The 57,474-nt window shown below is 56.6% G+C and carries 50 protein-coding genes and 1 tRNA gene (2 of these 51 only partly in view); 28 read left to right on the top strand and 23 right to left on the bottom strand.

Features of this window, described 5'->3' with window-relative positions; genetic code table 11:
- From ACFO5Q_RS04325 to ACFO5Q_RS04310, 4 genes are all read left to right on the top strand, one after another.
- Window positions 1-1,854 carry the 3' portion of a malate synthase G gene (locus ACFO5Q_RS04325; RefSeq protein WP_068147343.1) on the top strand. Its footprint begins 321 nt before the window's first position, so 1,854 of the gene's 2,175 nt are visible here — the last part of the coding sequence; the start codon falls outside the window, past its left edge; the stop codon is at window positions 1,852-1,854.
- A 248-nt stretch (window positions 1,855-2,102) separates the two neighbouring features.
- Window positions 2,103-2,666, top strand: a complete 564-nt coding sequence (ahpC, locus tag ACFO5Q_RS04320; RefSeq protein WP_068147346.1) for an alkyl hydroperoxide reductase subunit C — start codon at window positions 2,103-2,105, stop codon at window positions 2,664-2,666.
- Window positions 2,667-2,766: 100 nt separating this feature from the next.
- The gene (gene ahpF, locus ACFO5Q_RS04315) at window positions 2,767-4,347 is read left to right on the top strand and encodes an alkyl hydroperoxide reductase subunit F (RefSeq protein WP_068147348.1); all 1,581 of its coding nucleotides are present in this window, start codon (window positions 2,767-2,769) and stop codon (window positions 4,345-4,347) included.
- A gap of 169 nt (window positions 4,348-4,516) precedes the next feature.
- Window positions 4,517-5,056 (top strand): hypothetical protein, encoded by a 540-nt coding sequence (locus ACFO5Q_RS04310; RefSeq protein ID WP_068147350.1) that lies wholly within the window; start codon window positions 4,517-4,519, stop codon window positions 5,054-5,056.
- A 69-nt stretch (window positions 5,057-5,125) separates the two neighbouring features.
- Here ACFO5Q_RS04310 and ACFO5Q_RS04305 read toward each other — a convergent pair whose 3' ends face one another.
- From ACFO5Q_RS04305 to ACFO5Q_RS04290, 4 genes are all read right to left on the bottom strand, one after another.
- A complete protein-coding gene (locus ACFO5Q_RS04305; protein WP_156431945.1) occupies window positions 5,126-6,259 on the bottom strand; it encodes a tetratricopeptide repeat protein in 1,134 nt (377 codons plus the stop codon).
- A gap of 52 nt (window positions 6,260-6,311) precedes the next feature.
- Window positions 6,312-7,292, bottom strand: a complete 981-nt coding sequence (locus ACFO5Q_RS04300) for a toll/interleukin-1 receptor domain-containing protein (protein WP_231727243.1) — start codon at window positions 7,290-7,292, stop codon at window positions 6,312-6,314.
- Between the two features lie 14 nt (window positions 7,293-7,306).
- Window positions 7,307-9,457, bottom strand: a complete 2,151-nt coding sequence (locus ACFO5Q_RS04295; RefSeq protein ID WP_197421051.1) for a TIR domain-containing protein — start codon at window positions 9,455-9,457, stop codon at window positions 7,307-7,309.
- 76 nt (window positions 9,458-9,533) lie between these two features.
- Entirely contained in the window at window positions 9,534-10,202 is a 669-nt protein-coding gene (locus tag ACFO5Q_RS04290) for an NUDIX hydrolase (RefSeq protein ID WP_068147360.1), read from the bottom strand.
- 327 nt (window positions 10,203-10,529) lie between these two features.
- Between ACFO5Q_RS04290 and ACFO5Q_RS04285 the strand changes: the two genes are divergently transcribed.
- A complete protein-coding gene (locus ACFO5Q_RS04285) occupies window positions 10,530-10,961 on the top strand; it encodes a TerB family tellurite resistance protein (protein WP_082719856.1) in 432 nt (143 codons plus the stop codon).
- A 70-nt stretch (window positions 10,962-11,031) separates the two neighbouring features.
- On the opposite strand, the gene ACFO5Q_RS04280 is transcribed toward ACFO5Q_RS04285, so the two are convergent.
- Window positions 11,032-12,411, bottom strand: coding sequence for an aminotransferase family protein (locus ACFO5Q_RS04280; RefSeq protein WP_068147366.1), 1,380 nt, complete (start codon window positions 12,409-12,411; stop codon window positions 11,032-11,034).
- A gap of 164 nt (window positions 12,412-12,575) precedes the next feature.
- On the opposite strand from ACFO5Q_RS04280, the gene ACFO5Q_RS04275 reads away from it, so the two are divergent.
- A complete protein-coding gene (locus ACFO5Q_RS04275; RefSeq protein ID WP_068147369.1) occupies window positions 12,576-13,058 on the top strand; it encodes an Lrp/AsnC family transcriptional regulator in 483 nt (160 codons plus the stop codon).
- Between the two features lie 7 nt (window positions 13,059-13,065).
- On the opposite strand, the gene ACFO5Q_RS04270 is transcribed toward ACFO5Q_RS04275, so the two are convergent.
- From ACFO5Q_RS04270 to ACFO5Q_RS04255, 4 genes are all read right to left on the bottom strand, one after another.
- Entirely contained in the window at window positions 13,066-13,524 is a 459-nt protein-coding gene (locus tag ACFO5Q_RS04270; RefSeq protein ID WP_068147372.1) for a cupin domain-containing protein, read from the bottom strand.
- A gap of 87 nt (window positions 13,525-13,611) precedes the next feature.
- On the bottom strand, window positions 13,612-13,851 hold the full coding sequence (locus ACFO5Q_RS04265) for a Usg family protein (RefSeq protein WP_068147753.1): 240 nt from the start codon (window positions 13,849-13,851) through the stop codon (window positions 13,612-13,614).
- Window positions 13,852-13,977: 126 nt separating this feature from the next.
- On the bottom strand, window positions 13,978-16,326 hold the full coding sequence (locus tag ACFO5Q_RS04260; protein WP_082719857.1) for a heavy metal translocating P-type ATPase: 2,349 nt from the start codon (window positions 16,324-16,326) through the stop codon (window positions 13,978-13,980).
- A gap of 100 nt (window positions 16,327-16,426) precedes the next feature.
- Window positions 16,427-17,578 carry an acyl-CoA dehydrogenase family protein gene (locus ACFO5Q_RS04255; RefSeq protein ID WP_068147375.1) on the bottom strand — a complete coding sequence of 384 codons (1,152 nt, stop codon included), beginning with the start codon at window positions 17,576-17,578 and terminating at the stop codon, window positions 16,427-16,429.
- Window positions 17,579-17,753: 175 nt separating this feature from the next.
- On the opposite strand from ACFO5Q_RS04255, the gene pcaF reads away from it, so the two are divergent.
- From pcaF to ACFO5Q_RS04240, 3 genes are read left to right on the top strand one after another with little or no spacing between them, the layout of a single operon-like run.
- On the top strand, window positions 17,754-18,959 hold the full coding sequence (pcaF, locus tag ACFO5Q_RS04250) for a 3-oxoadipyl-CoA thiolase (protein ID WP_068147377.1): 1,206 nt from the start codon (window positions 17,754-17,756) through the stop codon (window positions 18,957-18,959).
- Between the two features lie 26 nt (window positions 18,960-18,985).
- Window positions 18,986-21,085 (top strand): 3-hydroxyacyl-CoA dehydrogenase NAD-binding domain-containing protein, encoded by a 2,100-nt coding sequence (locus tag ACFO5Q_RS04245; protein ID WP_068147380.1) that lies wholly within the window; start codon window positions 18,986-18,988, stop codon window positions 21,083-21,085.
- 11 nt (window positions 21,086-21,096) lie between these two features.
- Window positions 21,097-21,885, top strand: a complete 789-nt coding sequence (locus tag ACFO5Q_RS04240) for an SDR family NAD(P)-dependent oxidoreductase (RefSeq protein WP_068147384.1) — start codon at window positions 21,097-21,099, stop codon at window positions 21,883-21,885.
- A 115-nt stretch (window positions 21,886-22,000) separates the two neighbouring features.
- On the opposite strand, the gene ACFO5Q_RS04235 is transcribed toward ACFO5Q_RS04240, so the two are convergent.
- Window positions 22,001-24,190, bottom strand: coding sequence for a TonB-dependent receptor (locus tag ACFO5Q_RS04235; protein ID WP_068147387.1), 2,190 nt, complete (start codon window positions 24,188-24,190; stop codon window positions 22,001-22,003).
- Between the two features lie 434 nt (window positions 24,191-24,624).
- On the opposite strand from ACFO5Q_RS04235, the gene sfsA reads away from it, so the two are divergent.
- Genes sfsA through ACFO5Q_RS04210 form a run of 5 tightly spaced genes read left to right on the top strand, consistent with a single transcriptional unit; the run spans window position 24,625 to window position 27,887 of the window.
- Entirely contained in the window at window positions 24,625-25,335 is a 711-nt protein-coding gene (gene sfsA / locus ACFO5Q_RS04230; protein WP_068147390.1) for a DNA/RNA nuclease SfsA, read from the top strand.
- 31 nt (window positions 25,336-25,366) lie between these two features.
- On the top strand, window positions 25,367-26,197 hold the full coding sequence (gene map / locus ACFO5Q_RS04225; RefSeq protein WP_068147393.1) for a type I methionyl aminopeptidase: 831 nt from the start codon (window positions 25,367-25,369) through the stop codon (window positions 26,195-26,197).
- 13 nt (window positions 26,198-26,210) lie between these two features.
- Complete coding sequence (gene radC / locus ACFO5Q_RS04220; protein WP_068147396.1) at window positions 26,211-26,900, top strand: RadC family protein; 690 nt, start codon at window positions 26,211-26,213, stop codon at window positions 26,898-26,900.
- A gap of 49 nt (window positions 26,901-26,949) precedes the next feature.
- Complete coding sequence (locus tag ACFO5Q_RS04215) at window positions 26,950-27,405, top strand: NUDIX domain-containing protein (protein WP_068147398.1); 456 nt, start codon at window positions 26,950-26,952, stop codon at window positions 27,403-27,405.
- Window positions 27,402-27,887, top strand: coding sequence for a CYTH domain-containing protein (locus ACFO5Q_RS04210; RefSeq protein WP_068147400.1), 486 nt, complete (start codon window positions 27,402-27,404; stop codon window positions 27,885-27,887). Before ACFO5Q_RS04215 ends, ACFO5Q_RS04210 begins: the two co-directional genes overlap by 4 nt.
- Here the strand turns inward: ACFO5Q_RS04210 and ACFO5Q_RS04205 are convergent.
- Entirely contained in the window at window positions 27,884-29,197 is a 1,314-nt protein-coding gene (locus ACFO5Q_RS04205; RefSeq protein ID WP_068147402.1) for an amidohydrolase family protein, read from the bottom strand. The two genes, ACFO5Q_RS04210 and ACFO5Q_RS04205, sit on opposite strands and share 4 nt — an antisense overlap.
- A gap of 141 nt (window positions 29,198-29,338) precedes the next feature.
- On the opposite strand from ACFO5Q_RS04205, the gene purB reads away from it, so the two are divergent.
- Window positions 29,339-30,643 (top strand): adenylosuccinate lyase, encoded by a 1,305-nt coding sequence (gene purB, locus ACFO5Q_RS04200; protein WP_068147405.1) that lies wholly within the window; start codon window positions 29,339-29,341, stop codon window positions 30,641-30,643.
- Between the two features lie 172 nt (window positions 30,644-30,815).
- Window positions 30,816-31,328 carry a PAS domain-containing protein gene (locus ACFO5Q_RS04195; protein WP_068147408.1) on the top strand — a complete coding sequence of 171 codons (513 nt, stop codon included), beginning with the start codon at window positions 30,816-30,818 and terminating at the stop codon, window positions 31,326-31,328.
- 12 nt (window positions 31,329-31,340) lie between these two features.
- On the opposite strand, the gene ACFO5Q_RS04190 is transcribed toward ACFO5Q_RS04195, so the two are convergent.
- The 3 genes from ACFO5Q_RS04190 to ACFO5Q_RS04180 are packed head-to-tail and all read right to left on the bottom strand — an operon-like array spanning window position 31,341 to window position 34,243.
- A complete protein-coding gene (locus ACFO5Q_RS04190; RefSeq protein ID WP_068147410.1) occupies window positions 31,341-32,291 on the bottom strand; it encodes a proline iminopeptidase-family hydrolase in 951 nt (316 codons plus the stop codon).
- Between the two features lie 9 nt (window positions 32,292-32,300).
- Window positions 32,301-33,140, bottom strand: coding sequence for an S-formylglutathione hydrolase (fghA, locus tag ACFO5Q_RS04185; protein ID WP_068147415.1), 840 nt, complete (start codon window positions 33,138-33,140; stop codon window positions 32,301-32,303).
- A complete protein-coding gene (locus tag ACFO5Q_RS04180) occupies window positions 33,140-34,243 on the bottom strand; it encodes an S-(hydroxymethyl)glutathione dehydrogenase/class III alcohol dehydrogenase (RefSeq protein ID WP_068147420.1) in 1,104 nt (367 codons plus the stop codon). Before ACFO5Q_RS04180 ends, fghA begins: the two co-directional genes overlap by 1 nt.
- A gap of 103 nt (window positions 34,244-34,346) precedes the next feature.
- Between ACFO5Q_RS04180 and ACFO5Q_RS04175 the strand changes: the two genes are divergently transcribed.
- From ACFO5Q_RS04175 to ACFO5Q_RS04165, 3 genes are all read left to right on the top strand, one after another.
- Window positions 34,347-35,108, top strand: a complete 762-nt coding sequence (locus ACFO5Q_RS04175) for a competence/damage-inducible protein A (protein ID WP_068147423.1) — start codon at window positions 34,347-34,349, stop codon at window positions 35,106-35,108.
- A gap of 157 nt (window positions 35,109-35,265) precedes the next feature.
- A tRNA-Leu gene (locus ACFO5Q_RS04170) sits at window positions 35,266-35,352 on the top strand.
- 87 nt (window positions 35,353-35,439) lie between these two features.
- Window positions 35,440-36,033: a class I SAM-dependent methyltransferase gene (locus ACFO5Q_RS04165; protein ID WP_082719858.1), complete on the top strand. Its 594-nt coding sequence runs from the start codon at window positions 35,440-35,442 to the stop codon at window positions 36,031-36,033.
- A 49-nt stretch (window positions 36,034-36,082) separates the two neighbouring features.
- On the opposite strand, the gene ACFO5Q_RS04160 is transcribed toward ACFO5Q_RS04165, so the two are convergent.
- The gene (locus ACFO5Q_RS04160; protein ID WP_082719859.1) at window positions 36,083-36,649 is read right to left on the bottom strand and encodes a S24 family peptidase; all 567 of its coding nucleotides are present in this window, start codon (window positions 36,647-36,649) and stop codon (window positions 36,083-36,085) included.
- Between the two features lie 176 nt (window positions 36,650-36,825).
- On the opposite strand from ACFO5Q_RS04160, the gene ACFO5Q_RS04155 reads away from it, so the two are divergent.
- From ACFO5Q_RS04155 to ACFO5Q_RS04130, 6 genes are all read left to right on the top strand, one after another.
- The gene (locus tag ACFO5Q_RS04155) at window positions 36,826-38,460 is read left to right on the top strand and encodes a sensor domain-containing phosphodiesterase (RefSeq protein ID WP_068147433.1); all 1,635 of its coding nucleotides are present in this window, start codon (window positions 36,826-36,828) and stop codon (window positions 38,458-38,460) included.
- A gap of 276 nt (window positions 38,461-38,736) precedes the next feature.
- A complete protein-coding gene (flgK, locus tag ACFO5Q_RS04150) occupies window positions 38,737-40,845 on the top strand; it encodes a flagellar hook-associated protein FlgK (RefSeq protein WP_068147436.1) in 2,109 nt (702 codons plus the stop codon).
- 10 nt (window positions 40,846-40,855) lie between these two features.
- On the top strand, window positions 40,856-41,779 hold the full coding sequence (locus ACFO5Q_RS04145; protein ID WP_068147440.1) for a flagellin: 924 nt from the start codon (window positions 40,856-40,858) through the stop codon (window positions 41,777-41,779).
- A gap of 73 nt (window positions 41,780-41,852) precedes the next feature.
- Window positions 41,853-42,353: a flavin reductase family protein gene (locus ACFO5Q_RS04140; protein ID WP_068147443.1), complete on the top strand. Its 501-nt coding sequence runs from the start codon at window positions 41,853-41,855 to the stop codon at window positions 42,351-42,353.
- 316 nt (window positions 42,354-42,669) lie between these two features.
- Entirely contained in the window at window positions 42,670-43,788 is a 1,119-nt protein-coding gene (locus ACFO5Q_RS04135; protein WP_068147445.1) for a DUF2336 domain-containing protein, read from the top strand.
- A 49-nt stretch (window positions 43,789-43,837) separates the two neighbouring features.
- Window positions 43,838-45,547, top strand: coding sequence for a sensor histidine kinase (locus ACFO5Q_RS04130; protein ID WP_068147449.1), 1,710 nt, complete (start codon window positions 43,838-43,840; stop codon window positions 45,545-45,547).
- 69 nt (window positions 45,548-45,616) lie between these two features.
- Here ACFO5Q_RS04130 and ACFO5Q_RS04125 read toward each other — a convergent pair whose 3' ends face one another.
- From ACFO5Q_RS04125 to ACFO5Q_RS04110, 4 genes are all read right to left on the bottom strand, one after another.
- Entirely contained in the window at window positions 45,617-47,125 is a 1,509-nt protein-coding gene (locus ACFO5Q_RS04125) for a S10 family peptidase (RefSeq protein WP_068147452.1), read from the bottom strand.
- 83 nt (window positions 47,126-47,208) lie between these two features.
- The gene (locus ACFO5Q_RS04120; RefSeq protein WP_068147456.1) at window positions 47,209-47,967 is read right to left on the bottom strand and encodes an NAD kinase; all 759 of its coding nucleotides are present in this window, start codon (window positions 47,965-47,967) and stop codon (window positions 47,209-47,211) included.
- An 87-nt stretch (window positions 47,968-48,054) separates the two neighbouring features.
- Window positions 48,055-49,083: a GTP 3',8-cyclase MoaA gene (gene moaA / locus ACFO5Q_RS04115; protein ID WP_156431947.1), complete on the bottom strand. Its 1,029-nt coding sequence runs from the start codon at window positions 49,081-49,083 to the stop codon at window positions 48,055-48,057.
- A gap of 76 nt (window positions 49,084-49,159) precedes the next feature.
- Window positions 49,160-49,480: a hypothetical protein gene (locus ACFO5Q_RS04110; RefSeq protein ID WP_068147459.1), complete on the bottom strand. Its 321-nt coding sequence runs from the start codon at window positions 49,478-49,480 to the stop codon at window positions 49,160-49,162.
- A gap of 133 nt (window positions 49,481-49,613) precedes the next feature.
- On the opposite strand from ACFO5Q_RS04110, the gene ACFO5Q_RS04105 reads away from it, so the two are divergent.
- On the top strand, window positions 49,614-50,249 hold the full coding sequence (locus tag ACFO5Q_RS04105) for a DsbA family oxidoreductase (RefSeq protein ID WP_068147462.1): 636 nt from the start codon (window positions 49,614-49,616) through the stop codon (window positions 50,247-50,249).
- Between the two features lie 169 nt (window positions 50,250-50,418).
- Here ACFO5Q_RS04105 and ACFO5Q_RS04100 read toward each other — a convergent pair whose 3' ends face one another.
- A complete protein-coding gene (locus ACFO5Q_RS04100) occupies window positions 50,419-50,973 on the bottom strand; it encodes an outer membrane protein (RefSeq protein ID WP_068147465.1) in 555 nt (184 codons plus the stop codon).
- Between the two features lie 203 nt (window positions 50,974-51,176).
- On the bottom strand, window positions 51,177-52,328 hold the full coding sequence (gene nhaA / locus ACFO5Q_RS04095) for a Na+/H+ antiporter NhaA (RefSeq protein ID WP_068147468.1): 1,152 nt from the start codon (window positions 52,326-52,328) through the stop codon (window positions 51,177-51,179).
- Window positions 52,329-52,799: 471 nt separating this feature from the next.
- Between nhaA and ACFO5Q_RS04090 the strand changes: the two genes are divergently transcribed.
- Window positions 52,800-52,991, top strand: coding sequence for a hypothetical protein (locus ACFO5Q_RS04090; protein ID WP_068147472.1), 192 nt, complete (start codon window positions 52,800-52,802; stop codon window positions 52,989-52,991).
- 123 nt (window positions 52,992-53,114) lie between these two features.
- Here ACFO5Q_RS04090 and mfd read toward each other — a convergent pair whose 3' ends face one another.
- Window positions 53,115-56,612 carry a transcription-repair coupling factor gene (gene mfd / locus ACFO5Q_RS04085; protein WP_068147475.1) on the bottom strand — a complete coding sequence of 1,166 codons (3,498 nt, stop codon included), beginning with the start codon at window positions 56,610-56,612 and terminating at the stop codon, window positions 53,115-53,117.
- Between the two features lie 18 nt (window positions 56,613-56,630).
- On the bottom strand, window positions 56,631-56,933 hold the full coding sequence (locus ACFO5Q_RS04080; protein ID WP_068147476.1) for an FAD assembly factor SdhE: 303 nt from the start codon (window positions 56,931-56,933) through the stop codon (window positions 56,631-56,633).
- Window positions 56,934-57,077: 144 nt separating this feature from the next.
- On the opposite strand from ACFO5Q_RS04080, the gene recG reads away from it, so the two are divergent.
- Window positions 57,078-57,474, top strand: partial view of an ATP-dependent DNA helicase RecG gene (gene recG / locus ACFO5Q_RS04075; RefSeq protein WP_068147479.1) — the beginning only. It continues 1,688 nt past the right edge of the window; the window shows 397 of its 2,085 coding nt (coding positions 1-397); it begins with the start codon at window positions 57,078-57,080; its stop codon lies beyond the right edge, outside the window.

The following is a 57,474-nucleotide window of genomic DNA, read 5'->3' as shown; positions in this document are numbered from 1 at the left end:
GAGATTGCCACTATTGCTGGGCCGCAGTTGGTGGTGCCGGTGATGAATGCCCGCTTCGCGCTGAATGCGGCCAACGCGCGCTGGGGCAGCCTCTATGACGCCTATTATGGCACTGACGTGATCGCCGAGACGCCGGGGCTGGAGAAAACAGCCAAATACAACACGGCGCGCGGCGCTGTGGTGATGGAAAAAGCAGCGGCTTTCCTGGATGACGCGGTGCCGCTGGTGGGCGCCAAGCACGCCGACGTGGCAGCATACAAGGTTGAAGCCGGTAACCTGAGGGCTGAGACAACTTCAGGCGAAACTGTCGGCCTTGCGGACGCTGGCCAGTTTGCCGGATATCAGGGGGTGGCAGAGGCGCCATCCTCTGTCCTCCTCAAAAACAACGGCCTGCACATTGATATCCAGATTGACAGAGACCACCCGGTTGGCGCTACCTCTAACGCTGGCGTGAAAGATGTTGTGTTAGAGGCTGCCATCTCAACCATCCAGGACTGTGAAGACTCTGTCGCTGCCGTGGACGGTGAAGACAAAACCACCGTTTACCGCAACTGGCTTGGCCTGATGAAAGGGGACCTCAGCGAAACCTTCATTAAGGGCGGCAAGGAGATGACGCGCCGCTTGAACAAGGACCGCGTCTACACGTCGCCGGACTGTGGCAGCTTGACCCTGCCGGGCCGCAGCCTCCTGCTGGTGCGCAATGTCGGTCACCTGATGACAACGCCTGCGGTCCTTGATGAAGCTGGTAACGAGATTTCCGAAGGCCTTCTGGACGCATTGGTGACCAGCCTGTGTGCCCTTCATGACCTTGCGAGGAAGGGCGATAACGCCAACAGCCGCACTGGCAGCATTTACATAGTGAAGCCGAAAATGCATGGCCCGGCAGAGGTGGCGCTGACCAATGAGATCATGGGTGCGGTTGAAGATATTCTCGGGCTTGAGCGTTTTACAATCAAGGTCGGCGTGATGGATGAAGAACGTCGCACCACAGTAAATCTGAAAGAGTGCATTCGCGCGGTCAAAGACCGCCTGGTGTTTATCAACACAGGTTTTCTGGACCGCACGGGTGACGAGCTTCATACCAGCATGGAGGCGGCAGCCTTCCTGCCCAAGGGCGACATCAAGGGCGAGCCCTGGATCGCGGCCTATGAGGCCTGGAATGTCAATATTGGCCTGGAGTGTGGCCTGCAGGGCAAGGCCCAGATCGGCAAGGGCATGTGGGCCATGCCAGACGAGATGGCCAGGATGATGGCGGAAAAGATCGGTCACCCAAAAGCTGGAGCCAACTGTGCCTGGGTGCCTTCACCGACAGCCGCCACGCTGCATGCCCAGCATTATCACATGGTGTCCGTGGCCGACCGCCAGCGGGAACTCGCCAGCGCGCCGCGCGCCAGCCTGGACGATATCCTGACCGTGCCGCTCATGCGCGGGCGCAATCTGTCTGATGACGAAGTGCAGCGTGAGCTGGATAACAACGCGCAAGGCATCCTGGGCTATGTGGTGCGCTGGGTTGACCAGGGGGTAGGGTGCTCCAAAGTGCCGGACATCAACAATGTTGGCCTTATGGAAGACCGGGCCACGCTTCGGATTTCCAGCCAGCATGTCGCCAATTGGCTGCATCACGGCATCTGTACCGAAGCGCAGGTCATGGAAGCGCTGGAGCGCATGGCGGCGATTGTTGACAAACAAAATGCCGGAGACCCTGCCTACCGGCCCATGGCGCCAGACTTTGAAAGCAGCATTGCCTTCCAGGCGGCCGCTGATTTGATTTTCAAGGGACGCGAGCAGCCAAGCGGCTATACGGAACCCCTGCTGCACAAGCGCCGCCTGCAGGCGAAGGCAGCATACCGTTAGCAAGCTGGTGCAGTGATTGGCCAGGTTGGCCTTTAAACCTTGGTCAGGCATGGAGCCATGCCTGACTGAAATCTGACCGCAGCGTCTTGATAGGTGCCGCCTGCTTCTTACAGCCTGTGGTGAGTATTCTGCTGTTCGCAAAAATCGATTACAAAATGAAAAATAATCGATTGGATTGATTTAATTGGTATCGCTATTGTCTTCTCAACAGCCAAGACCGGCTGACAGATTTTTTGAGGAGACATCCAATGGCAATGATCAACAAATCCATCCCTGAGTTCAAAGTAGAAGCTTTCCATGATGGCGAGTTCAAAACCATCACAGATGCCGATGTTAAAGGCAAATGGTCCATCTTCCTGTTCTACCCGGCAGACTTCACCTTCGTGTGCCCGACCGAGCTTGAAGACATGGCCAATCACTATGAAGAGCTGCAGCGCCTTGGCGTAGAAGTATATGCTGTGTCTACTGACACCCACTTCTGCCACAAAGCCTGGCACGACAGCAGCGATGCTATCGGCAAGATCAAATTCCCAATGCTGGGTGATCCGACAGGCGCTGTGACCCGCGGTTTCGACGTGATGATCGAGGAAGCGGCCCAGGCCCTTCGCGGCACCTTCCTGGCTGATCCAGACGGCATTATCAAGGTTGCGGAAATCCACGACCTGGGTATCGGCCGCTCTGCCAAAGACATGGTACGCAAAGTCAAGGCTGCCCAGTATGTGGCGGCAAATGACGGCGAAGTATGCCCAGCGGCGTGGGAAGAAGGCCAAAGCACCCTGACCCCAAGCCTGGACCTCGTGGGCAAGATCTAACCCCAGATCACCCCTCAGGCTTTGTGGCGCGCTGCATCCTCCCCCCCCCCCCAATCGCGGCGCGCCACTTCCCCCGAACCCAGATGACAGGAATAAACTGATGCTGACCAATGACATTATAAAAGCCCTGAAGGGCTACACAGCCAACATGCAAAGCGACATCACGTTCGTGCTGCAGACAGGCGACCATGCGAAACGTCAGGAACTGAAGGATTTCCTGACATCAATTGCGTCGGCCTCTGACCGACTTTCGATTGAGGAGCGCGATACGGGCGGCCTTCTCAGGAGTCCTATCAGCTTCCTGCTGGAGCGAGAGGGCGCGGACACTGGAGTGCGTTTTTCGGGCATCCCCGGCGGGCACGAATTCAATTCGCTCGTGCTGGCGATCCTGCACCTGTCAGGCACGCCCATCAAGCTGGACGATACGCTTAAGTCGCTGATTTCAGGCATTGCAGACAAGCTAGATTTCCAGGTTTATGTCAGCCTCAGCTGCCATAACTGCCCGGATGTGGTGCAGTCGCTCAATCAGTTCGCGGCGATCAATGACGCTATCAGCGCAGAGATGATCGATGGTGGTCTGTACCCAGAGCTGGTAGCAGAAAACAATATCCAAGGCGTGCCGACGGTGCTGCTGAACGGCAAACCGTTCGCGACCGGAAAGATCGATACGTCGGTTATCATATCGAAGCTTCTGGAGGCTTACCCCGGCATCAAGGACAGCAAGTCTAAACCTGCAGAAAAGCTGCCGCTACAGGATGTAACTGTTGTCGGCGGTGGCCCAGCGGGCGTCAGTGCCGCCATCTATGCCGCACGCAAGGGCCTGAAGGTGACCATGATCGCGGAGCGCTTCGGCGGCCAGGTGAAAGACACCATGGGGATTGAGAACCTGATTTCCGTTTCCAAAACCACGGGGCCAGAGCTCACGGGCGCCCTGATGGCTCACCTGAATGATTATGACGTAACACTGAAGGAGCATGTGCGCGTTGAAAGCGTTGAGAAGGGCAGCATCAAGAAATTGACGTTGACGTCTGGCGAGGTGATTGAAACCCGGACGCTGATTGTGTCCACGGGTGCCCAGTGGCGCAAACTGGGCGTGCCCGGCGAGGATGAGAACGTGGGGCAGGGCGTTGCCTATTGCCCGCACTGTGATGGTCCTTTCTTCAAGGGCAAGGATGTGGCTGTGATCGGCGGTGGCAACTCAGGCATCGAAGCGGCGCTCGATCTTGCGGGGATTGTCAAATCCGTCACCGTGTTTGAGTTCCTGCCGGAACTGAAGGCGGATCAGGTGTTGGTGAATGAGGCGCTCAAGCGCGACAACATCACCATCATCAAGAATGCCGCGACAAAAGAGATTACGGCTTCAGGCGGCAAAGTGACCGGCCTTGACTATCAGGACCGCGAAAGCGGTGATGTGAAGCACTGGGACGGAGCCGGCGTCTTTATCCAGATCGGCCTTGTGCCTAACAGTGGGTTCCTCAAAGGCGTGGTTGAGCTCTCGCAATATGGCGAGGTGATCATCAACGAGAAGGGTGAAACGTCAGAGCCTGGCATCTATGCCTGTGGCGACGTCACCACCGTACCATACAAGCAGATCGTCATTGCCATGGGCGAAGGCGCAAAAGCCTCCCTTGCAGCCTTCGAATATCTGATGCTCAGTCAGGACGAACAGCTCGCAGCATAGGAAAAATGGGGCCTAGGATCGCGATCCTAGGCCCCAAGCCTTTGAAGTATGGCGGAATCCCTACAGCAATTATGGTTAACCAAAGTAAAATTGCAATTTACTAAAATTTGAGGCAATATCCCGGCTTCGTGGGGCGAATTGGAAACTAATGGGAATGTTGGGAGATAACATGATGTTCAGTAAAGGCCGTGTGGCCGCTTTGGTTATGGGGATCGCAGTTGGCACGACTGGCGCTTTTGCCGGTGATACAGCGTCCGTTTCTTATGAAGGCACCTGCCTTGCACCGATCGCCGCCTACAAAGACGGCCTTCCTGCCATTGAAGGCGCTGCAGACATGTCTGCCGATCAGCAAATCGTTGCGACAACGGACATGTTCCGTACTGTTCTTGCGGCATTCGCTGAGGTTCAAGCCTGCCACCAGGGTCTTGTTGAAAACAATGGCGCTGATGAGAAATTCGCGTCTCTTTATGCCGGAACGCGCGAAACAAGCCGCGTGTTTGCACAGGTGCAAAGCGAATTTGAATCCAAGATCGAAGAAATGTCAGCGTCTGCCCTGTCTGATGTAGCACCGGCTGCAGGCGAAGATTCTGAAGCCGATCTGGCAGCGGAAGCGCAAACCTTCAATACCATGGAAATCCTGATGCAATCCTATATGGTGCTGGAGCGCAGCCAGGAACTTGGCAAGAAGCTTCTGAAGGTGTCTAGCTAAGACCTACTCATAGCCGATAGAATACAAAAGCCCGCCTTTTGGTGGGCTTTTTTTTATGGCGGGTCTGGGTCAAGAAACATCCCGCGCTGTTGCCAGTTTCCAGCCAGGATGGGCCTGTGCGAGCTGTTCACTTGCCCGAAGAAAGTCCGCTCGGCGAAACCCTATGCTGATCAGGTTTTCTGCGATCTCTGCCGCTTCTTCATATTGCTTTAGCCGCAAATAGGCTTTCATCAGCTCAAACCTTACGACAGGATGACACTTGCGCCACACGTCACCGAACTTGGACGTGAGACTCCTTAATGCTTTTTCCGCTGCTTCATTGTCGTCTTGCGCAAAAGCGAGTTCTGCAGAGGCGGTCAGGTAAACAGCGTGCATTTTCCTGCCAAATACCGACCTGAAGGAAATCGGCTTTGATGCTGTTTGAAAGTTCTGAACTTCAGAAAGCAGCAATTGTGCTTCATTCAGTCGGGCCAGGTGAACAAGTGCAATTGCTCGAAGGGATTTGGCTGTAAGCAGCCAGCTTTTCCCGTCTGCAGAGAATTCCGACTTCTTCAGGATTGCTTCTATCCATTGGTGAGCTTTCTCCAGTGTTTTTTCTGCATCTTTATACCGACCGTCAACAAGCTGCCCAAGCCCCAAAGGTATTCCAAGGCGAGCTGACATAAGTTCCTGCCGGAAATTCAAAGGTTCTTCCTGAAGGACTGCGGGAAAGGCCACTCGGGCCTTATGGAGCAGGTCTGCTGCCTCCTCGCCTCGCCCAGCATTGATCAGAGCTTCCGCCAAGGGCGCGTGAAAACGAAGATGCAGATAAAGATTTGGCGACTTTGGGAATTTTAAGTGAATGGCCTTGAATTGGAAAAGAGAGCGCTGCCAGCTTTCAATCGTTTGATCCAGCGATCCAGTAACTTCCTGCATGGCTGCCAGGTGCATGTAGCCGCCAGGTATAATGTCTCCAACATTCCGTGGGGACGGAACATTTCGCTGCGCTTTCGTTATGGCGAAACCTGCCTCAACATGTTTTTGGGCGGCTTTAGGCTCAAGTTTGTCCCGCTTCAATTTCCCCATCACCATATGGGCATCGCCCAGCACGCGCTTGTCATCTGGGTGGCGCTTTTTATCTACGGCTAAAAGCCGCTTTGCATAGTACATCCATTCGGTGGTGACTTTTTCTGCCTCGTCAAAGTCGCCTTGCAGCCAAGCCACTTCCTCCAGCAACCTGAGGACGGTTATGTGACTGCCAAGAACCTCAGCGTTGTCAGAGTTTTTTTTTCGCGAGGGACGAAGAGGTTTTATAAAGCGACCGCAGGCTTGCCCTTACACGCTCGCTATGACCTTGATACATTTTGCCACGGAGCAGGTAATTGATCCCCCGCAGTTTCTGGGCGAGTTCTTCTGGACCCATATTCGGGCTATTGGGGCCCTCATAATGCTCAACAACCCGATTGGTAAGGTTGTCGAGCAGGTCAACCTGACCTCTTTCAAATAATGTATATCCCAACTGATCTATGATGCTTTGGAGCAAGCTCTCCGTGTCATCTTGTTCATGCTGGGCTATGGCAAGAGCTTGCTCAGCCTGCCTCGTCGCAATGTAGGCGTGGTTTGCGAGCCCGGCTGTCAGCAGCATGCCTGCTGTTGCGAGCGCAGTGAACCCCCACAACCGCTTTTGGCGACGTTGCAGGTCGCGCCGGACAAGCGTATCGAGATTGACGCCCAGAATGCCCGCCACCACTTTCAGTAGCGCCATTTTCCTGCCGTCGCCTTGTGGCCTTGCATCTGCAGCCAACGGGACGCCGTAGATGGTCGATGTCTCCATGGTTTGGCGGAGGAGTGCTTGTGGAAAGCATTCGAGAGCCGGATCGAGCCCCCGTGCGGTAGCGAAGGGTTCGCCGTCCCTGATGATATAGAAGATATGGGCGTCACCGCGCATCTCGCGAAACAGTTCGATTTCCAGGTTTACGCCCTTGGAATGGGCAGCTTTAGGTGAGCAGACAACCAGAAGCGTGTCGCTCTGGCCTAATGCTTCCCTGATTTTCGCATCGACACTGCTTCCTGCTGCCAGCTCTTTTCTGTCTAGGAAAATGCGGTTCAATCTTTTTGGAACCGGGCCAGATGGGCTTTCGGTGCCGATAAGGTGTTTCGGTATGCGATAGTTTTCCAGGGCTTTAAGCAGCCAGCGAGCCCATTCGCTGTCCTCATGGCTATAGGATACAAAAGCTGAATACCATCTGCTTGTCATGGTATGCGTGTTGCTCATGAAGGCCTTGCTTCAGCGGCGGTATTTCCTGGGCCGCGGTCAAGTTCTTCCAGTTCCTGGAGGAAGTCAGGCCGGGCAAATCCGATTTCAGTCAGATTGTCGGCTATTTCCTGGGCCGCGCTCCATTGGCCGGTGGCGATGTAGGCTTTCATTAGCTCAAAGCGCACAACAGGATGGCTTTGTCGCCATTTAGGACCCAGGCTAGCAATCATCTGCTGGCGGATTGACCTCGCAAGGCCTGGAGTTCCCTGCATTACAGCAAGTTCAGCCCGAGCGTTAGCAAGGATCGAACGCGTCTTCCGGCCATGAATGGAATGAAGTAGCCGGGCTGGTGTTTGATCTGTTTCCTGCGTGACCTGGTTCATCAGGTGGACCGCCTTTGTCACTTGTCCCATCTTCGCCATTGAGAGAGCCCACAGGGTCTTTGAGGTCAGTATCCAGTTGACCGTATCAACTGACTCCAGCGAAAGCTGATACTGGGCTGTCATTCCTTCTGTGGCTTCGGCGAAAGCCTGTTCGGCATCGGCCCATCTGTTCTTGCCCATCAACAACAAGCCACGCAACATATCGCCTCGGAAAATCATTGTCCGATAGCGGTGGTTTTCCTCATTGTTGGCAAGAATCTTTCGAAGATTTTTCTGTGCCGCGTCCACAGCCTGCAGCGCTTCGTCACTGTGCCCTGAATTGAATAGAAGCTCCGCCAAATCAATATGGAAACGATAATAGAGGAGGTTGGCAACACCTTGAACGGGGGAAAGCTCCTGTCGCTTCCGGTAGAGATACAAGCTCTTTTCTAGTGAGGCAATTGCCTCAGGTAAGGGGGCCACGATCTCTTGAACCACTGAGAGGTGATAATAGCCACCATCAACATTCGCCACCTCTCGGTATGTCCCTATATTGTCTGGCATCTGTCCGACAGCGATCCTGATCGCGAGTCCTTCTTTTATCAGATCATAGGCTTTTTCAGGCTGTTGGAATGCATGCATTTGAACTTGGGCGAGATCAATCAGCGCATTGCCAATGCCAGCCCTGTCGTCCGGGTGCCTGTTCGGCTGTAGCTTGTATGCCCGCTCGGCGGTAGCAAGTCTTTCTTCAATCAGTGTCCGTGTTACTTCGTAGTCACCGGCAAGTAGCTTAAGATCGCTCAGGAGCTTCAAGATATAGATATGGGTCAGCAGCAATTCCCAGCTCTCGGGATGTTGCTCTATGGTTTCTCTGGTCTTTTGTCTCAAGTCTTCAAGGCGCTCGGCAATCTCGCTCTGGTCACTGTTAAAGATGCGACCCCGCGACAACATGGCAAGGCCACGCACCTTGCGTGCAATTTCCTTGGGGCCCATATCGGGGCTGTTCTGACCGTCGTAATGATCAAGGATGCGAGACGACATCGCTTCCAGAAGGTCCGCGTGCCCGCGCCGCCATAAATGTTGCCCTAGATCATCCACGATGTACTGGATCAGACTTTCGGCTTCATCCTGCTGGCGCTGTGCATGGGCAAGGGCTTCCTCGGCTCTCTGGGATGCCAGATAAGCCTGGGTGGCGAGTCCTGATGTCAGCATCATACCCGCTGTTGCCAGCCCCATAAATCCCCACAGGCGTTTTTGTCGGCGGTGCAGGTCGCGGCGGACCAGTGTATCAAGGTTTACTCCAAGGATACCCGCCACGACCTTAAGAAGGGCCATCTTTTTGCCGTCTCCCTGTGGGCGGGCGTCGTCCGCGGCCAGGGGAACGCCATAGGCGGTGGTGGTGTCCATGTCGTGGTTGATCAGTGCTTTGGGGAAGCATTCGAGCTCTGGATCCAGGCCGCGCGCTGCCGCGTGCGGTTCACCTTCCAGGATAATGTAGAAAATATGTTGGTCTCCGCGCATTTTGCGGAACAGCTCGATCTCCTGATTTACGCCGTAGGAATGAACAGCATTAGGCGAGCACGCGACAAGCAATGTTTTGCTTTGTTTCAGGGCTTCCTGAATCTTGGCATCAAGACAGGCTCCGGCTGCAAGCTCTTCGCGGTCACGGAAAATGCGGGTTAGCTTTGCAGGGACAGTGCCATTCGTACCCTTTGTCCCTACCAGATGGCCGGGGACACGATAGGCCTCAATGGCTTTCAATAGCCATTTTGCCCATTTGTCGTCCTTGTGGCTGTAGGACACAAATGCAGTGTAGGTACTATGTTCGGTCAATTCCCCGTTTCAACGGCGTTTCCGCCCCGACCCCCTCAAGTCATAGTCAGCGGATAATTTTCACGCTCTTCGGATCAATGATCCGGTAAAGCATCGCAGGCCTGTGGGCCCCGCGTGAGAATTTCTTGCCGGTTTCTTCAATCAGCTTCAGCGACAGGATCCACTTGCGGAAGTTCCGTTTGTCAAGCTCTCGCCCAATCGCCTGTTCATAAACCGTCTGTAGCTGTGAAAGCGTAAACTCCTCCGGCATGAATTGCAGGCCGATGGTGGAATATTCCATCTTTGCTGCAAGCCTGGCCTGGGCAACCTCAATGATTTCCTGGTGGTCAAACGCTAGCTGGGGCAGCTTGTCAATCGGGAACCATTGGGCTTCTTCAGCGTCAGTGCCGGCTGCCAACTCCATGCCTTCCGACGGGGTCAGTGTATAATAGGCGACACTGATGACACGTTCGCGCGGATCACGTCCCGGTTTGCCGAATGTATAGAGCTGCTCGAGATAGACGTCGGAAAGGCCCGCTTCTTCCTCAAGTTCCCGTTTGGCACATTCGTCCAGGCTTTCCTCCATCCGGACAAAGCCGCCGGGCAAAGCCCAGGACCCTTTGTGCGGATCCATCCCCCGTTTGATCAGGAGAAGATTTAGTTTAGCGTCCCGAACAGTGAAGATGACAATATCAGTCGTCACCGCCGGATGGGGATATTCATAAGTGTAAGTCATTCTTGTTCGTGTTCCTAAAACACATTAATTCTTATGGGCTTACTCAAAAACACAGATACTTGGTTATCAAAAAAAACACGTTGTCACTAGTATCAGATTTTTGCCGTGTGGATATATATTTTGTCAAAGGGCATATATTTTCACCGAGGCATGTGTATTTTGTTTTCTTGTATCCCGGATTCCTCTAAAGGTCTCAGGGAGGCTCGCCAGGATCAAGGTTTTTGTCGGGCTTTTGCCAAAATTCCATGATGGTACTTGACCCGCTAGCCGATTTGGGTTGGTATCGCATAAACGTAATTTATTAGGGTTTTTATACGGAGGGGTAGTATGTCGCTAATGCAGCTAGAGACCATTACAGGGCTGTTTCGCGGGAAAGAGTTGAGTGAAGCCGAAAAGAAAGAGGCTATCCGTGAAGCTCTGTTCATGACCCTGTCGCGCGCTACCGCTGCGGACAGCAATGTTGCGGGTCTTGAAGTTTCAACAGTGCAGGCCATCCTGAAGGACGCGGTTGGCGAAGACGTTAGCGAAAAAGATATTCGTGTGGCGGCAAATTCCGCGCTCTATAAAGAAGGATCGATTGAGAAGGTTCTGGGCAAGCTGGCAGGCAAGGTTGATGCGGCGGATCGCTGCTCAATCGTGAATGCGCTGGCGCAGGTTCTCAAGGCGGATGGCCGTGTCAGCCCGTTCGAGGTTGAATTCTTCAACAGTGTTGTGAAGGCCTTGGGGCTCAGCCACGCTGATGTTGCAGGCCTTGAGTAGGTCTTGACGAGGTTTTGGTGCTCAGGCACCGGGTAAAGGCGGGCTTGGCCCGCCTTTTCTGTATCTGCGATCAGGCTTCGGTGCCCATCACGCTGTCGATCCCGGCTTTCGCGATATCAATGATAGTGTCGATGTCATCGCGTGATACCGTCAGCGGGGGCGAGAGGGCCAGCGAATTCATGGTTGGCAGTGGGCGGATCACCAGCCCACGACGATAGCATTCTTCCGAAATTTTTGCGGCCAGTTTACGCGCAGAGTCCAGAAAGGTTTTCGACGGCGCATCAGCCATTAGCTGGATGGCGGCCACGAGGCCAGCGCCTCGTATTTCGCCAACATGGGGGTGGCCGTTGAAGGCGGCGCGCAACTGGTCATGGAAATAGGCGCCGGTGGCTTTCGCATTCTCGACCAGTTTTTCCCGCTTCATGATTTCAAGGACCTTGAGCGCGACCGCGGCCCCTACCGGGTGTCCGCTATAGGTATAGCCATGTGAAAAACCGCCCAGTTCCTTAGATGCCGTGCGCATCACATTGTGGATTTCCTCGCTGATGAAAGCCGCGGACATGGGGAAGATGCCGGCCGTCAGGCCTTTGGCTGTGGCCATCATATCGGGCTTTATGCTGTAAAGGTCAGATCCGAAGTTGTGGCCCGTGCGCCCATAGCCGCAGACAACTTCATCGGCAATCAGCAGGATGTCGTGGCGGCGACAGATTTCCTGAACGCCCTGCCAGTAGCCCTTCGGTGGTGTCACCACGCCACCTGCGCCCATGATAGGCTCGCCGATAAAAGCGGCGACGGTGTCTGCGCCTTCTTCGACGATCAACTGTTCCAGCCGGTGCAGCAGCCTTGCCGTGAAGGCCGCCTCATTCTCACCGTCCGTCGCCTGGCTGTAAAAATGTGGGAAGTCCGTATGTTTGGCGAAATCAAGCGGCAGGCTGAAAGCTCTATGGAAGCCCTTCAGGCCGGTGAGGCTGGCGGTGGAAATGGACGTGCCGTGATAGGCCTGCCAACGCGATATCACCTTGCGCTTTTCAGGCTTGCCGCGCATGGTGTTATATTGCCAGGCGATCTTGACGAGCGTGTCGTTGGCGTCGGAGCCCGAGCAGCCAAAGAACACATGGCTGAGGCCATCGGGCGCCATCGCTATCAGTTCTTCGGCCAGCAGCTCCTGGGCTTGGTTCGTGTGGCCGCCAAATGTGTGAAAATAGTCGAGATCAATGGCAGCCTGGCGCATTGCGTCGGCAATTTCAGTCCTGCCGTGTCCCACACCTGCACACCATAATCCTGCGATGCCGTCAATCACCGTGTGGCCGTCGGCGTCAGTTACATGAATGCCTTTTGCGCTCGCGATCTTCCGCGGCCCATCTGCCTCCAGCGCACAAATTGAGGTTGCCGGGTGAAGAATCTTCTGTTTGTGAATCTTTTGCTGGCTTTGCCCCGCGATGTCGTGCATTTTGCTCACCCTGTATTGATTTTGTTGGCTCTATGGAACCATAGACCTGCCAGAATGAAATAGGGAAGTTAGGGGCAGGGACCCCATAAATTGCGGAAATGGCCATAAACGCCGCATGAACTGCGGCACGGAGCCAGCCCTTCTCTCACTGGAGAAAAAGAAGCATGAAGCTTGATCGGATCAACCTGAATATTTTGGCCTGCCTCCAGGAAAATGGTCGTATCACCAATCAGGAACTCGCCGATAAGGTTGCCTTGTCTCCAAGCGCCTGCCTCACACGCACAAGGCGGTTGGAAGAGGAAGGCTATGTCACAAACTACCGCGCCGACGTGGCGCTGGACAAGATCGGCCCTGTATTGTCAGCCTTCATGGAAGTGACGCTTGAGAGCCATTTCCCCGAAGATTTCAAGAAATTCGATGCCTATATCGCGTCAAAGGAAGAAATTGTCTCCGCCTATATGCTGGGTGCGACCTTCGATTATCTCTTGCGTGTGGTCGTGCGTGATATGGCACAGCTTCGAAATCTGTCCGATCAAATCCTTGGGGCTGAAATCGGTGTGGTGAAGCTCAACACACTGCCGGTCCTGGACGAATGCAAAAGCTTCAAAGGGTATCCGGTGCGCCAACTGGTGGCCGACGCACCGTGATATGTTTTTATTCTTCGCCCATAGGGGTAGGGGAATAGATCACATAAATCTTGGTGTATCCCTTGGTGTCCCATGTGCCGCGCCATTCCTTGGCGATCGTGACAGCATCTCCGGCCTTGATTTCGGTAACCGTTCCGTCCTCAGACGTTAGCGTCACGCCGCCTTCGAGGAAATACATGAACTCATCCACGCCGTAAGGCTCAAGCGTCATGCGCACGGGCCCAGAACGGTACATGCCGCTGTCGAATTTCTTATCGGTGGACAGGAAATTTTCCACATCTTCTGTCTGGTAAGGGCCGTCTTCGCCTTCATGGGTCATGACCACCAGGCGTTTATCCTTGAAAATGTCACCGGCGATCTCCGCTTTGGACAGCTTCTGCGGATGATTGGTCATGCTATCGTCGCTGGCATACAGCGATGTCGTCAGGCTCAGTCCTGCTAGAATTGAGATCACAAAACGCGACATTTTAATCCTCCCACAATATCAATTGTAAAAGGTATATCATTGGCGCGGCAAAAATGTGATCACAAAATTGCGAAACAGGCCAAATTATCAGTGGATGATCAGGGTATCCGCCATCTTGAGTTCGGCTGGCTTGATCAATTCCAGTGACGCCACGCGTACGCTATGCAGCTTGCCGTCCAGGTTCTTTTCCCAGAAATCCAGGAATTTCCTGAGAACCGGGAAACGCGGCGCGATATCCAGTTCCTGCCAGACATATTCCTGCAAAAGCCGTTCATAGTCTGGCCGGAAATAATAGATATGCGCTGTGGTCAGGCGATAGTCTTTCATCTGTTTTTCGAAGTCGTTCACTTTACGTCTCCTCAGTATGGCACCTGAGACCAGTATGGAAAACGAAAGTTGACGGACTATTAATGCAATTCTTTCAATTGCTTACGAAAAATTTACCGTTCTCTGCTAAAGAGAGACGCTCCTTAGCCTGAGGGCGTTGGTGATCACCGAGACCGAACTCAGGCTCATAGCCGCTGCGGCAAACATCGGCGAAATCAGAATGCCCATGAACGGAAACAGGATCCCCGCGGCAATCGGCACGCCAGCCGCATTATAGACAAGCGCGAAAAACAGATTTTGCTTGATGTTGCGCATGGTGGCGACTGCCAGTGTACGTGCTTTGACAATGCCAACCAGGTCGCCTTTAACCAGGGTAAAGCCTGCGCTTTCAATGGCGACATCGGCCCCCGTGCCCATTGCGATGCCCACGTCAGCCTGCGCCAGCGCAGGCGCATCATTTACGCCGTCACCCGCCATCGCCACCCGGCAACCTTGCTCCTGCAGTTCCTTCACCAGCGCAGCCTTGTTTTCCGGCAGCACATCGGCGCGGATGTCATCAATGCCCAGCTTTTCGGCGACGGCCTTCGCGGTGCGGGCGTTGTCTCCGGTGGCCATGATCACCTGCAGCCCGGCCTTATGGAGTGCCTTCAGGGCTTCCGCGGTTGTTTCCTTCACCGGGTCAGCCACACAGATAAGCCCGGCAGCTTTACCGTCCACCACCACGAACATCACGGTTTCACCCTGGTCTCGGCGACTGTCTGCTTCGTCGGCAAGCGGGCCAGCGTCAACTTCAATATCTTCAAGAAGCTTGGCATTACCAAGGGCCACTGATTTACCGTCTACCTTGCCGCGGACGCCTTTGCCGGTGACAGCGTCAAAGTCAGTTGCCTTTTGAAGCTTGATGTCACGTGCTTCGGCACCGCGTACGATCGCGTCCGCCAGCGGATGCTCGGACCCGCGCTCAAGGCTCGCCGCCAGCATCAATATGTCGTCCTCATCAAATTCGCTTGCAGCAAGAACTGCCTGTAGTTCGGGTTTGCCGACTGTCAGAGTGCCTGTTTTGTCGACGATCAGCGTGTCAACTTTCGCAAACCGTTCCAGCGCTTCGGCATTCTTGATCAATACGCCTGCCTGTGCACCACGGCCAGTGGCTGTCATGATCGACATGGGCGTGGCAAGGCCCAGCGCACAGGGGCAGGCGATGATCAGCACGGACACGGCCGCTATCAGCGCATAGGAGAAGGCTGGGGCGGGGCCCCAAAGCGACCAGCCGACAAAGGCCATGATAGCGACTGCGATCACTGCTGGCACGAACTTGCCTGCGACAGCGTCTGCCAGCTTCTGGATTGGTGCGCGGCTCCTTTGCGCGTTCGCCACCATCTCTACGATCTGCGACAGCATGGTGTCCTTGCCCACGCGCTCCGCTTCCATGATCAGGCTGCCGGTGCCATTGATGGTGGCGCCCGTAAGCACATCGCCTTCAGATTTCTCAACCGGGACAGGCTCGCCGGAGATCATGGATTCATCAACAGAAGAGCGGCCTTCAAGTACGCGACCGTCCACTGGCACTTTCTCGCCGGGGCGAACGCGCAAGCGGTTACCCACCGCCACATCTTCAAGTGGGATCTCCTCTTCCGTGCCGTCGTCGCGGATAACGCGCGCGGTTTTGGCGGCAAGGTCCAGAAGGGCGCGGATGGCGGCACCGGTGCGGTTGCGGGCGCCAAGCTCCATCAACTGCCCCAGCAACACCAGCACCACGATCACAGCGCCGGCTTCGAAATAGACATGCACCTGGCCGTCTTCGCCGCGGAAACCGGCGGGGAAGATACCGGGGGCGAACACGGCGACTGTGCTGAAGGCATAAGCAGCGCCCGTGCCTGTGGCGATCAAGGTAAACATATTCAGGCTTTTGTTGATAATGGACTGCACGCCGCGTTCAAAGAACGGCCAGCCGCTCCATAGTACCACAGGGGTCGCGAGGAAGAATTCGGTCCAAGCGGCAGTGCGTTCGCCAATCGCCTCACGGATGGCGCCCAGCCCAAAGAATGGCGCCATTGCGAGCAAGAAAAGCGGCACGGTCAACAGCGTGCCGATCCAGAAACGGCGACGGAAATCTATGAACTCTGGGTCAGGGCCTGCATCCGCGCTCGGGATGCCCATTGGCTCCAGCGCCATACCGCATTTAGGGCAGCTTCCGGGCCCTTCCTGCACGATTTCCGGATGCATAGGGCAGGTATAGAGCGTGCCCTCCGGCATGGGCTCGGGCTCCGGCGCGCCGTCCTTATAGGCTTCGGGGTCTGCGTCGAATTTTTTTTTGCAGTGGCCGCTGCAAAAGAAATAGTCCTCGCCGTCATGGCTGCTTTTGTGTGCTGTCGTGCTCAGGTCAACCGTCATGCCACAAACAGGGTCCGTGGCGGTATGGTTATTTGAGTCATGATTATGGTTGTGGTGGCAGCAATTTGATTGGCCGGACATTATATGCTCCTGAAGTGTTTTCACTTGAGTCGCTACCAAGCCTAAGGGTTGGAGCCACTACAAGGTCAAGAGCTATTATATAGCTGTCTGGATTGCCTGGCTAATCGGTGCTCGCAATTACATCTTTCGCGATGATCAGTTGCTGGATCTGGCTGGTGCCTTCATAGATACGGAACAGTCGCGCGTCGCGGTAGAGCTGTTCGATGCCATAATCGGCGATATAGCCCGCACCGCCATACATTTGCACCGCCCGGTCGGCCACACGGCCTACCATTTCAGAAGCAAACAGCTTGGCGCAGGAGGCTTTGCGCTTGGTGTCTTCGCCCCGATCGCGGGCGAGGGCGGCGTCGCGGATCATGGATTTGGCGGCGTAAATCTCGGTCTCGCTGTCTGCGATCATGGCCTGAATCAGCTGGAAATCGGCAATGGCGTTGCCGAATTGGGTGCGTTCCTTGGTGTAACGGACGGCGTCGGTGAGCATGCGCGACGCCAGCCCCGCACATACGGCAGAGATATGCAGGCGGCCCTTGTCCAGCACCTTCATGGCGGTCTTGAAACCCATGTTTTCCACGCCGCCGATGATGTTCTCTGCAGGCACCCGGCAATTGTCGAACACCACATCGGCCACCGGCGCGCCTTGCTGTCCCATCTTCTTTTCCGGCGCGCCGACGGTCAGGCCGGACGTGCCTTTTTCGACCAGGAAGGCCGAGACACCGCGGGCATCTTTGCTGCCCTGGTCCGTGCGCGCCATGACGGTGAAAAGCCCAGCGTAGGGCGCGTTGGTAATATAGCGTTTGGTGCCGTTGATCACATAATGATCGCCGTCCCTGACTGCGCTTGTGCGCAGGGACCCGGCGTCTGAACCCGCTTCAGGTTCTGTCAGGCAGAAGGAGCCGACAAGGTCGCCGCTCGCAAGCCTGGGCAGGTATTTCTCTTTCTGCTCTGGCGTGCCGTCCAGCACAATGGCCTGTGAGCCGATGCCCACATTGGTGCCAAAGAGGGACCGGAAAGCAGGGGCCGCTTCGCCAATCACCATGGCGACCTCGATTTCCTCGCGCATGTTGAGCGCCAGCCCGCCATATTCTTCCGGGATCGACAGGGCGAACAGGCCAAGTTCTTTGATTTCTGCTACAATGTCGTCCGGGATGCGGTCAGTGTCCGCAACCGTGCGCTCATGGGGGATCAGGCGTTCATGCACAAACCTGTGCAGTGTTTCCAAAAGCTGATCGAGTGTTTCCTGATCGAGTGCCATTTCCGGTCCTTCCCCTCGTCGAATGCGGTCTTCGATCTATAATTAATACGGCCGATTAAAAAGGCAATGAAACGCAGGCAAAATGAACCGCAATTGATGCTGGTCTTTTGGGCTGCAGGATTTATTTTCGAGCTTGAATTTAACTGGGCAGATTTTCGCGGGTGGAGGTGACAAGATGAAAGCGGCATATATTTGCGATGGTATCCGGACACCGATTGGCCGCTACGGCGGTGGGCTGTCTTCCGTGCGGGCAGATGACCTGGCGGCCCACCCGATTAGGGCGTTGATGGCTCGGAACGAGGGAGTTGATTGGGCGAAGGTGGACGACCTGTATTTCGGCTGCGCCAACCAGGCGGGGGAAGACAACCGCAATGTGGGCCGCATGGCCGCACTTCTCGCGGGTCTGCCACAGGACGTTCCCGCCGCGACCGTGAACCGCTTGTGCGGGTCTGGTCTTGAAGCCACAGGCCTTGCCGCCCGCGCGGTGATGACGGGTGAAGCAGGCCTCGCGATTGCAGGCGGGGTGGAAAGCATGTCGCGCGCGCCGTTCGTGATGGCCAAGGCCACCAGCGCGTTTGACAGGAATGCGGAGATTTACGACACCACCATCGGCTGGCGTTTTGTGAACAAGGCGCTGAAGGCCGCCTACGGCACTGATAGCATGCCTGAAACGGCTGAAAATCTGGCCGAAGACATGGGCATCAGCCGCGAAGACCAGGACGCCTTCGCTTACCGGTCCCAGATGCGCGCCAAGGCCGCGCAGGAAGCTGGCCGGTTCGAGCGCGAGATTGCGCCGGTGACCATCCCGCAGCGCAAGGGCGATCCCCTTGTTGTGGATACAGACGAACACCCGCGCGCCAATACCACCATGGAGGCATTGGCGGGCCTTCGTGCACCGTTCCGCGAGGGCGGAACGGTAACGGCAGGGAACGCCTCCGGCACCAATGACGGGGCGGCTGCGCTTCTGATTGCAGGTGAGGACGCCGTGAAAAAATATGGCCTGGTACCGATGGCGCGTGTGGTTGGTATGACGAGCGCAGGGGTGCCACCGCGCACCATGGGCTATGGTCCTGTGCCTGCCACGCAGAAATTATTGTCGCGTTTGGGCTTGGCACTTTCGGATATCGACATAATTGAGCTTAACGAAGCGTTCGCGGCGCAGGCCTTGTCATGTTTGAGGGGACTTGGCCTTGATGACGATGCATCGCATGTGAACCCGAACGGCGGCGCCATCGCCCTTGGCCACCCGCTGGGGATGTCCGGTTCGCGGCTTGCGCTGACACTGGCACATGAACTGGTGGAGCGGAAGGCCCGCTATGGCCTTGCCACCATGTGTATCGGCGTGGGGCAGGGCATCGCGATGGTGCTTGAACGCGTGTAGAGAATTAGACCTGAAGGGGAAGAGTGATGACGACAGTTTCAAAAACAATGCACGGCCGCGTGGCTGTGCTGACGGTCGATAACCCACCGGTAAACGCCTTGTCGCACAGTGTGCGAGATGGGCTGTCAAGCCAGATGACAGCCTTGGCTTCTGACGATAGCGTCGATGCCATCGTGATTGCCTGTGCCGGGCGCACTTTCATTGCCGGTGCTGATATCCGCGAGTTTGGCGCCCCGCCGAAGGAGCCGCACCTTCCTGATGTGGTGAACCAGATTGAAGCGATGGAAAAGCCTGTGGTGGCTGCCATTCACGGTACGGCGCTTGGCGGCGGCCTTGAGGTGGCGCTTGGCTGTCATTACCGTGTGGCGGTGGAAAGCGCCAAGGTTGGCTTGCCGGAAGTGCATCTGGGTATCCTGCCGGGCGCGGGTGGTACCCAGCGTCTGCCGCGCATTGCTGGCCCCGCGAATGCCATTGACGCGATCCTTAGTGGCCGCCATGTGAAAGCGCGCGAAGCGCTGTCATGGGGTGTGATCGATGAAATCACGGACGGCGATCTGGTGGAAGCGGCGATCGCGACAGCTGAAAAAGCGGTGGGCAAAGCGCCGCGCCGCACCGGCGAGATTGAGATTGACGGCGAAGCCTTCGGACCTGAATTTTTCGCGGGTGTCAGGAAGTCTGTCGCCAAGCAGACGCGCGGCTATTTCGCGCCAGAGCGCTGCATCCAGTGTGTGGAAGCTGCTGTTTCCATGCCTCTTGCTGAAGGCCTGAAGCGCGAGCGTGAGCTGTTCCAGGAATGTGCCAAGAACCCGCAGGCCAAAGCGCTGCAGCATATGTTTTTTGCCGAGCGCCAGATCAGCCGTATTCCCGGCATTACCAAGGAAACGCCGCGTCGCGACATCAAGAAGGTTGGTATTATCGGCGCTGGCACCATGGGCGGTGGCATTGCCATGAATTTCGCCAACGTGGGCATTCCGGTGACTATTCTTGAGGTACAGCAGGAAGCGCTGGACCGCGGCCTGGACGTTGTTCGCAAGAACTATGAGCGTTCCGCGGCCAAGGGCAAGCTGACGGCTGAGCAGGTTGAAGGCCTGATGGGCCAGTTCACCGGCACGCTGAGTTATGATGACCTTTCAGACTGTGACCTGATTATTGAGGCTGTGTTCGAGACGATGGAGATCAAGAAGAAGGTCTTCACCGAGCTGGACCGCGTCGCCAAGCCGGGCGCTATTCTGGCCAGTAACACTTCTTACTTGGATGTGGATGAAATCGCTGCCATTACCAAGCGCCCTGAAGACGTGCTTGGGCTGCACTTCTTCTCTCCCGCGAACGTGATGCGCCTCTTGGAGATCGTGCGCGCTGAAAAAACGGCGGACGATGTGTTGGCCACATGTGTGGATCTGGCGAAAACCATCCGCAAGGTGGGCGTGGTGGCAGGCGTATGCCACGGCTTTATTGGCAACCGCATGCTGTCGCCATACGGACGCGAGGCATCGCTCGCGGTTATTGAGGGCGCGAAGCCCGAGGAGGTCGACGCAGCGCTCTATAACTTCGGTATGCCGATGGGGCCGATGACCATGTCCGACATGGCAGGCGTTGATATCGGCTACCTGAACCGTCAGGGCATGGGCCGCGAGAATTACGAGACGAAAGCCTATGACTGGGTTGATCGTCTGGTTGAGGCAGGTCGCAAGGGTCTGAAGGTTGGCAAGGGCATCTATAAGTATGCCGAAGGCGACCGTACACCGCAGCCAGACCCCGAAGTGATGGCCGTCATCGAAGAAGAAAGCGCCAAGCTGGGCATTGAGCGTAAGCCGATCCCGGCTGAGGACATCGTTGAGCGCTGCATGATGGCGCTGATTAACGAGGGCGCGAAAATCCTGGGCGAGGGCAAGGCTTACCGCGCCAGTGACATTGATGTGGTCTATGTGAACGGCTACGGCTATCCGCGCTACCGCGGCGGGCCAATGCATTATGCCGACACAATCGGCCTCAAGAATGTCTATGCCAAGATCATGGAATTCCAGGAAAAATTTGGTCCGCGTTGGTGGCAGCCAGCACCGCTTCTGAAGGAACTTGCCGAAGCAGGCAAAAGCTTCGCCGATTATGACCGTGAAAACGCGGGCTAAAGGAGAGAATAATGAGCAATGATTATCTGAATGGTCTTTTCAGCCTTGAAGGGCAAGTTGCCCTGGTGGCTGGAGCATCCTCCGGCATCGGGGCCGAGTTCGCCCGCGCCCTCGCGCATGCCGGAGCCGACGTGGTGCTGTGTGCCCGGCGGCTGGACCGGATTGAGGAATTGGCGAAAGAGATTGCGTCTGAAACTGATCGCCGCACGCTCGCGCTGTCGATGGATGTGAAGGACACTGCAAGCGTTGAAGCAGCTTTCACAGACGCCGAAGACCAGCTGGGCACACCCACGGTGGTGTGCGCTAACGCGGGTGTTGGGCACCAGGTTCGCGCGCTTGAGGAAACCGAAGAGCAGTGGGACCATATGATGGATACCAACCTCAAAGGCATGTGGCGCGTTGGCAAGACCGCTGCCAAACATATGATCAGCGCCGGCCTGAAAGGCAGCATCATCAATACGGCCTCCATTCTGGGGCTTGGTGTATCGAACCAGCACTTAAGCTACGCGACCAGCAAGGCAGGCGTGATCCAGATGACCAAAGCCATGGCTCTTGAATGGCAGCGATACGGCATCCGCGTCAACGCCCTTTGCCCGGGCTTTTTCGTGACTGAGATCAACGAGGAAGGCCTGAAAACCGAGCGTGGGCAGCAGATGCTGGCAATGACCCCAGCGCGGCGCGCGGGCGAGCTGCCTGAGCTTGTGCCGCCAATGCTGATGCTGGCAAGTCCGGCTTCAAGCTTCACTACTGGTGTCGCCCTTCCGGTGGATGGGGCCCATTCGGTGAAGCTGGTGCCATAAGGCGCCTAGACTTCCGTAAAACGCTAAAGCCCGGCCGTGAGCCGGGCTTTTTTTGTGGGCAAAAGAAAACGGGAGCTTATGCCCCCGTTTCCAAAATGTTTGAATGTCAGCTAGCTTACCAGCGAGTGGAAAGACCGATACCAAACACGCGCGGTGCGTTCACAAAGCCCGTGTTGTTGTTGAAGTCGATCACACCCTTGAGGTTAGCTTCATTGGTGATGTTGCGGCCGAAGATGGATACTTCGTGCTGCAGCGCTTCACCGAAGCGGTAACCCATGCGGGCGCCGAGTTCGAACGTGCCGCTGGTGGAGAATTCTTCGGCATCATAGAGAAGCATGTTGGTGTCACCCTGCAGGGCAAAGTCAACGAAGGTGAAGAACTCGCCGTCACCCATTTCCCGGTGGTAGTCAGCTGTGAAGTTGACGGTCCAGTCCGGCGCCTGTGGCAGCGGGTTGCCGTCTACGATTGCGTAACCATCGTCGTCGAGCGGATCAATCGGCGTACACTGGCCGGAGCCACAGGTGGGAACGCGCAGGCCCGTATCGTTGATTTGCGTGTTGGCGTAACCAAGGCCTGCCGTGATGGTCAGATTTTCGGAAGCCAGCCATTCGATGTCTGTCTCGAAGCCGTAACCGATTACTTCGTCCACGCTCACAAGCTGAACACTGTTGGTGGCGCCACCAACGGCGGTCACTTGCAGGTCGGATACGTCATAGTAGAAGACCGCACCATTCCAGCGCAGGCGGTTCTCGGCTAGGGTTGCCTTGAAGCCAGCCTCGTAGGACATGATTGTCTCTTCCTTGGCGGTTGTTGGAACGCCGAAGAAGGCAACGTCACGGCCCTGAATGGTTGGGGCGCGGAAGCCGGAAGCCACGCGCGCATAGACGGAAAGGTCGTCATTCACCGCATGGTTGATAGCAGCGTCCCAGCTCACTCGGTCGCCTTCAAGCTCAACAGTGTCAAGCTGGGCACCGAATGCGCCAGAGTAGGCGTCAGCAGTCTTTTCGTCATCCGTATAGCGCATGCCAATAGTCAACGTGGTTTCTGGCTGGATGTCATAGCTGACCTGGCCGAAGAGCGCCCAGGCAGTGTTCTGGTGACGAACTGTTGAGTCCGGTACGAAGAAAGGCGAGGTGCGCACAGTGAAGTCGCTATCGAAGAAGAAGAAGCCAACCTGATAGAACAGCTGGTCGGATGCTTGCTGGGACAGGCGCAGTTCCTGCGTGATCTGGTCCAGATCATCGATATGGTCTTGTGTCGTGCTTTGGAATGGAATGAAACCTGGGCCATCCGGGTTACCGCCGTCGATATCACCAAGGCTGGAGCCGTTGGTGGTCTCATAGGCCGTGATGGACGTCAGGGTCATCTCGTTGTTGAAGTCCTTGACCATCTTCAGGGATGCGCCCCAGCTGTCATATTCCTGCGGGTTGCCATGATCGTCACCGAAGTAGACTGTATCACGGTCGAAGTTGCCGTTCAGGTCATTGCTGCCTGTGGTCAGGATATTCGCACGGAATAGCGAGCTGGTACCCGACAGGCTACGGAAGTGAACATTGGTCAGGGCGCTGAAGGTGTCAGTTGGCTCGAACATCAGCTGCAGACGGCCAGCAAATTCTTCGAAGCCGCCAAGGGCATCATCTTCGTCAAGATATGCATTGTCGATGTGGTCATCGCGGCGGCTGTAGAGCATGGACACACGAGCAGACAGCTTGTCGCTGATGCCGCCCCCCTGTGCGAATTCAACAGAACCCGTGCCATATGAGCCGTAGCTCGCAGACAGGTAGCCTTCGGCTTCCTGGGTTGGCTTGCGGGTGTCAAACTTGATGATGCCCGCCGGTGTGTTACGGCCAAACAGGGTGCCTTGCGGGCCGCGCAGTACTTCAACGCGCTCAACGTCGAAAAGCGGGAAGCTTTTCAGGATCACGTTTTCCTGCACAACCTCGTCGACAACAACGGAAACCGGCTGGGACGCCGCGAGGTCAAAGTCAGTGTTGCCGAGACCGCGGATATAGAAACGCGGAGCAACGCGACCGTTCGATGATTCAGCGTTGAGGCCAGGTACGCGGCTGGACAGGAGGCGGATATCTTCGCCGCCAGCTGCGAAGGTGTTGATCTTGTCGCCGCTCAGTGCGGAGATGGAGATCGGAACGTCCTGAAGGCTCTGTTCCCGCTTCTGGGCGGTTACAACGATTTCCTCAAGGGCGAAACCGTCGCTTGCGCTCTGAGCATTGGCGCCTACAGAAAGGGCCAGCGCTGAACAGCCCGCGATCAGGCATGCGCTATGGTTGAACCAAGTTTTTTTCATGGTGAATTTCCTCATTCGAAGTACGCAGCTTCTATTTTTATAAGCAACTTTGGGAAACGCGCGATGCCAGTGGTGCTGGGCATCTGACTTTGGATAATGCGTCCAGAGCCTTAGTTTGCATAGGCTGTACCTGATGAGAATATTTTTCCATCTGTCGCTTCACAACAATGCTGACCAAGAAGTCAAAGTGTTGCAGATAAGCAACCAAACCAGTGTGGCGCTCATGCAAAGGTTATAAAAGTGGCTGCGTACCCTCCCTGTTTTTCCTCGTTTGATGGGTGACTTGAAACTTTGTCGGGATATTTCATATCATATTGTCGACAATTTTATATCACTTTCATCAACTATTTTGTGAGCGACATAGCGCAACGGCTTTTTTGGTCAAATGCTTAGTGATACTTGATTGGGCTTCAGCGAGTGGATAGGGTGCAGCCATGATTTTCGAGAATGCACTGACTGAGGGTCGCCTGATCAAGCGCTACAAGCGTTTCCTAGCGGATGTGGAGCTGCCTGACGGTAGCGTTGTTGTGGCGCATTGCGCCAATTCAGGTTCCATGCTTGGCTGCAAGGAGCCCGGCAGTCGGGTTTACCTTTCGCCAAACACCAACCCCAAAGCCAAGCTGGATTGGCGTTGGGAAATGGTGGAAGTGGATGGCCACCTTGTCGGCATTAATACAAGCCACCCGAACAAACTGGCCGAAGAAGCGATCCTTGGCGGCGTGATCCCGGAACTCGCGGGCTACGGCAGCCTCAGGCGGGAAGTGAAATACGGTCAGAACAGCCGTATCGATATCCTTCTCGAGGCACCTGAGGAGGCCAGTAAGTCGGCGCAATGCTTTGTTGAAGTGAAAAATGTTACGCTGAAGGTGGGGGATGATGCCCAGTTCCCGGACGCAGTGACAGCGCGGGGCACCAAACACCTGCGCGAACTAATGGATATGGTCACTGAAGGGCACCGGGCCGTCATGCTTTACCTTGTGCAGCGCGGTGATTGCTTGTCTTTTGCGCCAGCGGCGGATATTGATCCGACTTATGCGGCGGCGCTTAGGGAAGCTAAAGAGGCGGGCGTAGAAACTTTGTGTTATGTTTGTGACCTGTCGACAGAAGGCATACGGGTGGATCGCCCGATGCCTATGGGCTTCTAGGCCGAACAGTGACTGATGCGGGAATGACAAGATGAATTATGTAGATGCGGTTGACGTGCCCGAAGCACGCACTGGTGCAATCAAGATCCATGGTCCTGAGGCATTCGACGGTATGCGCGCGGCAGGCAAATTGGCTGCCGAGACGCTTGACTATATCACGCCGCACGTAAAGGCAGGGGTGACCACGGAAGAGCTGGACCGCTTGTGCCACGAATTTATTCTGGACCATAACGCTATTCCCGCGCCGCTGAATTACCGCGGTTTCCCGAAATCCATCTGTACATCGATCAATCATGTGATCTGTCACGGTATCCCGGGGTCGAAAAAGTTGAAGGAAGGCGACAGCCTGAATATCGATGTAACGGTTATCCTTGATGGCTGGTATGGCGACACGAGCCGCATGTTCTTTGTTGGCAAGCCCAAATTATTGCCACAGCGCCTGTGTCAGGTGACATTCGAGGCCCTTTGGAAAGGCATTGAAGCCGTGAAGCCCGGCGCGCGCCTTGGTGACATTGGCCATGCCATTCAGACCCACGTTGAAGCCCACCGCTACAGCGTTGTGCGCGACTTTTGTGGCCATGGTATTGGCCGCGTGTTTCATGATGAACCCAGCGTAATGCATTTCGGCAAGCCGGGCACGGGCCCAGAGCTCAAGCCCGGCATGTTCTTCACAATCGAACCCATGGTGAACGCAGGCAAACCAGGGTCCAAGATTTTGGCCGACGGCTGGACGGCGGTAACCCGAGACAAGACCTTGTCGATGCAGTTCGAGCATACGCTGGCTGTCACAGAAGACGGTTATGAAGTCTTCACCAAATCACCGAAAGGCTGGTTCTGCCCGCCTTATGACGGCGTGGAATAGCCAAAGGAACCGGATGGGGGATACGGACAACAGGGATCATGTCAAGGGCCACAGGTCCAGGCTTCGGGAGCGCTTCCTGAAGGGCGGGGCCGACGCGCTCGCCGACTATGAGCTTCTGGAGTTGATCCTGTTTCTTGCCATCCCTCGCCGTGATGTCAAACCTCTTGCAAAAGACCTGATCGCCCGCTTCGGCAGTTACGCTGCGGTTCTCAGCGCGGATGTGGACAAACTGCGTGGCATGAAAGGGCTTGGTGACACGGCCATCGCCGCCATCAAGTCCGTGCAGGCATCTGCACTGCATCTGTCGCGCGCAGGGGCAACGGGCCGCCCTGTGATGGGTAACTGGGCTGCGGTCCAGGAATATCTGCAGGGTGCCATGGGCAATATCCCGCGTGAACAGTTCCGCCTGATGTTTCTTGACCGGAAGAATGCCCTTATTGCGGACGAGGTGCTATCGGACGGCACAATTGACCGAACCGCCGTCTATACGCGCGAGGTCGTGCGCCGCGGCCTTGAACTTGAAGCCGGCGCCCTTATACTTGTTCACAATCATCCATCAGGAGACCCGGCGCCCAGCCACGCAGATGTGCAAATGACAAAGGAAATTTCAGACGCCTGCCACCGTGTTGGGATCAAGGTGCACGACCATATCATTGTCGGGAAAACAGGGCAGGCAAGTTTTAAGGATTTGGGGTTACTCTAAACACCGGCGCGAAAAGAATGACCGGAAAGCCCCAGTTTAAGGAAGTTTGATGTATTGGGAACAAGTTAAGTCCACCCGTAAGGAGCTAGAGCAAGACCTGCCGGTATCGGCCAAGGTGGTTCTGATGTCCAAGGACGGCAAGGCACTGGTCATGCGTAAGTCCAGCGGCCTTTTTGACCTGCCGGGCGGCAAGGTTGAAAGCGGCGAAGACCTTTTCAAGGCGCTGAAGCGCGAAATGAAGGAAGAGGCAGGCCTCAAGGCAAAAAAATTCGAATTTGTTTCCAGTTGGGTGAAGCATCACCCGACCCTTGGTGATCGCCTTGTGCTGGTGTTTACCGCACATTTGCCTGAGAAGGCCAAGGATGTCGAGATCACGCTGTCGAACGAACACAGATGGGGCGAGTTCAAGGGCCCGAAGGCGATTGCGAAAATTGGTGACATCCCGCCCGGTTATGCCAACGCCCTGCATATCTGTTTCCTGCGTGCAGGTAAAATCAAGCCGTGATCGAGATAGAGCGTAAATTCCTTGTACGGCCAGGTATCCTGGACCTGAAGGGTGGGAAAGAGATATCCCAGTGGTATGTCATGCGCGGGGATGGGCGGTCCCTGAGGGTGCGGCGCTACGAAGGCGGTTATGTGATGACTGTCAAGGTCGGCAAAGGCATTGAACGCAAGGAAATTGAGCGCAAGCTGTCGGACGCCGAAGCGCTGTCGCTGATTGATAGCGCCCTTGAAGCCCCGGTTGAGAAAACCCGGCACAGCATCAAATCAGGCAAGCATGTCTGGTCGGTTGATGTGTTCAAAGGGCCCAATGAAGGCCTGTGGTTGGCAGAGGTCGAACTGCAGGCCAAGGACGAGTATTTCGAACGCCCGGCGTGGATCGGCAAGGAAGTGTCGGGCGATGCCTGCTTCCAAAACGCAAACCTGGCCCGAAACCCCATCTCACGGTGGCGCAGCGATTTCATCGCTCTTCTTAACGGAGCCTAGTTGGCGTGACGCGCGGCGATCTCGGCTAGACGTGCATCAATCGCTTCCCTGCTGTACCAGCGCCCTGCGGCCACAACGCCCGCCTGTTTGGTCAGGTTCATCGCATCTTCGCGCGGGTCGGCATCCAGAAGAATTAGGTCTGCCCGTGCCCCAACAGTCACAGCCCCGAAATCGTCTTTATCCTTGAAATAGCGCCCGGGTGCTGCAGTTGCCATCTCAAGGATCTGCGCGGGGGTCAGGCCGGCTTCCGCCATCACCTCAATCTCACGCCATATCGAGAAACCGGGTACAGAGAAGGTTTGCGGCGCATCTGAACCAAGCGCAAGGTTGACGCCGCCGTCCGCGAAGGCTTTCAAGAGCTGCTGCCGGTTTTGGATTGCCACAGGGTTCGGTGTGGCCGACCGCGCCGTCTGCTCCCACCGCGTCAGCATCGCGCGCGGCACATAGGCATTCTCGGGCCGGGCCAGCAGGACTTTGACCTGTTCGTCAGATAGCACCGGGTAGTCTTCGCCACGGCTGTAGAAGGTGTTGAACAGCTCCTGCGTCGGTACAATCCACGTGCCACTTGCTCTGGTGATTGCCACCGCGTGGGCGAAATCCTGATCCGTCAGCTCTTTGGTGTAGCCGCCAAGCCATTCCAGATAGCCGTCCATATGGTCGACCGATATCTGGTGCGATTTCAGCGCGTGATCGATGCCCACGTCCGCCGGCACATGGCCACCGAAGGGAAAGCCAAGCTCGTTGGCCGCACGCGCGATCGCGTCATATTCCGGTAGGCTCAGCCCTGGATGGATTTTCTGCAGATCCCAGCCCTGGCTGGCATAGAGGCGCAGTTTCTGCTCACCATCCTCGGGCGAGCTGACGCTGCGGCCATTAAGGCTGGGGGCTGCCAGGTAAAGCGTCGGCCCGGCAATCTCGCCAGCCTTGATTTTGTCCCTCAGCTCAAACTGCACCGGGTCCCCCAGCATGCCGCGCACGGTGGTGACACCGCCAGCGAGATAGAGGAACAGGGTTTCTTCGGTCTGCTGCTTGCCCCAGCTGCCGTAGGGCAGGTGGCCATGCATCTCGGCAAGGCCGGGTATCAGATATTTGCCGGTGCCGTCGATGATCTTGTGTGTTCCGTGCAGGTGCGGCGCATCTGCGACCGTCCCGACATAGACGATTCGGTCACCTTCAATGGTCACTACGGCGTCTTTTATGACTTGGCCCCCGTCCATGGAAATGACGGTGACATTCTCGATCTGGACGTTGTCTGCGAATGAAGCAGAGGCAACGCACAGCGCGCACATAATGGTTGCAAGGATACGCATTCTAACCCTCCCCGATAAAGCCAGGCTGTTATGCTCTGGCTGCAGGGCTGATGTGTCAAGGAAACTTGCGATCAGCCGTGCTTTCTGATAGGTGACCGGCAGATTTTGTTTTTGACCATTTCCCCCTGAGGAGCGCGCCCCATGATCCCTCGTTATTCCCGCAAGCAAATGACCGACATTTGGGAAGCGGAAAACCGGTTCCGTATCTGGTTCGAGATTGAAGCCCACGCCTGTGACGCCAACGCCAAGCTTGGCCGTATCCCTGAAGCCGCTGCCAAAGCTGTGTGGGAGCGCGGTAAGTTCGAAGTTGAGCGCATCGACGAGATCGAGCGCGAAGTGAAGCACGATGTGATCGCCTTCCTGACGAACCTCGCGGAACACGTGGGTGACGAAGCGCGTTTCGTGCACCAGGGCATGACGTCCTCTGACGTTCTGGATACCTGCCTCAGCGTTCAACTGGTGCAGGCCGCAGACATCATCATCGACGACCTTGAGAAGCTCTTGGTGGTGCTGAAGCGTCGCGCGGAAGAGCACAAATACACCGTGTGCATCGGCCGCAGCCACGGCATCCATGCAGAGCCTGTTACCTTCGGCCTCAAGATGGCGCAAGCCTACGCTGAGTTTGACCGCTGCCTTGAGCGTATGAAAATGGCGCGCAAGGAAGTCGCGACCTGTGCGATCTCCGGTGCGGTGGGCACATTCGCCAACATCGACCCGTTCGTTGAAGAATATGTGGCAGAAAAAATGGGCCTTGAGGTCGAGCCTGTGTCCACGCAGGTGATCCCGCGTGACCGCCACGCCATGTATTTTGCCGTGCTGGGTGTTGTCGCCAGCTGTATCGAGCGTCTGGCGGTGGAAGTGCGCCACCTGCAGCGCACCGAAGTTCTGGAAGCTCAGGAATATTTCTCCAAGGGTCAGAAGGGTTCAAGCGCGATGCCGCACAAGAAAAACCCGATCCTGACCGAAAACCTCACCGGCCAGGCGCGTTACATTCGCGCGATGGCAATCCCGGCCATGGAAAACGTGGCGCTGTGGCACGAGCGGGATATCTCCCACTCCTCCGTTGAGCGCTATATCGGCCCAGACGCGACTGTGGCGCTCGATTTCTCCCTCGCGCGCCTGACGAACGTGATGGACCAGCTGCTGGTGTACCCAGAGAACATGCTCGATAACATGAATAAGATGGGCGGCCTGCCGAACAGCCAGCGCGTACTGCTTGCGCTGACGCAAGCCGGCGTGAGCCGCGAGGACGCTTACCGCCTCGTGCAGGAAAACGCCATGAAGGTGTGGGATAGCCGCGGCACGCTGCAGCTTCTGGACCTTCTGAAGGCTGACAAGACCGTGACGGCGAAGGTATCCGAAGCTGAGCTCGATGAGATGTTCAACATGGATTACCACACCAAGCATGTAGACACGATCTTCAAGCGGGTGTTTGGCGACGCCTAACCCTGCTTAAAACAAAACGACGAAAAGGGCTGCACCGGTTGGGTGCGGCCCTTTTCGTTTTTGTGGGCTGATTTGAGGGACGCATGTACCGCGCAAAGCTATTGCAAGGCCAAAGCAATCATGCCAGCTTTGTGACAAGCCAGACTGCCTACACAACAAGGAGTGCCCGCACTTGGCCAGCCGGGACGATATTTCAGACTTCCCCTTTGGTATGCCAAACAAGCCCTCGAAAGAGCTGGCTCTTCCGGAAGCTGCCGGACCAAAAGCGGTTTTCAATTTGTGGCGGGAGAAGAAGGGGGACCGGGAGTTTCCACTAAAGTCTGATCTGCACCCCTCGCTGATGGCACGCTATCTGCCATACATCTATATTGTGGACATTCTTGATGGTGGTAAGGACTACCGTATCCGCCTTCTCGGATCAAGTGTGGCTGACATGCTTGGCAAGGATTATACCGGCACGCTTCTCAGCGAAACGCCTGAAGAGCTGGACTGGCGCGGCGAAATATATGGCCTGTGCATGAAAAGGCGCGCACCGGTTTTCTATCTGTTTGAGCTGGCGCCGTTCGGACGCGAGACGGTGGTCACCGAAAACGCTTTGTTCCCGCTTTCGGATGGTGACGGCAATCTTGCCCATCTCTTGTGTATGTCGGTCGAAGTGGGGCGCACCTATGAGGCTAGCCGCTAGGCACCTGCAGGCCTAATCCTCAATGCCCTTCAGGAAAATCCGCAGCGCCATCAAGTAAAACTCTTCATTGTCGCCCATGGTGGCGTGCCCGGCGCCAGGGACAATCACAGTCTTGGCATCAGGGATCATACCGCCGAACTTGCGGCAGCTCTTGGGCGCGGCCTCGTCATATTCACCGCAGATCATCAGGGTGGGGGCAGCAATATTGGGAAGCTGTGGGCTGATGTCGTAATCCTTCAGCGTGCCGGGCGCGAAAAATTCGGTTGGTCCCCACATGATTTCATACATCACCGGGTTCCAGTCCGGGCCGTCCACACGGTAGCGGCTGTTGCGGCAGCCTTCGGTGCGGCACATATGGCGGGCATAAAAGGCTTCTTCCGCAGCCCGGTAATCCGGGTGGTTGGTGGTGCCCTCGGCTTCATGCTTGCGGATGGTTGCTGCGGTCTCGGGTGGTAGTTGGTCAATCCATTCCTGATTATCCGCGATCCATTGGTGGGTGGAAATCAGCGGGCTTGAAAGGATTGCAGCCTTGAGGCCGTCTGGGTTCCTGACGGCATATTCAGCCGCCAGCGTCCCGCCCCAGCTGTGGCCCGCGATAATCACTTCATCAAGCCCGAGTGCTTCACGGATATGATCGATCTCCGCCACGAACCGCTCAACGCGCCAATTGGCAGGGTTGTTCGGGCGCTCTGAATTGCCCGTGCCCAGCTGGTCATAAAGGATCACTGGATATTCGTCCGCAAGCGCCACATACGGCATGTTCCCCCGGTGTGTGCCGCCAGGGCCGCCGTGCATCACGATGATCGCCGGGCGCTTGCCCAGATGCTCGCGCCCATTCAAGCGGTACCAAATCTTGCCGCCGTCCACCTGGATGAAGCCTGCGATTTCCGGGTCCTGATGGGCCTGGGCGGGCAGGGCAAAGGCGGTAAGCGCAAGAATGGCGGCGAGAGCAAAGCGGAGCATGTGTGTGTCCTATTTGAGTGCGTCAGCGTGATGGCGCAGATGATCTTCAATGAAGCTTGAGATGAAGAAATAGCTATGATCATAGCCCGCGTGACGGCGGAGCGTGACCTTTTGCCCAACCTTCTCGCACGCGGCTTCAAATAGCTCAGGCTTCAACTGGCCTTCCAGGAAATTGTCCGCAAGGCCTTGATCGATAAGAATATTTACTTCTGTTGCACCGCCGCTTTCCAGAAGGGCGCAGGCGTCATAGTCTGCCCAGGCCGCGCGGTCAGCGCCGATGTATCCTGTCAGCGCCTTCTCGCCCCACGGACAGTTCATGGGCGAGACAATCGGCGCGAAGGCCGAGACAGACCGGAATGTCTCGCGGTTCTTCAAAAAGATGGTCAGAGCGCCATGCCCGCCCATCGAGTGGCCGGTGATGCCCTGGCGGTTCATGTCTGCGTTGAACTCTTCCTTGATCAGGGCAGGGAGCTCACGCGTCACATAGTCATACATATGGAAATGGGTGTTCCACGGGGCCTCTGTGGCATTCACATAAAAACCTGCGCCCTTGCCGAAGTCATAGGCTTCATCGTCCGGCACGTCGTCGCCGCGCGGACTGGTGTCCGGGCAGACGATCATCAGCCCCAGTTCCGCGGCCACGCGTTGGAAACCGGCCTTCACGGTCGCATTGTCTTCCGTGCACGTGAGGCCAGACAGGTACCACACCACCGGCACAGGCCCGTCGAGGGCCTGCGGCGGCGTGAACACGCTAAAGCGCATGTCGCACTTGGTTGTTTCGGCAGCGTGGCGGTAGTAGCCCTGCGTACCGCCGAAACATTGGGTCTCTGAGATAATCTCGAATGACATCAGAATTCCACCACGGAGCGGATGGATTTGCCTTCGTGCATCAGGTCAAACGCAGTGTTGATCTCATCCAGCGGCATCTTGTGGGTGATCAGGTCGTCGATATTGATCTTGCCGTCCATGTACCAGTCGACAATCTTTGGTACGTCCGTGCGGCCGCGTGCGCCACCGAAGGCCGACCCGCGCCAGACGCGCCCGGTTACCAGCTGGAACGGACGGGTGGAGATTTCCTGGCCCGCGCCCGCAACGCCAATGATGATGCTTTCGCCCCAGCCTTTGTGGCAGCACTCAAGCGCCTGTCGCATGGTGTTCACATTGCCGATGCACTCGAAGCTATAGTCCGCGCCTCCGTTGGTGAGGTCCATGATGGCTTCCATCACGTCACATTCCTTGGGGTTGATGAAGTCTGTCATGCCGAACTGGCGGCCCATGGCTTCGCGGGCGGGGTTGATATCCACACCAACAATCTTGTTGGCGCCAACCATGCGTGCCCCTTGGATCACGTTGAGGCCGATACCGCCAAGACCAAACACCACGACATTCGAGCCGGGCTCAACCTTCGCGTCGAACGCCACCGCGCCCACGCCGGTCGTGACACCGCAGCCGATGTAGCAGATCTTGTCGAACGGCGCGTCTTCGCGCACCTTTGCCAGCGCGATTTCTGGCAGCACCGTGTGGTTCGAGAAGGTCGAGCAGCCCATATAATGAAGGATCGGCTTGCCATCGATCGAGAACCGGCTGGTGCCGTCCGGCATCACGCCCTTGCCCTGCGTTTCGCGGATGGATTGGCACAGGTTTGTCTTGGGGTGCAGGCAATAATCACACTCGCGGCACTCTGGCGTATACAAGGGGATCACATGGTCACCCGGCTTCAGGCTTTTCACGCCTTCGCCGACCTCGAGCACCACGCCCGCGCCTTCGTGGCCCAGGATCGCAGGGAACGCGCCTTCAGGGTCGTCACCCGAAAGCGTGAAGGCATCGGTGTGGCATACGCCGGTGGCCTTGATTTCCACAAGAACCTCGCCCGCCTTCGGGCCTTCAAGGTCCACCTCTTCAACGCTGAGCGGTTTTCCTGCGCCCCAGGCGACAGCAGCACGTGTTTTCATGGTAATCCCTCTTACATTTTGAATCGTATTGTTAATCTGAGTGTACTTAAACCGATCAGGGCACTAAAGTGCAAGCCCTTGGGGGACTAACAGGAAAAAATGCATGGCTGAAACGGTGAAAGATATCAGTGCGGCACTTCTCATCATTGGCGATGAGATTTTATCCGGTCGCACGAAGGATGCGAACCTGTCGTATCTGGCGGTGTGGCTGAATGAGATCGGTATCCAGCTTGCGGAAGTGCGCGTGGTGCCCGATATCGAAAACGAGATCGCAGCAGCCGTGAACGCGCTCCGGTTAAAATTTGATTATCTGTTCACCACTGGCGGCATCGGCCCCACCCATGATGATATTACCGTCGACAGTGTCGCGGCTGCCTTTGAGGTTCCGGTGGTTGTTCACCCCGAAGCCTATCGCCGGATGCTCGAATACTATGGCGAAGAAAACTTCACCGACGCCCGCAAGCGCATGACGCGCGTGCCCAAAGGCGCGGAACTGATTGACAACCCCGTGTCCATCGCCCCCGGTATCCGGATCGATAATGTCTTCATCATGGCGGGCGTGCCCAAGATCATGCAGTCGATGCTGGAAGGTATCAGGCCGCACCTGAAGACTGGCCGCAAGGTATGGACGAGCTCGCTGACGGTCCATGCACCGGAAAGCAAGATCGCCGAGGGCCTTGGCAAAATCCAGGATGATTACCCGCAGACCAGCATTGGAAGCTATCCCTTCTATGGGCAGGGATATGGCGCCAACATCGTGATCCGCAGCGCCGACAAGGACGCGATTGACGGTGCCATGGGCGCGGTTATGAACATGTGCGACGCGATGGGCTTCGAGATGGATCACCCGACCACGCTGAGCTAGGCCTGAGTGGCGTCGGTTGCTGGAAGCAGACAGAGCGTTTCAGAGGCCCCCGCGGCGGACATATCTGCATAGCGCGGGCAAAATCTTGCCAAAGGGCATTTCGTCATTGTTATCGGCGAAAAAACTGTTCTATAACCCGCTTGTCCAACCTTCATGTGCCCGCATGGTGGAATTGGTAGACACACAAGACTTAAAATCTTGAGACCGTATGGTCGTGCCGGTTCGAGTCCGGCTGCGGGTACCACCTTCCACTTATCGTCTTCCAATATTTCGTGGTAGTTGCATTGACATGCTCGGCCATCCGGTTTGATATGCGCACCATTGAGAAAAAATGGGGGCGGGGTCCTGGATCGACCGTCAAAAATCGAACGAGCGAGAACAAGACATGAATGCACGACAGCAGGTTCTTCAGCATATGCCCAAGAATGCGGTGTGCGCCGAAGTGGGTGTCCATCTGGGTGATTATTCTGCCAAAATCATCAACAGGACCAACCCGAAAAAACTGTATCTCATCGATCCCTGGCAGGTGATCGAGGACGAGAAATACGCAAAATCATGGTTCGGCAAAAAGGTTGCCCAGCGCGAGATGGACCAGCGCTACAAAAGCGTGCAGAAGCGTTTCGCGGACAACCCGGCTGTGGAAATCCTGCGCGATTTTTCCAAGGGTGCGGTTGAGCATATCCCGGACGGCAGCCTGGATTTCGTTTATCTGGACGGCGATCACAGCTATGAGGGCGTCTGCCTGGATTTCGACCTGTTCTATGACAAGGTCAAGCCGAACGGCCTGATTTATGGCGACGATTACACAGACCAGTTCTGGTGGGGCACCGGTGTCATTGATGCCCTGCACAAGAACCTGTATGAGAAAGACCTGCGCCTTGTGTTCCTGAACGGTACCCAATTCTGCTGCCGTAAGATGGGCTGATCATCCAGGGCGACTGACCACCTGGGCGACTGACCACCTGGGCGGCTGATCAGCTATCCAGGCTGCCGATGACAAGCAAAAGGCGGCTTACCTGTTCGCGTGGAAGGCGAATCTCCCGGGCGGGATTATATTGCTTCAGCACAAGCTCCTGGCCATCCCATTTTACAAATTGCTTGATGAACCCTGTGTGGTCGGCTGTTTCCACCAGGACGAACCGGCCTTTGCGTGGCGGTTTGGTTGGGTGTACATAGGCCAGGTCCTGATTCTTGTATTTGGGTACCATCGAATCGCCTGTCACATACACGGCGAACGCGTCCTTCACGCCCTGCAGGTCAGCGGGCCGGAATGTCCAGTCGATGGCACTGTCTTCCATAATGATATTGCCGTCTTTTCCCCCTTGGGCACGTCCCAGTACGGGCAGGTCGCGTTTGGTGCCAAACGCCCTTTCTTGCAGGCTAGCAAAGGCGCGCTGCGTCCTGCGTGGCAGCCCCTGGCGGTGGGTGCGACCGTCTGCAATAGGGGGCTGAGTTTTTTCAAGTTGGGGGACTGGCCTATTGGCGGTCTCGCCGGCAAATCCGTCCGGGGCGATGCTGAATGTGTCGCGTGCGTCCATCATGTTCTCCTTTTGTTCTTATTATGCAGATTGGCCGCGTCAAATAAAGCGCAAAGTTGTAGTGACAGAATTTTAATGTTGTTGCGGACATACTGTCGGCACTGGCATGCTAGCTGTGCATTCGGAGCTGCCGGTGTGTGGGTGAGGGGCGCCCGCAAAAATCGCGTTAGGTGAGATAAATGGACGACAATCAGTCGATCGATCTCCAGAGGTTTGCGGGGCTTTACCGGTCGCTGGCAACAGCTGTGCTGGAGCTTGGGCCGGATGATACGGTGGAATATGCCACCGGCAATATGGACCGCCTTTTGGGCTGTCCTTCCGAAAGCCTCATCGGGCAGTCCTTCTCTGCCTATATTCATTCCAAGGATTTTGCTATTTGGCGCCTTGTCCGCCACAAGCTGCTGAAGTCGGCGCATGTGGGGCCGGTGCCGCTCAGGGTTTTACGCACGGACGGCATGCCGGGTGCTGTTGAACTGCATGCTGTGCGCGTCCGCGGGGCGGGGCCAGGGGCCATCCAGCTTTCGGTCAGCCCCTATTGGGGACAATTGTCGATCGGGGATACCAAACGGGTGCCAAGCAGTTCACCACGGCAATTCGAGCGGCATCATTTCGGCAAGCTTGCACAGCGGTTGACAGACTATGCCGCAGGCACCGATCACAGCGTGCCGGAAGCCCTGATGAAGCTGGCGGGGCTGGACGAGCGGGCGGACACGGGCAAAGCAGAGGCCAGCTTGTGGGCCTTGCACCGCTTGCTGGGGGATGCGGCGGCCGAAGGGGCAGCGGGCGATCTGGCTGAAAGCAAGCGCTCGGGGCATCAGCCTTTAGGTGCGCCACAAAGCCCGAAAGCGGATGAGCGGGAACAAGTTTCCAGCGCCATGCGCGGCGCCTTCAAGCAGGGACGCGACAGTGCCAACTATGTGACCGTGGCCGGCGAAGATGGCATATCCGAAGCCGATGCGGTCAAGGCGGCGGTCTATGCCATGAAGCGCGCGGCCTCAAGAGAAAATGCCAAGACAATCCAGGCCTTGACCGGTGGCTATGAACGTCGGCTGGAAAAAGTGAAAGCGCAACTGAAGGCCTTCAAGCAGATCGTTCTGCAGGAGCGTTTTGATGTGGCCCTTCAGCCGATTGTCGATATCCATGACGGCAGCTTGCATCACTTTGAGGCGCTCGCCCGCTTCGACCAGAATGTTTTCAAGGGATCACCGTTTGAATTCATGTGCTTCGCCGAAGATATCGGCGTGATCCATGAATTTGACCTCGCCATGACCATGAAGGTGGTGTCGCTGATTAAGCGGATGCGGCGTATCGGCTATAATGTGGCAGCTGCGGTGAATATCTCCGGCCATTCGATCCAGTCACAGGGGTTTCTGCGCCATTTTTTCAATATTCTTGAGGATTGCGGCGATATCCGCGAGAACCTGATGTTCGAGCTGACAGAATCCAGCCAGATTGACGACCTTGAGACGACCAACAGGATTTTGAGGCGTATCCGCGATTTCGGTCATAAGGTCAGCCTTGATGACTTCGGGGCAGGGGCTGCGGGCTTGCAGTATCTTCGCGTTTTGAAGGTGGACTGCGTGAAGATCGACGGAATTTACATCCGCAAGGGTCTTGAAGACGGCGAAAATCGCTCTTTCCTGCGTTCGATGGCAGACCTTTGCGCAGGTCTTGGAATTGAGACAGTTGGCGAATGCGTGGAAAATGAAGAGCAGCGCCGATTCCTGGCGGAAATAGGCGTCAATTACGCGCAGGGGTGGCTGTATGGCAAGCCCATGCCGCCTGATGAAGCGCTTCAGTTCATGCAGGGCTAACTGACCCTCCCTATATACAACTCCCTCTAATTGGCACACTCCTTGCTGCTTGTGTATGCGAAAGGCAATGCGCTACAAGCGCGGCGCTCTTGAGAAATGCAAAGGATTGGTGTGTTAACTATATGTTTTTACGTCGAAAATATGCCGAAGTGAGTGGTTTTAACTGTCAGCCAGGGAAGGTATGTGCGGCCAAGTTTGCCGCTGTCGGCCCGCTGTCGGTGGCATATTTTGCCCGGCGTGGCACCGGTCCTCAGCCAACGAATGAGGAGATGATCAATGTCGATTAACGGTATTATCAACACCTCGCTCAGCGGGCTGTTCACCAACCAGGCGGCAATTCAGGCAACGTCGAACAACATCGCCAATGTCAATACCGAGGGCTACTCCCGCGTACGGGTCGAGACAGAGGCCAATACGTTGCAGGGGCAATCCGCTGGTGTAATGATTTCGGACATCAAGCGTGTCGTAGACCAGTTTCTTGAAACGGCTCTCAGGACTTCCACCTCCAACCTGTCGGAAGTGACAGTGCAGCGTGAGTTTCATGACCGGCTGCAGGGTATCCTTGGTGATCCGGCGTCTGACAGTTCGCTGGCCGCTCGCATGGATCAGATCTATCAGGCTATGGCGGACCTTGCGCTCAACCCTGCGGATGTCCTGCGTCGCCAGCAAATGCTTTCCGAGATTGGTAGTTTTGCTGATCAGGTCAACCTTTATCACAACCAGATTCAATCGCTTCGCGGCGAGGCAAGTACCCAGATGGCGGAAACGGTAACCGCGATCAATACGACGCTGCAGCGTATTGACTCTTTGAACCCGCTTCTGGTGCGTGCCTATTCGCTTGGTGAAGAATCCGGTGGCCTTGAAGGTCAGTTGGCACTGGCGCTCGGTGATCTGGCAGAAATGATTGACGTTAAGATCGAGCGGACTGCAGCCGGCGGCGTCAAGATCGCGACGAGCGATGGTTATCCACTGCTTGATACGTCGCTATTCCAGCTCGAATATGATGCGCCCGGGATCGTAGAGGCCGGCACGACCTTCCCGACCATCGACGTGTACCGGGTGAACGATAATCTTGAGCAGATTTCCTCCACAGCTGATCTCACGCCGCATATCCGGTCTGGCAAATTGAAGGGCCTGATGGAAATGCGGGACAACCAGCTGGTGGACCTGAGCGTGACGCTGGGCGAATTATCTGCCCGGGTGATGGACCAGTTCAACGCAATTCAGAACAAGTTTTCTGCGGTTCCTGCGCCAAACACGCTTGAAGGCAAGCAGACCTATGTTGACGGTGCGCACCCGACCGGTTTCACCGGCCAGACTACCTTTGCGGTTGTAGATGGCAGCAACAATCAACTGGTGAATTCCGTTACCATCGATTTCAGCGCATACCCGGATTTTAATGCGGCTGTCGCAGCAGTGAACGCAGCCCTTGGCGCGGATGGGTCGCTGGCGCTTACAAACGGTGTCATGTCTTTCACGGCATCCAACGCCGCGAACGGCGTTGTGATCGCCGACGTGGAAGCGGATCCGAGCGACCGGGCCGGGCGCGGTTTTTCGCACTTCTTCGGTATGAATGATCTCTTGAGTGCGGACCGTCCCGGCATCTATGAAACCGGGCTGGACGGCACGGAAGATCACAACCTTGGCGCAGCTGAGGCGATCGAGTTTGAGGTGCAGGACGCCCTGGGGCGGCAGCTGGCTACGATTTCTGTGGGCACGACGGGCACAACATTCAATGACATGATCGCCGAACTGAACAATGTTGGCGGCCTGGGTGCATATTTTTCCTTCACGCTTCAGGGCGATGGCCAGCTGACCTATCAGGAAACAGCCTCTTATGACGGCCTCAGCCTGAAGGTTGTTAACGACACGACGGACCTTGGCAGCACGGGTGTTACCTTCACCGGGGCGTTCGGTATCGGCGACAAGCACCGTGTCGAAGCGGCGCGTGATGTTACGGTCAATGAAGATATTGTTTCGGACCCGAACCTTCTGTCGCTGGCGGTTTTTGACGCAACTGGCGCGGTTGGCGATGTGGTTCTGACAGACGGTGACCAGCGCGGCGCGCTTGCCTTCCAGTCCCTTGAGACGTCACTTGTGGCGTTTGATAGCGCGGGCGAGTTGAAGGGTAGTAATGTCACGCTCGGTCAGTATGTGGCCCGTTTCCTTGGGAACGCAGGCTTGCAGGCCCGCCGGGTGCAAGACCTTGAAGAAGACAATCTCGAGCTGAAGCAAGAGGTTGAGGCTCGGAATTCTGCCGTTTCCGGCGTCAATATGGACGAGGAGCTCGCCAATCTGGTCGTGTACCAGAATGCATATGGCGCAGCGGCCCGTGTTCTATCCAGTGTGCAGGGGTTGTATGACGACCTCCTGTCGATAGTGTAAGGAGCATCAAATGGTTCGGGTATCATCATTCGGTCAGCAAGCGCTGCTTATCCGTTCTATTATGGAAAACCAGCAAAAGGTATTCGAAGGTCAGCGCCAGATTTCCAGCGGCAAGAAGACTGACGAATTCCGAGGGCTGGCAGGTGAGACCAGCACGATCCTGGGGTCACGCTCCTTCAAGGCACGGATTGAGACCTACCAGCAAACCATCGATACTATTCGAGGGAAGTTGGATGCCAACGACGTGCAGATCGAAGGCATGCTGGGCGCCATGGAAAAGCTGAAGGAAACCATTCAGACCACGCTGGCGAACGGCCAGGCTGAAGGATTTTCCGAGATGCTGGACCAGACCTTCAAGTTCGTGACCAATGCCCTGAATACGAACTTCGATGGCACGTACCTGTTTTCTGGCGCCAAAACCGGGTCAGAGCCTGTGAACGTAGGCACACTCGCGGAGCTTGACGCCCTTGGCGCAGTAAGTGATGCATTCGATAACGGCAGTGTGTCTTTTGAGGCCCGCATTGCAGATGGCGTGGATATCGAGTTCGGCATTCTGGCGAATGACATGGGTGAGGGTATTTTTCAGGAAATGCTGGATCTTTATCAGTTCGACCAGGGCGGTAGCGGCCCGCTACAGGGCGAGCTGACAGCAACTCAATTCAGCTTCCTGCAGGGCCAGTTGCAGTCTCTTGATACGGCGATTGATGATTTGCGTCAGATTCATGTGACCAACGGTCTGTCGTTTGAACGCCTGGAAGTTGTTGATGAGCAGCATACAGATACGGCTATCTTCCTTGAAAAATTCATTGCCGACATGGAAGACGTGGATATTGCAGAAGCCGTGACCAAGCTGAACAATGATCAGATAGCGCTTGAGGCGTCTTATCAGTCTATCAGTTCCTTGTCGCAACTGACGCTGCTGCGTTTCCTGTAAACTCTTTGGCCGATTGTCATTGCATTTGAACCGTTGCTGGCTAGATTGAGCGACGGAACAAGTGAGGACGAAGATGGCAATCTCAAAAGACCAGTTTAAGCAGGGTATGCGTCGCCTTGGCGGTGCGGTGAATATCGTGACAGCCGCTGATGGCGGTGTTTGGGCTGGCCTGACGGCAACTGCCGTCACGTCCCTCTCAGCAGAGCCGCCGCGTCTTCTGGTGTGTATTAACCGGCAGGGCGTCACTTATGACATTGTCTCAAAGGGTCGGACACTTGGTGTCAACGTCCTGGGAACAGCGCACAAAGGCTTGGCCATGCGTTTCGCTGGAATGGACGGTGAGGAAGAGACCGAGCGCTTCAGTGGTGGCGACTGGTTCACGGCCAAATCTGGCGCACCTCTGCTCAATGGCGCCCTGGTTTCTTTTGATTGTACGGTGGAAAGCATCCTTGATGCCGGCAGCCATGCTATTGTCATCGGCAATATCGAGGCTGTGGAAATAGGGGCGAGCGATGTCCTTGACCCTCTCTGCTATCTGGACGGCAAGTGGGGCACCTTCCAGAACCTTGGCTGATCAGCCTTCCTTTAAGTGATTTGCAAATTTTTTCGAATATCTTGTGCCTGGTCCGGGTATTTGCAGGATATTTTCGCAACATGTGCGAAAAAAAATCACCTATGCGAATCGCAATATCTTGACTCTGCGAATCAATATGATTCGATATATGGTGTCTGGGGCGCGATTTGAGCGGCCGCAGGGAAGAGGTCTTTTTCTAAGGTATTGATTCTTCTCTCTGAATCTATATCCTTAACCCGTTAGGGGTGTGTTGCACCTTGAAATCATGGGAAGTGCCCGCGTCGTTTTGAGCATTTTGTGGGGGCGGAGGTGCCTGGTGGTAAGTAAAGAGCTGCAAGATTTGTTGTTGCTGGCGAAGACCAAGTCTTCAGATGCTCGCTCGCGTCTTGTGGAAAACATCACAGACCTGTTTTTGTCCGACGATGGCCGGCTCAGCGAGCATGAACGTGCCCTGATGTCGGATATTCTTGGCAAACTCGTGAGCCAGGTTGAAACGGATATCAGGAAAGAGCTGTCACAGGCATTGGCAGCATCGGGGGTTGATTTGCCGGATATCGTCAAAATGCTTGCAAACGACGAAATAGAGATCGCGCGCCCGCTTCTGGAAAAGAGCGCGCTTCTTAAAGATCCAGATCTTATTGAAATTATACGGATGCGGACAGACGAACATCGTATCGCCATTGCGATGCGCGAAGACGTGTCTGAAAGCGTCAGCAATGCGCTGGTGGAATATGGCAGCGAAGACGTGGTTGAGACGCTTCTCAATAACCACGACACGCAGCTTTCGTCCCGCGCGATGGAATATCTTGTGGCTGAGTCCCGTCGGGTAGACCGGTTTCAGGAGCCGCTTTTGCAGCGGTCCGATCTACCTGGCGACTTGGCCTACCGCATGTATTGGTGGGTTTCGGCCGCACTCAGGAAACGCATTCTGGAAGATCACCAGGTTGACCCTGTGGTGTTTGAACAGGCCGTTCGCCGCGCAGCCAATACCGTGATGGTGGATAAGGACGGCGAGCAGAGTGCCTATGTGCGCGCGCAGCGTCTTGTCCGCCGTATGTCAGAGAATGGCGAATTGACGATCCAGTTCCTGCAAAATGCCCTCAGGCAACAGCGCGTGGCTGTGTTTGTGGCCGGGTTGGCGGAACTCGCGGGCATCAATTTCCGTACCGCCTGGCGCATTTTCTCGGACAAGGGCGGCGAAAGCTTTGCCATTCTCGCCAAGGCGGTGGGCGTGGACCGTAACCAGTTTACCAGTATCTACCTTTTGGTGGTGCAGGCCCGTGAGGGCGGTGGTGTAAAGTCACCAGGAGTATTGAAGGATATTTTGGCGTTGTTCGACGCGACGAGCGAAGAGAATGCCCGTGGGGCGTTGCAGGTATGGCAGCGCGATAGTGCGTACCAGGAAGCAATAGAAGAATTGGAAAAGGTTGGGTAGTGCCAGCTGATCGGGAGCTCAGCAGGGCATATGCTCGGGGAGGACCTCAATGACTTTGGAAAAGCCGATTGACAACAATGTTGTCGACCTTGCGGGGCGTCGTGGGGACGGCGCGGACGCAGCAGAGCCGGCCTTTGGGGCAAGTGTAAGCCGACAGGCCAGCACGGCGATGCCCGCGAATGAACAGGTTCTGGGGCTTGTGTCGCGCATCCTGGTGGATGAAAGCCTGCCGTTTTATGTCTGTGCACTTGATGGCACAGTCATTCACTTCAATGATCATTATCAAAACCTTGACCGCGCGCTGGGCGATGTGACGCTGGCACCGGGTGAGGGCAAATATGCCGGCCGCTATCAGGTGCCCACGCTTAAGCCCGTGATTGAGGATGTTCTGGCAAGCGAAACCACTGTGCGAGCCGAAGAAATTGTTGCCATCAGCGGGCGGGACCGCGTGTTCCTGGGGCGCCATACGCCTGTCAGGAATGAAAAGGGCGATATCGTTGCTGTCGCGGGAACGTACGAAGATGTAACCGTGCAGGTCCGCGGGATCGAGGAAGCCAACAAGACGCAGGCCCGTTTCCAGGATTTTGCACGCGCGAGCTCTGACTGGTTTTTTGAATGTGACGCTGACATGCGTATCCGCTCACTGTCTGAACGCTTCACTGCGATCGTGGGCCAGCCAGCATCGCTGTTTATCGGGTCCAAGTTCGAGCAGTTCGGCCGTCTTGAGGAAAATCTTGAGAAGCGCATGGACGGCCCGCAGGCTATCCGCATGCGCAAGCCGTTCCGCGAACAGCTTTTTGTCATTACTGAACCTTCGGGTGCTGAGCTGAAGTTCCACCTGTCAGCGGTGCCGGTGTTCGAGCGCCAGAGTGGTGATTTCCGCGGCTATCGCGGTGTGGGCATGGACGTGACGGCGCGCTACAAGCAGGCAGCTGAAGCCGAGGGCATTCGCCGCAATCTGGAAAGCCTGCTGCAGGAGCTGACGCGCAAGAATATGGCGCTTGATGAAGCGACAGAACAGGCGACCAGCGCCCTGAGGGCCAAGAACGAATTCCTGGCAGCCATGAGCCACGAGCTGAGGACGCCCTTGAATGCCATTATCGGTTTCGCTGAGGCATTCGAAAGTGAGACTTTCGGCAGCCTTGAGCGCGCCTATGTGGATTACGCATCCGATATTCGTAAGTCGGGCCAACACCTGCTGGGGCTGATCAACGATATTCTGGATGTTGCCGTGATCGAAAGCGGTGGGCTGTCGCTGAATATTGATGAACAGGAGTTGAGCCAGCTGCTGACCAAGGCTGTGCACATGAATATCGATGCGGCCCGCAACAAGGGCCTGGATGTGGAAGCCCTTACCGTGTCTTCGGGCCTGTGTGTGAAGGTGGATGACCGCCGCACGACGCAAATTCTGGTCAACCTGCTCTCTAACGCCATCAAGTTCACCCCGGAGGGTGGGTCGATCGGGATCGACGTAGTGCCGAATGAGGCAGCGCAGCAAGTTGCTATCACTGTTTGGGATACTGGGATTGGCATTTCCGAAGAGCATGCCGAGCATGTGTTCGAAAAATTCCATCAGGTAACAGAGCATATTTACAGCCGCACCCAGGAGGGTACAGGCCTTGGGCTGCATATCAGCCGGGAGCTGGCCCGCAAGATGGATGGCGATATCACGCTCGAAAGCAAGGTGGGTGAAGGCAGCCGCTTTACGGTGACCTTGCCGCTGTCTGACGGGAATGCGGCAGATACTGGTTATATCTAAGAGATAAAAACCCTGATAAGGGACGGGAGATGGGGCGCAGGCGGATAACCGTCGCGCCCCATTTTTATTCTACTCGCCGCGGATAAAGGTGCGGATGTCCTTCACCAGCGCTTCGATTGATGGTTGGTGCACATACATCATGTGGCCAGCCTCATAATAGGTGAACCAGACGCGGTCTGTATCTATGCCGTTGGCGTTGAACGTGTTTTCTGACGCGAAGAAAGGCGTTGCCAGGTCATAATAGCCGTTCGCCACCATGGTGCGCAGGTCCTTGTTTTCACGCATGGCTGTACCAACGTACGGCGCCACATTTGGATAGCCTTCGCTGTAGCCGCGCTTGCGGGGCTCGGCCCAGTGGCGTCCCGGTGTGCGGGAAAGCACTTCATAGCGGCGCTCGATATCCACGCCCAGGTCGTTTTGCAGATACTGGTAGATGCCAGCCGTATAGGCCGCGTCGATGCCGTATCCTGATGGGTCATTATCGAACGTATCGCCTGTGCCTTCATAGTCTTCGCCAACAAAACGGCTGTCCAGGCGGCCAACGGTTTTACCTTCATTGCGCAGCAGCTCCTTCATGAAGCGCATGTTGTTGACGCGCAGGTTGGCGTTCTTCACATACTGTTCACTGAGGCCCGTGTAAGCCGCGACTTTGGCTGCAATAGCACCAAACTCTTCATCGCTCAGGCGGTTGCCTTGCAGAAGCGCACTGGCATAGTCGCCCAGCGTGAAGGCGCGCACTTCATCAATGAAGCCCTCAAGTGTGCGACCCGCTTTGTCCACCTTGCCGTGGTACCAGGCAGTGGCCGCCATCGTAGGCAGGTAGGAAATATACGGCGTGTCGTTGCCTGGCTGGTAGCGCGCGGTCTGGAAATCCAGGATAGAGGAGATAAACACCACGCCGTTGATGGCAATATCCGACCAGCCGCCCTGAAGCTCGTTCAGGAGCGCGGCTGCGCGGGTGGTGCCATAGCTTTCGCCCGATAGGTATTTCGGCGAATTCCAGCGCTTGTGTTTCACAAGCCAAAGGCGGATGAATTCAGCGATCGACTGTGCGTCGTTATCGATGCCCCAGAAATCTTTGCCGTCCCCCTTGCCAATCGCGCGGCTATAGCCAGTGCCAACCGGGTCGATGAACACCATGTCAGCCATGTCGAGGATCGACAGCGGGTTGTCTTCAAGCCTGTATGGGGCGGCGCCATCGTCCTCTGCGTCAGACGGCAGAACCACACGTTTCGGGCCATAGACCCCTAGGTGCAGCCACAGGCTGGCAGAGCCAGGACCACCATTAAAAATGAAGAAAACCGGGCGCTCCGCATTGTTTTTCACATCGGTGCGCAGGTAAGACACGGAAAAGATCGACGCGGTGGCCTCGCCCTTGTCGTTCTTCAGGTGGGTTTCGCCGGCGATGGCCTTGTATTTGACCCTTTCACCGCCGAAAGTGCCCGACTTTTCAACTTCATAGACCTTCGGCGCCTCGACCGGCGTGCTGGTTTCTTCTTTCTTGTCGGCGGCAAGTGCAGACAGCGTCATGGACGCGGCGAGCAGCAGTCCGACGCAGGATTTGGCGAGCTTAAGCATGGTATACCCCTGATGGTTGACGTTTAAGGCTTGCTAGCCCTTTCGTTTAGTCGTGTCGCCCAGTTCGCGATGAGGCGTGCGCCTTAGTAGGCGAACTGTTCGGTAAAGATCCGTTCCGCCAGCGTATGTTCGCTGTCGAACAGAAGCGTTAGCGATACGTCGCGCGCCTCTTCAATCAATACGTGGCGCACATCCCGCACTTCGTGCATGTCTGCCACAGCCGACACGGGCCGTTTTTGCGGCTGGTTGATCGTCAGCGCCACTGTCACATGGTGCGGCAGCAGGGCACCGCCCCAGCGGCGTGGCCGGAAGGCGCTAAGTGGCGTCAGGGCCAGAAGGTCTGCGCCCAGTGGGATGATCGGGCCATGGGCAGACAGGTTATAGGCCGTACTGCCCGCCGGAGTTGCAACAAGCACGCCGTCGCCAACCAGTTCCGGCAGGCGGACCTTGCCGTCGATTGCCACGCGGATATTCGCGGCCTGCCGGGTTTCCCGCAGGAGCGACACTTCATTGATGGCCAGATGCTCGACCACTTCGCCGTCGCAGCGCGTGGCGCGCATGCGCAAGGGGTGCAGGGTGAAACTGTCTGCCTTGGTAATACGTTCCAGAAGGTCGTCATCATTGAATTCATTCATCAAGAACCCGACAGTGCCCTTGTTCATGCCGAAAATCGGGATGTTTTTCCCCATATAGGCATGCAAGGTCTGCAGCATGAAGCCGTCGCCGCCAAGCGCGACGATAACGTCTGCGTCGCTTGTGCTGACTGCTTTATAACGGTTCCGTAATATTTGCGCAGCTTTGCTTGCTTCACCAAACTCGCTGGCAATGATGGCAATCTTCATATGCTTGTTCCCTCTTGGGCGTGAGTATAGGCAAAAATCCGCAGAGGGCGAGGGGGAATTTTTACGCAGAGATTTTAGGTGCTGGGATCAGCCGCCTGTCTGGCTCATATGGCGGCCGACAGTGCCTGTCATGCGGTCGCCCTCCATGGCAAAATCATGGCCTTTGGGCTTTTCCAGCATGGCTTTGCCGAGCGCGAGATCAAGCGCAGCGTGTGGCTTGTCCGACCGGAGCGCTGCGCGCAGGTCCACATGGTCATCCTGGCCCAGGCACATATAGATGCGCCCGGTGCAGGTAACCCGCACGCGGTTGCAGCCGTCGCAGAAATTGCCGGTGAGCGGCGTGATCAGGCCCAAGCGGCTCTGGTGGCCTGCAACCTCAAAATAGCGGGCAGGGCCACCGGTCCGGTGCAGGCTGGGCGTCAACTTCCAGCGATTTTCGAGGGCCGGCAACAGCGATGTCAGCGGCAGGTAGCGGTCTTCCCGTGCGTCGTCAATGTCGCCCAAAGGCATGGTCTCAATAAGCGTCAGGTCGAGGCCTTCTTCAAGGCACCATGCCATTAGGTCCGGGATTTCAGTGTCATTCAGGCCTTTGAGTGCCACGGTGTTGATCTTGACCTCAAGACCGGCAGCCTTGGCCGCCCGAATGCCCTCCAGCACCTGCGCAAGCCGGTTGCGGCGGGAGATTTCCTCGAACAGGTCCGGCTTGAGGGTGTCCAGCGATACATTGATGCGCCGGATGCCAGCCTTGTAAAGATCAGCCGCCATATGCGGCAGTTGCGTGCCATTGGTGGTCAGCGTGACCTCATCCAGCGTGCCGCGCGCCACGTCCTCCCCCAATCGTCCGATAAGCGTCAGGATGCCTTTCCTTACCAGCGGTTCGCCACCCGTCAGGCGAATGCGGCGGACGCCCCGATCCATAAAGGCTTTGGAGAGGTCGTAAAGTTCCTCAAGTGTCAGAACATCGGCTTTGGGCAGGAACACCATGTCTTCGGCCATGCAGTAACGGCAGCGCAGGTCGCAGCGGTCAGTCACCGACAAGCGCAGATAGCTGATCTGCCGCCCGAATGTGTCGGTCAGTGTTTTTGTGCGCGGCATATGGTCATGGCTATCGGGCATAGCTGCAATGTCGTGCGCAAGGGGCCTGTCGTCAAGTCATTAGGATGTGATAAGGGCGTTAGAAGGTGGGAGCGGCTTAGCTGTCTTCGTCGAAGAAGGAGCCAAGCGCTTCGTCATAGGCTTCATCAAGACGCTTGAACACGGTGGCATTGGCCCTGAAGGCATGCTCTTCCGCCTTAAGGTCCACCATATTCTGCAGCACATCTGAGTAGCCGGCGCCGGAAGGGCTGGTTTTTGGCGACGAAAGCGCGGCTGTGTTCTGACTTTGTGCAGCGCCATCGTCGAGGCTGAAGGAGGAGGCTTCGCTGGTCTTCTTCAGGATTTCCGAAGCCAGGTCGGTCGCCCGGCTTTCAGACTTCATCAGTCCCTGTGCCGCGATGTTCAGCGCTTTGATCATGAAATCGTGATACCTCGTTCAAACCTGCTGTCACTATACACTTACGGCTATGAATTGGCAGTAAACAATTAGATACAATTGTAGTCACCGCTGACCGCGCTATGTTGTTGGTTGAAAAAGAGTGGAGGCTATTGTGGAACTTGATCTTGTCATCGATGTGGTGTGCCCTTGGTGCTTTGTTGGCAAACGCCAGTTGGACAAGGCGCTGGAGATGCGCCCCGGCAGCATTTCGGGTGTGCGCTACCGGCCATACCAGCTTGCGCCCGACACGCCAGCTGAAGGCGTGGACCGCAAAAGCTATTACCGGAAAAAGTTCGGCGACGGGCCTGAGCTCAGTGCCATGCGCGAGCACCTGAGGGCGCAGGGTGAGAGCCTGGGCATCAGTTTCGATTTCGATAGCGACTGCACCATTGCCAACAGCCTCGATGCCCACCGGCTGATCCGCTGGGCCATGAGCTCTGGAAAGCAGGCCGAAGTGGCAGATGCCGTGATGAAGGCTTATTTCGAGGACTGCGCCTTCATTGGCGATCATGCGCTGCTAGCTGATATCGCGGCACAGGCGGGGATGGACCGTGACCTGGTGGCGGAGCTGCTGGCATCTGATCAGGACAAGGACTTGATAAGGGCGGAGGTCGCCCACGCCCAGCAGGCGGGCATCCGCGGTGTGCCCATGTATATCTTTGACAGCAAATATGCCGTCTCCGGCGCGCAGGGGCCGGAGGCTCTTGTACAGGTGATTGACAAGTTGGCTGAGCAACAATCTGCCTGAATGAAAACAGGCAGCCTTTCTGGAAAAGACTGCCTGCTACTCAGGACACTGGTACTCGGAACAAAGGCCAGGGAAAGCCGTTTAGTCAGGCCCTGGGAATTTCAGGTTCCCAGGGGAGCGGGCCCCGCTGATTGGAGAGGAGAGACAGTAGGGCCCACGAGGGAGCTCGTTAGAAGCGGGCGATCAGGCCAGCTTTTGTGGTCCAGGCGCTTTTGTCGTTGCCGTAGGTAGTGTAGTCGGCACCCACGCGGAAGCTCAGGCTTTCGCTCAGGGCGCGCTCATATCCGCCGCCAAAACGCCAACCGTCGTCATTGAAGGCGTCGCCTTCTGCTGTGGTTGGGTCGAAGCGAGTGCGAACAAAGCCGGCTTTACCATAGATCAGGTTCGCGCCGTCAGAGCCGAAAGCCTGACCGAGGGTGAGGGATGCACCCCATTCATATTCGCTTTTCAGGCCTGTGGCGTGGTTATTGTAGCCCGTGTCGCCAAACGTGCCTTCAAGGCCGACAACAAAATTGTTGTCCATCTGGTTGCGGAAGCCGATCACGCCGCCATAATAGAGGCTACGATCACGTTTTGCGTCGCCTGCCAGTTTGGTCCAGTCCACACCGGCCTCAATACCGGCATAGGCACCGTCGAATTTCTTCTCGCCGTCTGCAGCACTTGCTGCCGCTGTCATCAGCGTTGACGCCGCTACCACACCCAAAATCGTTTTCGAGAATTTCATGACTGTCCTCCGTGTCGTTTCTCAAAGCGCCGAGGCATTCTTTCGTGCTCGGCTTCGATGAGTTGAATTTGGAGGGGATTTGGGGCGCGTCTATGGGCGATCAGTGGCAGATTTAAGAAACATTATGGCGCATTGCGGCGCTCAGCTTAACATCTGTTCAGAAAAGGGAGTGAAAGCGGGTTTCACCCCCTGTTTTTCTTATTTTACTCGGCTGACGGCTTTGCCCGCGACAACACGGCCCAGCCCGCCAGCACGGACAGCAGACTCGCAGCCAAAACACCAAGCCGGACATCCGCCTGCAGCTCCACTGATCGGTAGGCCAGGCTGCCGATAAAGAGACTCATGGTAAAACCGATCCCTGCAAGGTGACCGGCGCCCCAAACATGCGCCATGGTGAGCTTGCCTGGCAGCTTGGCGCGGAACAGCCATACAGCGGCCATGGCGCCAGCCATGACGCCCAAAGGTTTGCCGATTGCGAGGCCCGCGAGAATACCTGAGCTCACCGGTGCCAGCAGCTTCTCAACGGAGAGGCCAGCCAGTGATACGCCAGCGTTGGCAAAAGCGAACAGCGGCAGCACCATCAATGCCACGGGCGTGTGAAGGTTATGCTCGAGATCCTCAAGCGGGGAATGGCCTTCCTCGTCCTTGGTTGCCGGGATAGCAAGGCCCACAGCAACGCCTGCGAGCGTTGCGTGCACGCCCGACTTGAGAACAGCCAGCCACACCAGAGCGCCAATGAACAAGTAGGCGGACGTATTTCGGATGCCAGCGCGGTTGAGAGCAAACAGCGCCACACAGCCCAGCGCAGCAAGCGTCAGGGAGGTCACTGAAAGATCGGCAGTATAGAAGGCTGCGATGATGATCACGGCGCCCAAGTCATCAAGGATCGCAAGCGTCAGCAGAAAGAGCTTCAGTTCAGGTGGCACCCGGCTGCCCATCATGGCCAGGATGCCGATGGCAAAAGCGATGTCTGTTGCTGTTGGGATGGCCCAACCGCTCATGGCTTGTGCGTCGCCGCCTGTCGCGAGCCAGAAAAGAAGGGCCGGGACAGCCATGCCACCCACAGCGGCCAGGCCGGGCAGTGCCAGGCTCTTGAGGCTCGATAGCTCGCCTGTGACCACTTCGCGTTTGATCTCAAGGCCAACCAGCAGGAAGAATATGGCCATCAGGCCTTCGTTGATCCACAGCAGGATTGGTTTCGACAGGCCATATTCACCAATGGCGATAGTGCCTTTGGTGTTAAGAAGCGCGTCATAGAGCGGTGCGAAGCCTGAGTTGTCCAGAATAATGGCGAACGCGGCTGCGGCGATTAGCAAAAGACCCCCGATAGCATCGGGCGACAAAGACAGTTTCATTGTGATCTCCAAGACATTCCACCCCCATATTGGAGCAGAAAGCAGAAGATACAATGTTAAATCGACCGAACTGGTCCGATTTCTATGGGGGCGAAATTCGGCGTACTAGATCATGAAAAGGTAAGCAACGAAGCCGCTTACGGCGATCAGGTTAAGGGCAGTGCCCCAACCGGCAGAAACTGTATTTTGGCTGTGTTTCATTATTCTATCCTCAGGCTATCCTCTGTTCGCTGGCTGCAGGTTTTCCTGTCTGTCCAACGTATGGCTGTCGTGTTTCGGGCGCTAGAGCGGTCATTGCCAACCCCGTGTCGCCCGATCTGCAACGTCACCCTTTTTGACTTATCAGCTGCCGGATGATCTTTCTGTGCTGCAGATCACTGCGACATATAGGGAGCCTGGCGCCGATAACAATCTATAAAAAAGTTAGGGCAGCTATGCGTTTTTGGACAAGCTATTGGAATTTCAGAGTAAATGAGCAAGCAGAAAAGCGGCTTGCTGCCCACACAGACAGGTGCTGATGAATTCCTGATCGTCATCCGGTCAAATCAGGAAGAGGTAGGTGACAAAGGCGCTGACACCCAGAAGGTTGAGCCCGGCAACCAGACTGGAAAGGGCAGGGGTGGGCTTCATGACACGTCCCCGGTAACTGTCCTGTTGGCCTGAACAACGGGAGGCGGTGTAGGTCTAGCGGCTGCCTTTTGCCGCCGGTGAAGTAAAGTTACTCCCAAAGGGTACCACCCGGGGCTTAACACTTTCTGATCAAAGAGGGTTAACAAAAGGTAGGAGTTACTCTGCGGCTTTGGTTGCCACGGCTGCCAGCCTTTTGGCAACGGCGTTCACGGCCTTGAGACGCGCGCCAATCTTGTCCATGCGGGCATAGTAGGTCAGCTTGTGATCGGGCCGCAGTTTGGCCGACGCACCTGTGCCTGAGATGAATTCAACAAGGCCTGCCGGGTTGGCGAACTGGTCATTCCTGAAGCTGATGGTCATGCCCTTGGGGCCAGCGTCCAGCTTGTCGATCCCCGCGCGTTTGCACGAGCCCTTGATGATCATGATCGCCGCCAACTGCTTCACGGCGCCCGGCAAAGGGCCGAACCGATCGATCAGCTCCGCGCAGAAGGCGTCCACGTCTTCCCGCGTTTCCAGATCCGCCAGGCGGCGGTAGAGCGCCATGCGCTGGGTCAGGTCAGGCACATATTTTTCCGGGATCATCACGGTGGCGCCCAGGTTCAATTGTGGTGACCACTCGAGATCATCGTAGCTCTCGTCGGCGCTGCCAGCACGGGCTTCCGCCACGGCTTCCTCCAGCATCTTCTGGTACAGTTCAACACCCACTTCCTTGATGTGGCCGGATTGCTCATCACCCAACAGGTTGCCGGCCCCGCGAATATCCATGTCGTGGCTGGCGATCGTGAAGCCTGCGCCCAGGGTATCCAGCGCCTGCAGCACCTGAAGCCGCTTATCGGCATTCTCACTGAGCATCCTGTTCGCGGGCGTCGTGAGGTACGCATAGGCGCGGGTTTTTGATCGACCCACGCGGCCCCGAAGCTGGTAAAGCTGCGCCAGGCCGAACATGTCTGCCCGGTGCACCACCATGGTATTGGCGTTCGAGATATCGATCCCGCTTTCAACAATGGTGGTGGACAGCAGCACGTCATACCGGCCCTCATAGAAGGCGGTCATCACATCCTCGATGGTCTTGGGTGTCATCTGGCCGTGGCCGATGATGAATTTTACCTCTGGCACATGTTCCTTCAGGAAGGTGGCTGCTTCTTCAAGATCCGCGATACGCGGCACCACATAGAAGCTCTGGCCGCCGCGGTAGTGTTCACGCAGCAAGGCCTCGCGCACCACGACCGGATCAAACGGCAGCACAAAGGTGCGCACGGCCAGGCGGTCCACCGGTGGGGTCGCGATGATCGAAAGGTCGCGAATGCCGGACATGGCCATCTGCAGTGTGCGCGGGATCGGTGTGGCTGTCAGCGTCAGTACATGCACGTCCGCCTTCAGTTCCTTTAGCTTTTCCTTATGGGCAACGCCGAAGTGCTGCTCCTCATCCACGATCACCATGCCCAGATTCTTGAACTCAACCCCCTTGGACAACAGCGCGTGGGTTCCGATCACGATATCGCACGTGCCCTTGCGCATCTCTTCCTTTGTGGCCTTCTGGTCCTTGGATGAGACCAGCCGCGACAGCTGGCCAATGCGCACGGGCAGGCCCTTGAAGCGTTCAGTGAAGTTCAGATAGTGCTGGCGCGAAAGCAGTGTGGTAGGCGCAATGATCGCCACCTGCAGTCCGGCCATGGTGGCCAGGAAGGCTGCCCGAAGCGCCACTTCTGTTTTGCCAAATCCAACGTCGCCACACACCAGCCGGTCCATCGGTCTGCCGGATGACAGGTCAGCCGCCACCTGCTCGATGGCTCGCAATTGGTCTTCGGTTTCCGTAAACGGGAAGCGGGCGGCAAATTCGTCATAAAGGCCTTCGGGTGTTGTCACCCGTGTGCCTTCCTTCAGTTCGCGTTCTGCGGCCAGTTTGATCAGCGCGCCTGCCATCTCGCGGATGCGGGCCTTGGCGCGGGCTTTCCGCGCCTGCCATGCCACGCCGCCCAGCTTGTCCAGCTGCCCGCCTGCGTCCTCGCCGCCGAAGCGGGACAGGACCTCAATATTTTCAACGGGCACATAAAGCTTGTCGCCGCCCAGGTAGGTCAAGAGCAGGCAATCGTGCGCCGCGCCAGTGACTTTCACGGTCTCAAGGCCTTCGAACTTACCGATGCCGTGGCTGGCGTGCACCACCAGATCACCGGGCGACAGCGCGCTGGCTTCCTTGAGGAAATTGTCGGCCTTCTTGCTGCGCCGTGCCTTGCGGACCAGCCTGTCCCCCAGCACGTCCTGTTCGGAAATAACCGCCAGGTCTTTGGTCTCAAACCCACGCTCAAGCGGCAGCACGGTGACTGCGATCAGGGTCTTGTTCTCGCGCCGGATGTCTTCCCAGCTTTCGGCTAGCCCCACCGGCATCAGGCCGTGGTCCTCGAGCACGCCCTTAAGGCGGTCGGCGGCGCCAGCGGAGTAGCTTGCGAACACCACACGTTTCTCGCTGGCACGCAGCGACTTCACATGGTCGCGCACGGCGTCATACACATTGATATCGCGGTTATTGCGTTCGGGGCCGAAGTCTCGTCCCTGGCGGGCTTCAAAGCTCACCACATTCAGGGCAGGGGGTTCCTCGAACGGTGTCAGGCGGATGGCGTTCAGCTCATCCAACCGGTCCTGCCATTCGGCTTCGCTCAAATAGAGCTGCGCGCTTGGCACCGGTTTATAGGGCGGCGCGGTGATGCTTTTCTCGTTTTTGGCAATCTTCCAGGCTTCCCGGCGTGCCTCATAATAGTCGTCCACCGCCTTGAAGCGTTCGCCTGCCGCGTCATCCACCTGATGGTCGAAGGTGAAGACGGGGGCGTCCAGATAGTCGAACAGCGTGGCCATCTTGTCGTGGAAGAAGGGCAGCCAATGTTCGGCGCCCTGATATTTGCGGCCTTCACTGATGGCCTCGTACAGCAGATCATCACCCTTTGCCGGGCCGAAGGTGTTCACATAATTCCGCCGGAAGCGCTCAATACCTTCTTTGGACAGGGAAAATTCGGATGCCGGTTTCAGATGCAGGCGCGGGGCCTTGCCTGTGGTGCGCTGGTCCAGCGGGTCAAATCGGCGGATGGTGTCAAGCTCATCGCCAAAGAAATCCAGCCGCAGCGGGCTGTCTTCACCCGGAGGGAAGATGTCGATCAGACCGCCGCGCACGGCAAACTCGCCGGGTTCCATCACCTGGCCGGACCGGGTGTAGCCATTTGATGCCAGGAAGTCCGTCAGCGCCAGCAGGTCCACCTCGTCGCCCGGTTCGGCATGGAAGGTGGCATCCTTGACGGCCGCGGGGGCCGGGACGCGCTGAAGCGCGGCGTTGATGGTTGTCAGCACCAGAAGCGGTCTTGATTGCTTGCCTGCAGTCAGGCGCGACAGGGTCGCCATACGGCGCGCCACGATGTCGCTTTGCGGGCTGACACGGTCATAGGGCAGGCAGTCCCACGCGGGGAACAGAAGCACTTCGATATCCGGCGCGAAAAACTTTACCGCTGCCGCCATTGCAGCCAAGCGCCCGTCGTCAGACGCCACATAGAGAACTGGACGCTTGGCGTTGCGGCCCGCCAGGTCTGCAAGCAGCATGGCGTCAAAGCCGCCGGGCACGCCCGAGGCAATCAGCGGCATCTCCGCGTCTATCAGTTGGTCCAGTGGCATGGTGGTTGGGTGTCCGGTTTACTTGGCCTTGAGCGTCATGAAGTCCAGCTTCTGAAGCCGGTCCATCATCTCACCCTGAAACTTTTCAGGCACATCGATGCCTTTGGTTACCCAACCCAGAATTTCATGGTCCTGCTCTTCAAAGAGCGTCTCGAACCAGGCGCAGTCTTCTGCGCTGAAACTGTCCTTGTTGGCCTCAACGAAATTGCCGAAAATCAGGTCCAGTTCCTTGATGCCGCGGTGCCACGCCCGAAACAACAGGCGGCGCCTGCGGTCTTCAAGGTTGATGTCCTTGTGCGGGTTATAGCCCTGGTCGCTCATTGCTCAAACCTTCCCTCGGGAAACTGGAAAAATACATCGCCACCAGCAGATTTTGATCTGTCTGTTTGATGGGCGGCACACCATAGGCTAAGGTCCGCTTTGGTTAAAGGGAAACTTTCATGATTTTCGGGGGAATTCCGCCCTATGCGGCCTGAAGCGCTGTTTGATTATTTCGCGGATATCGAGCGCCTGCCGGGCATCGGCAAGCGTAACAAGCTGGCGATAGAGCGTCTGGCCGGCGCGCGCACGCGCGACCTTTTGTTCCACCTACCCACGGGACTGGTGGACCGGCGTTACCGCCCGAAAGTAAGGGACGCCGCGCCCGGCAGTATCGCGACGCTTGAGGTGGTGGTGGATGAACACCTGCCGCCGCACAACAAGCGCGCGCCCTATAAGGTGCGCTGTCATGACGACACAGCGGAGCTGACGCTGGTGTTTTTCCATGCCCGCGCGGATTACCTGAGGAAGCAGCTCCCCGAAGGCGAAACGCGGATCATTAGCGGAAAACTTGAGCATTTCCAAGGGGATGCTCAGATGACCC

The sequence above is a fragment of the Kordiimonas lipolytica genome (assembly GCF_042651265.1).
GTDB classification, from domain to species: Bacteria; Pseudomonadota; Alphaproteobacteria; order Sphingomonadales; family Kordiimonadaceae; genus Kordiimonas; species Kordiimonas lipolytica.
This window is presented reverse-complemented; position numbering and strand designations above follow the sequence as displayed.

Coding starts and splice junctions, on each gene's coding strand:
- ahpC (WP_068147346.1), top strand. CDS start 2,103: ATGGCAATGATCAACAAATCCATCCCTGAGTTCAAAGTAGAAGCTTTC.
- ahpF (WP_068147348.1), top strand. CDS start 2,767: ATGCTGACCAATGACATTATAAAAGCCCTGAAGGGCTACACAGCCAAC.
- ACFO5Q_RS04310 (WP_068147350.1), top strand. CDS start 4,517: ATGATGTTCAGTAAAGGCCGTGTGGCCGCTTTGGTTATGGGGATCGCA.
- ACFO5Q_RS04300 (WP_231727243.1), bottom strand. CDS start 7,292: ATGACAAGCAGATGGTATTCAGCTTTTGTATCCTATAGCCATGAGGAC.
- ACFO5Q_RS04290 (WP_068147360.1), bottom strand. CDS start 10,202: ATGACTTACACTTATGAATATCCCCATCCGGCGGTGACGACTGATATT.
- ACFO5Q_RS04285 (WP_082719856.1), top strand. CDS start 10,530: ATGTCGCTAATGCAGCTAGAGACCATTACAGGGCTGTTTCGCGGGAAA.
- ACFO5Q_RS04280 (WP_068147366.1), bottom strand. CDS start 12,411: ATGCACGACATCGCGGGGCAAAGCCAGCAAAAGATTCACAAACAGAAG.
- ACFO5Q_RS04275 (WP_068147369.1), top strand. CDS start 12,576: ATGAAGCTTGATCGGATCAACCTGAATATTTTGGCCTGCCTCCAGGAA.
- ACFO5Q_RS04270 (WP_068147372.1), bottom strand. CDS start 13,524: ATGTCGCGTTTTGTGATCTCAATTCTAGCAGGACTGAGCCTGACGACA.
- ACFO5Q_RS04265 (WP_068147753.1), bottom strand. CDS start 13,851: ATGAAAGACTATCGCCTGACCACAGCGCATATCTATTATTTCCGGCCA.
- ACFO5Q_RS04260 (WP_082719857.1), bottom strand. CDS start 16,326: ATGTCCGGCCAATCAAATTGCTGCCACCACAACCATAATCATGACTCA.
- ACFO5Q_RS04255 (WP_068147375.1), bottom strand. CDS start 17,578: ATGGCACTCGATCAGGAAACACTCGATCAGCTTTTGGAAACACTGCAC.
- pcaF (WP_068147377.1), top strand. CDS start 17,754: ATGAAAGCGGCATATATTTGCGATGGTATCCGGACACCGATTGGCCGC.
- ACFO5Q_RS04245 (WP_068147380.1), top strand. CDS start 18,986: ATGACGACAGTTTCAAAAACAATGCACGGCCGCGTGGCTGTGCTGACG.
- ACFO5Q_RS04240 (WP_068147384.1), top strand. CDS start 21,097: ATGAGCAATGATTATCTGAATGGTCTTTTCAGCCTTGAAGGGCAAGTT.
- ACFO5Q_RS04235 (WP_068147387.1), bottom strand. CDS start 24,190: ATGAAAAAAACTTGGTTCAACCATAGCGCATGCCTGATCGCGGGCTGT.
- sfsA (WP_068147390.1), top strand. CDS start 24,625: ATGATTTTCGAGAATGCACTGACTGAGGGTCGCCTGATCAAGCGCTAC.
- map (WP_068147393.1), top strand. CDS start 25,367: ATGAATTATGTAGATGCGGTTGACGTGCCCGAAGCACGCACTGGTGCA.
- radC (WP_068147396.1), top strand. CDS start 26,211: ATGGGGGATACGGACAACAGGGATCATGTCAAGGGCCACAGGTCCAGG.
- ACFO5Q_RS04215 (WP_068147398.1), top strand. CDS start 26,950: ATGTATTGGGAACAAGTTAAGTCCACCCGTAAGGAGCTAGAGCAAGAC.
- ACFO5Q_RS04205 (WP_068147402.1), bottom strand. CDS start 29,197: ATGCGTATCCTTGCAACCATTATGTGCGCGCTGTGCGTTGCCTCTGCT.
- purB (WP_068147405.1), top strand. CDS start 29,339: ATGATCCCTCGTTATTCCCGCAAGCAAATGACCGACATTTGGGAAGCG.
- ACFO5Q_RS04190 (WP_068147410.1), bottom strand. CDS start 32,291: ATGCTCCGCTTTGCTCTCGCCGCCATTCTTGCGCTTACCGCCTTTGCC.
- fghA (WP_068147415.1), bottom strand. CDS start 33,140: ATGTCATTCGAGATTATCTCAGAGACCCAATGTTTCGGCGGTACGCAG.
- ACFO5Q_RS04180 (WP_068147420.1), bottom strand. CDS start 34,243: ATGAAAACACGTGCTGCTGTCGCCTGGGGCGCAGGAAAACCGCTCAGC.
- ACFO5Q_RS04175 (WP_068147423.1), top strand. CDS start 34,347: ATGGCTGAAACGGTGAAAGATATCAGTGCGGCACTTCTCATCATTGGC.
- ACFO5Q_RS04165 (WP_082719858.1), top strand. CDS start 35,440: ATGGGGGCGGGGTCCTGGATCGACCGTCAAAAATCGAACGAGCGAGAA.
- ACFO5Q_RS04160 (WP_082719859.1), bottom strand. CDS start 36,649: ATGATGGACGCACGCGACACATTCAGCATCGCCCCGGACGGATTTGCC.
- ACFO5Q_RS04155 (WP_068147433.1), top strand. CDS start 36,826: ATGGACGACAATCAGTCGATCGATCTCCAGAGGTTTGCGGGGCTTTAC.
- flgK (WP_068147436.1), top strand. CDS start 38,737: ATGTCGATTAACGGTATTATCAACACCTCGCTCAGCGGGCTGTTCACC.
- ACFO5Q_RS04145 (WP_068147440.1), top strand. CDS start 40,856: ATGGTTCGGGTATCATCATTCGGTCAGCAAGCGCTGCTTATCCGTTCT.
- ACFO5Q_RS04140 (WP_068147443.1), top strand. CDS start 41,853: ATGGCAATCTCAAAAGACCAGTTTAAGCAGGGTATGCGTCGCCTTGGC.
- ACFO5Q_RS04130 (WP_068147449.1), top strand. CDS start 43,838: ATGACTTTGGAAAAGCCGATTGACAACAATGTTGTCGACCTTGCGGGG.
- ACFO5Q_RS04125 (WP_068147452.1), bottom strand. CDS start 47,125: ATGCTTAAGCTCGCCAAATCCTGCGTCGGACTGCTGCTCGCCGCGTCC.
- ACFO5Q_RS04120 (WP_068147456.1), bottom strand. CDS start 47,967: ATGAAGATTGCCATCATTGCCAGCGAGTTTGGTGAAGCAAGCAAAGCT.
- moaA (WP_156431947.1), bottom strand. CDS start 49,083: ATGCCCGATAGCCATGACCATATGCCGCGCACAAAAACACTGACCGAC.
- ACFO5Q_RS04110 (WP_068147459.1), bottom strand. CDS start 49,480: ATGATCAAAGCGCTGAACATCGCGGCACAGGGACTGATGAAGTCTGAA.
- ACFO5Q_RS04100 (WP_068147465.1), bottom strand. CDS start 50,973: ATGAAATTCTCGAAAACGATTTTGGGTGTGGTAGCGGCGTCAACGCTG.
- nhaA (WP_068147468.1), bottom strand. CDS start 52,328: ATGAAACTGTCTTTGTCGCCCGATGCTATCGGGGGTCTTTTGCTAATC.
- ACFO5Q_RS04090 (WP_068147472.1), top strand. CDS start 52,800: ATGAGCAAGCAGAAAAGCGGCTTGCTGCCCACACAGACAGGTGCTGAT.
- mfd (WP_068147475.1), bottom strand. CDS start 56,612: ATGCCACTGGACCAACTGATAGACGCGGAGATGCCGCTGATTGCCTCG.
- ACFO5Q_RS04080 (WP_068147476.1), bottom strand. CDS start 56,933: ATGAGCGACCAGGGCTATAACCCGCACAAGGACATCAACCTTGAAGAC.